47 protein-coding genes and 1 tRNA gene (1 of these 48 only partly in view) are annotated in these 57,671 nt (G+C 72.1%); 25 read left to right on the plus strand and 23 right to left on the minus strand.

The annotated features are described in order from the left end of the window. Positions 1–3: 3 nt before the first annotated feature. Positions 4–1,806: a glycosyltransferase gene (locus FS641_RS11050; protein ID WP_260855788.1), complete on the plus strand. Its 1,803-nt coding sequence runs from the start codon at positions 4–6 to the stop codon at positions 1,804–1,806. Here the strand turns inward: FS641_RS11050 and FS641_RS11055 are convergent. The 6 genes from FS641_RS11055 to FS641_RS11080 all read right to left on the minus strand — a co-directional run bounded on the left by FS641_RS11055 (position 1,803) and on the right by FS641_RS11080 (position 9,790). After that, positions 1,803–2,948: a glycosyltransferase family 2 protein gene (locus tag FS641_RS11055; RefSeq protein WP_144763664.1), complete on the minus strand. Its 1,146-nt coding sequence runs from the start codon at positions 2,946–2,948 to the stop codon at positions 1,803–1,805. The two genes, FS641_RS11050 and FS641_RS11055, sit on opposite strands and share 4 nt — an antisense overlap. A 62-nt stretch (positions 2,949–3,010) precedes the next feature. Further along, positions 3,011–3,880, minus strand: a complete 870-nt coding sequence (locus FS641_RS11060) for a glycosyltransferase family 2 protein (protein WP_144763666.1) — start codon at positions 3,878–3,880, stop codon at positions 3,011–3,013. Next, complete coding sequence (locus tag FS641_RS11065; RefSeq protein ID WP_222122083.1) at positions 3,877–5,007, minus strand: glycosyltransferase family 1 protein; 1,131 nt, start codon at positions 5,005–5,007, stop codon at positions 3,877–3,879. Before FS641_RS11065 ends, FS641_RS11060 begins: the two co-directional genes overlap by 4 nt. Position 5,008: 1 nt before the next feature. Continuing rightward, positions 5,009–6,253, minus strand: coding sequence for an ABC transporter ATP-binding protein (locus FS641_RS11070; protein WP_144763668.1), 1,245 nt, complete (start codon positions 6,251–6,253; stop codon positions 5,009–5,011). 3 nt (positions 6,254–6,256) lie between these two features. Continuing rightward, on the minus strand, positions 6,257–7,153 hold the full coding sequence (locus FS641_RS11075; protein ID WP_260855789.1) for an ABC transporter permease: 897 nt from the start codon (positions 7,151–7,153) through the stop codon (positions 6,257–6,259). Positions 7,154–7,222: 69 nt separating this feature from the next. After that, on the minus strand, positions 7,223–9,790 hold the full coding sequence (locus tag FS641_RS11080) for a glycosyltransferase (RefSeq protein WP_222122084.1): 2,568 nt from the start codon (positions 9,788–9,790) through the stop codon (positions 7,223–7,225). A 109-nt stretch (positions 9,791–9,899) separates the two neighbouring features. On the opposite strand from FS641_RS11080, the gene FS641_RS11085 reads away from it, so the two are divergent. The 3 genes from FS641_RS11085 to FS641_RS11095 all read left to right on the plus strand — a co-directional run bounded on the left by FS641_RS11085 (position 9,900) and on the right by FS641_RS11095 (position 15,448). Further along, positions 9,900–10,931 (plus strand): glycosyltransferase family 2 protein, encoded by a 1,032-nt coding sequence (locus FS641_RS11085; protein ID WP_186317705.1) that lies wholly within the window; start codon positions 9,900–9,902, stop codon positions 10,929–10,931. Between the two features lie 232 nt (positions 10,932–11,163). Continuing rightward, on the plus strand, positions 11,164–13,257 hold the full coding sequence (locus FS641_RS11090; RefSeq protein WP_144763674.1) for a hypothetical protein: 2,094 nt from the start codon (positions 11,164–11,166) through the stop codon (positions 13,255–13,257). Positions 13,258–13,309: 52 nt separating this feature from the next. Then, positions 13,310–15,448: a hypothetical protein gene (locus FS641_RS11095; protein ID WP_144763676.1), complete on the plus strand. Its 2,139-nt coding sequence runs from the start codon at positions 13,310–13,312 to the stop codon at positions 15,446–15,448. Between the two features lie 48 nt (positions 15,449–15,496). Here FS641_RS11095 and FS641_RS11100 read toward each other — a convergent pair whose 3' ends face one another. Next, entirely contained in the window at positions 15,497–15,973 is a 477-nt protein-coding gene (locus FS641_RS11100) for a GtrA family protein (RefSeq protein ID WP_260855790.1), read from the minus strand. Positions 15,974–16,100: 127 nt separating this feature from the next. On the opposite strand from FS641_RS11100, the gene FS641_RS11105 reads away from it, so the two are divergent. Together FS641_RS11105 and FS641_RS11110 are read left to right on the plus strand one after the other, a co-directional pair. Next, positions 16,101–17,138, plus strand: coding sequence for a glycosyltransferase (locus FS641_RS11105; protein WP_144763681.1), 1,038 nt, complete (start codon positions 16,101–16,103; stop codon positions 17,136–17,138). Continuing rightward, entirely contained in the window at positions 17,135–17,893 is a 759-nt protein-coding gene (locus FS641_RS11110) for a polyprenol monophosphomannose synthase (protein WP_222122085.1), read from the plus strand. Before FS641_RS11105 ends, FS641_RS11110 begins: the two co-directional genes overlap by 4 nt. Here FS641_RS11110 and FS641_RS18100 read toward each other — a convergent pair. Then, positions 17,829–19,142 carry a glycosyltransferase 87 family protein gene (locus FS641_RS18100; RefSeq protein ID WP_186317706.1) on the minus strand — a complete coding sequence of 438 codons (1,314 nt, stop codon included), beginning with the start codon at positions 19,140–19,142 and terminating at the stop codon, positions 17,829–17,831. The two genes, FS641_RS11110 and FS641_RS18100, sit on opposite strands and share 65 nt — an antisense overlap. Before the next feature lie 23 nt (positions 19,143–19,165). After that, positions 19,166–20,479 carry an exopolysaccharide production protein gene (locus FS641_RS18105; protein ID WP_186317707.1) on the minus strand — a complete coding sequence of 438 codons (1,314 nt, stop codon included), beginning with the start codon at positions 20,477–20,479 and terminating at the stop codon, positions 19,166–19,168. Positions 20,480–20,696: 217 nt separating this feature from the next. On the opposite strand from FS641_RS18105, the gene FS641_RS11120 reads away from it, so the two are divergent. Next, a complete protein-coding gene (locus FS641_RS11120; RefSeq protein WP_144763683.1) occupies positions 20,697–22,052 on the plus strand; it encodes a hypothetical protein in 1,356 nt (451 codons plus the stop codon). 3 nt (positions 22,053–22,055) lie between these two features. Here the strand turns inward: FS641_RS11120 and FS641_RS11125 are convergent, their stop codons facing one another. Continuing rightward, on the minus strand, positions 22,056–23,441 hold the full coding sequence (locus tag FS641_RS11125; RefSeq protein ID WP_144763685.1) for an O-antigen ligase: 1,386 nt from the start codon (positions 23,439–23,441) through the stop codon (positions 22,056–22,058). A 20-nt stretch (positions 23,442–23,461) separates the two neighbouring features. After that, the gene (locus tag FS641_RS11130) at positions 23,462–25,558 is read right to left on the minus strand and encodes an acyltransferase family protein (protein ID WP_186317708.1); all 2,097 of its coding nucleotides are present in this window, start codon (positions 25,556–25,558) and stop codon (positions 23,462–23,464) included. A 151-nt stretch (positions 25,559–25,709) separates the two neighbouring features. Between FS641_RS11130 and manA the strand changes: the two genes are divergently transcribed. The 5 genes from manA to FS641_RS11155 all read left to right on the plus strand — a co-directional run bounded on the left by manA (position 25,710) and on the right by FS641_RS11155 (position 32,972). Beyond that, on the plus strand, positions 25,710–26,960 hold the full coding sequence (gene manA, locus FS641_RS11135) for a mannose-6-phosphate isomerase, class I (protein WP_144763689.1): 1,251 nt from the start codon (positions 25,710–25,712) through the stop codon (positions 26,958–26,960). Between the two features lie 32 nt (positions 26,961–26,992). Then, on the plus strand, positions 26,993–27,955 hold the full coding sequence (gene galE / locus FS641_RS11140) for a UDP-glucose 4-epimerase GalE (protein ID WP_144763691.1): 963 nt from the start codon (positions 26,993–26,995) through the stop codon (positions 27,953–27,955). Between the two features lie 308 nt (positions 27,956–28,263). Then, the gene (locus FS641_RS11145; RefSeq protein WP_395879416.1) at positions 28,264–28,596 is read left to right on the plus strand and encodes a WhiB family transcriptional regulator; all 333 of its coding nucleotides are present in this window, start codon (positions 28,264–28,266) and stop codon (positions 28,594–28,596) included. A gap of 129 nt (positions 28,597–28,725) precedes the next feature. Next, complete coding sequence (locus FS641_RS11150; RefSeq protein WP_144763693.1) at positions 28,726–31,578, plus strand: glycosyltransferase family 2 protein; 2,853 nt, start codon at positions 28,726–28,728, stop codon at positions 31,576–31,578. After that, positions 31,575–32,972 carry a DUF5719 family protein gene (locus FS641_RS11155; RefSeq protein ID WP_144763695.1) on the plus strand — a complete coding sequence of 466 codons (1,398 nt, stop codon included), beginning with the start codon at positions 31,575–31,577 and terminating at the stop codon, positions 32,970–32,972. The genes FS641_RS11150 and FS641_RS11155 overlap by 4 nt, the downstream gene beginning before the upstream one ends. A gap of 46 nt (positions 32,973–33,018) precedes the next feature. On the opposite strand, the gene FS641_RS11160 is transcribed toward FS641_RS11155, so the two are convergent. Then, positions 33,019–33,459, minus strand: a complete 441-nt coding sequence (locus FS641_RS11160) for a metallopeptidase family protein (protein ID WP_144763697.1) — start codon at positions 33,457–33,459, stop codon at positions 33,019–33,021. A 57-nt stretch (positions 33,460–33,516) separates the two neighbouring features. Here FS641_RS11160 and FS641_RS11165 point away from each other — a divergent pair, with 57 nt between their 5' ends. After that, positions 33,517–33,738, plus strand: coding sequence for a DUF3499 family protein (locus tag FS641_RS11165; protein ID WP_144763699.1), 222 nt, complete (start codon positions 33,517–33,519; stop codon positions 33,736–33,738). Positions 33,739–33,854: 116 nt separating this feature from the next. Continuing rightward, positions 33,855–35,333 carry an adenosylhomocysteinase gene (ahcY, locus tag FS641_RS11170; protein WP_144763701.1) on the plus strand — a complete coding sequence of 493 codons (1,479 nt, stop codon included), beginning with the start codon at positions 33,855–33,857 and terminating at the stop codon, positions 35,331–35,333. Between the two features lie 101 nt (positions 35,334–35,434). Here the strand turns inward: ahcY and FS641_RS11175 are convergent, their stop codons facing one another. Further along, the gene (locus tag FS641_RS11175; RefSeq protein WP_144763703.1) at positions 35,435–36,304 is read right to left on the minus strand and encodes an RDD family protein; all 870 of its coding nucleotides are present in this window, start codon (positions 36,302–36,304) and stop codon (positions 35,435–35,437) included. 39 nt (positions 36,305–36,343) lie between these two features. On the opposite strand from FS641_RS11175, the gene FS641_RS11180 reads away from it, so the two are divergent. Continuing rightward, positions 36,344–37,339 carry a stage II sporulation protein M gene (locus FS641_RS11180; RefSeq protein WP_144763706.1) on the plus strand — a complete coding sequence of 332 codons (996 nt, stop codon included), beginning with the start codon at positions 36,344–36,346 and terminating at the stop codon, positions 37,337–37,339. Between the two features lie 222 nt (positions 37,340–37,561). Here the strand turns inward: FS641_RS11180 and FS641_RS11185 are convergent, their stop codons facing one another. From FS641_RS11185 to FS641_RS11205, 5 genes are read right to left on the minus strand one after another with little or no spacing between them, the layout of a single operon-like run. Next, positions 37,562–38,893 (minus strand): DUF58 domain-containing protein, encoded by a 1,332-nt coding sequence (locus FS641_RS11185; RefSeq protein WP_144763708.1) that lies wholly within the window; start codon positions 38,891–38,893, stop codon positions 37,562–37,564. Beyond that, complete coding sequence (locus tag FS641_RS11190; protein ID WP_144763710.1) at positions 38,893–39,888, minus strand: MoxR family ATPase; 996 nt, start codon at positions 39,886–39,888, stop codon at positions 38,893–38,895. Before FS641_RS11190 ends, FS641_RS11185 begins: the two co-directional genes overlap by 1 nt. After that, positions 39,885–41,168 (minus strand): DUF4350 domain-containing protein, encoded by a 1,284-nt coding sequence (locus tag FS641_RS11195; RefSeq protein ID WP_144763711.1) that lies wholly within the window; start codon positions 41,166–41,168, stop codon positions 39,885–39,887. Before FS641_RS11195 ends, FS641_RS11190 begins: the two co-directional genes overlap by 4 nt. Beyond that, positions 41,165–41,806, minus strand: a complete 642-nt coding sequence (locus FS641_RS11200) for a DUF4129 domain-containing protein (protein ID WP_144763713.1) — start codon at positions 41,804–41,806, stop codon at positions 41,165–41,167. The genes FS641_RS11195 and FS641_RS11200 overlap by 4 nt, the downstream gene beginning before the upstream one ends. Then, complete coding sequence (locus FS641_RS11205; RefSeq protein ID WP_144763715.1) at positions 41,806–43,179, minus strand: glycerophosphoryl diester phosphodiesterase membrane domain-containing protein; 1,374 nt, start codon at positions 43,177–43,179, stop codon at positions 41,806–41,808. Before FS641_RS11205 ends, FS641_RS11200 begins: the two co-directional genes overlap by 1 nt. Before the next feature lie 146 nt (positions 43,180–43,325). Between FS641_RS11205 and mtrA the strand changes: the two genes are divergently transcribed. The 6 genes from mtrA to secA all read left to right on the plus strand — a co-directional run bounded on the left by mtrA (position 43,326) and on the right by secA (position 51,960). After that, on the plus strand, positions 43,326–44,000 hold the full coding sequence (gene mtrA, locus FS641_RS11210) for an MtrAB system response regulator MtrA (RefSeq protein WP_144763717.1): 675 nt from the start codon (positions 43,326–43,328) through the stop codon (positions 43,998–44,000). Between the two features lie 5 nt (positions 44,001–44,005). Next, a complete protein-coding gene (mtrB, locus tag FS641_RS11215; protein ID WP_260855791.1) occupies positions 44,006–45,670 on the plus strand; it encodes an MtrAB system histidine kinase MtrB in 1,665 nt (554 codons plus the stop codon). Then, complete coding sequence (locus FS641_RS11220; RefSeq protein WP_144763719.1) at positions 45,667–47,343, plus strand: GerMN domain-containing protein; 1,677 nt, start codon at positions 45,667–45,669, stop codon at positions 47,341–47,343. Before mtrB ends, FS641_RS11220 begins: the two co-directional genes overlap by 4 nt. Before the next feature lie 165 nt (positions 47,344–47,508). Beyond that, positions 47,509–48,147: a phosphoribosyltransferase family protein gene (locus tag FS641_RS11225; protein WP_186317709.1), complete on the plus strand. Its 639-nt coding sequence runs from the start codon at positions 47,509–47,511 to the stop codon at positions 48,145–48,147. Positions 48,148–48,342: 195 nt separating this feature from the next. After that, complete coding sequence (gene hpf / locus FS641_RS11230; RefSeq protein WP_144763723.1) at positions 48,343–49,038, plus strand: ribosome hibernation-promoting factor, HPF/YfiA family; 696 nt, start codon at positions 48,343–48,345, stop codon at positions 49,036–49,038. Between the two features lie 144 nt (positions 49,039–49,182). Next, complete coding sequence (gene secA / locus FS641_RS11235; protein WP_144763725.1) at positions 49,183–51,960, plus strand: preprotein translocase subunit SecA; 2,778 nt, start codon at positions 49,183–49,185, stop codon at positions 51,958–51,960. 75 nt (positions 51,961–52,035) lie between these two features. Here the strand turns inward: secA and FS641_RS11240 are convergent, their stop codons facing one another. Beyond that, complete coding sequence (locus FS641_RS11240; protein ID WP_144763727.1) at positions 52,036–52,524, minus strand: Rv3235 family protein; 489 nt, start codon at positions 52,522–52,524, stop codon at positions 52,036–52,038. A gap of 118 nt (positions 52,525–52,642) precedes the next feature. Here FS641_RS11240 and FS641_RS11245 point away from each other — a divergent pair, with 118 nt between their 5' ends. Next, positions 52,643–54,142 carry a sensor histidine kinase gene (locus tag FS641_RS11245; RefSeq protein WP_144763729.1) on the plus strand — a complete coding sequence of 500 codons (1,500 nt, stop codon included), beginning with the start codon at positions 52,643–52,645 and terminating at the stop codon, positions 54,140–54,142. Between the two features lie 182 nt (positions 54,143–54,324). On the opposite strand, the gene FS641_RS11250 is transcribed toward FS641_RS11245, so the two are convergent. Further along, entirely contained in the window at positions 54,325–54,573 is a 249-nt protein-coding gene (locus FS641_RS11250) for a WhiB family transcriptional regulator (RefSeq protein WP_017888820.1), read from the minus strand. Positions 54,574–54,836: 263 nt separating this feature from the next. Between FS641_RS11250 and FS641_RS11255 the strand changes: the two genes are divergently transcribed. Further along, complete coding sequence (locus FS641_RS11255; protein WP_144763730.1) at positions 54,837–55,259, plus strand: hypothetical protein; 423 nt, start codon at positions 54,837–54,839, stop codon at positions 55,257–55,259. A gap of 68 nt (positions 55,260–55,327) precedes the next feature. Here the strand turns inward: FS641_RS11255 and bcp are convergent, their stop codons facing one another. Continuing rightward, on the minus strand, positions 55,328–55,798 hold the full coding sequence (gene bcp / locus FS641_RS11260) for a thioredoxin-dependent thiol peroxidase (protein WP_144763731.1): 471 nt from the start codon (positions 55,796–55,798) through the stop codon (positions 55,328–55,330). Positions 55,799–55,911: 113 nt separating this feature from the next. On the opposite strand from bcp, the gene FS641_RS11265 reads away from it, so the two are divergent. After that, positions 55,912–55,987, plus strand: a tRNA-Lys gene (locus FS641_RS11265). 90 nt (positions 55,988–56,077) lie between these two features. Here the strand turns inward: FS641_RS11265 and FS641_RS18110 are convergent. Together FS641_RS18110 and FS641_RS11275 are read right to left on the minus strand one after the other, a co-directional pair. Then, the gene (locus FS641_RS18110) at positions 56,078–56,527 is read right to left on the minus strand and encodes an antitoxin VbhA family protein (protein WP_186317710.1); all 450 of its coding nucleotides are present in this window, start codon (positions 56,525–56,527) and stop codon (positions 56,078–56,080) included. Continuing rightward, on the minus strand, positions 56,524–57,087 hold the full coding sequence (locus tag FS641_RS11275) for a hypothetical protein (protein ID WP_144763734.1): 564 nt from the start codon (positions 57,085–57,087) through the stop codon (positions 56,524–56,526). The genes FS641_RS18110 and FS641_RS11275 overlap by 4 nt, the downstream gene beginning before the upstream one ends. Positions 57,088–57,195: 108 nt before the next feature. On the opposite strand from FS641_RS11275, the gene FS641_RS11280 reads away from it, so the two are divergent. After that, positions 57,196–57,671, plus strand: the 5' portion of a protein-coding gene (locus FS641_RS11280) for a GNAT family N-acetyltransferase (protein ID WP_144763736.1). It continues 37 nt past the right edge of the window; the window shows 476 of its 513 coding nt (coding positions 1–476); the start codon lies at positions 57,196–57,198; the stop codon falls past the right edge of the window.

A 57,671-nucleotide genomic window follows, 5' to 3' on the forward strand; every position in this document is an offset into this window, starting at 1 on the left:
CTGGTGACGGACGAGCCGCGAGCGGGCGCCGACGGTTTCGACGTCGTCCTCACGGTGGCGGAGTCCGCGTACCGTGACGGCGCGCACCGGTCGGCGGTGGCCGCTGCCCGCGAGGCGGGCGCGACCGCGGTCCTGGTGAGCGTGTACGACGTCCACGCCGGCCCGACGAGTTCCTACCGCCCGGTCGAGGACGGCGACGACCACGTCGCTGCCCGACCGACGGTCGCGGCCACCTGGGGCGGTGCCGTCGCCGCCGCACGTCCGCTCCTGACGAGCGCGGCGGTCGTCGTGCAGGACGCGTCGATCGCGGTGCCGGTGGACGCGTACGCGCGGCTGCTCGCGGCGCTCGGACGGGAGGCACGGGTCGCCCTGGCCGTCGTCCGGACCGGTGACGACCTGGTCGCGAGCGCCGGCGCGGTGCTGCCGCGCGCGACGGCTCCCGTCGCGTCGCTCCTCCGCGGTCACCCTGCCGAGGACGCAGCGGCGCTCGCGGGTGTCGCGGTCTTCGCCGGCGACGAACCGTGCTTCGCGACCCGCACCGCGGACCTGGCGCTCCCGGTCCGGACCGTCGACACACGGACCGCGGTCGCCCGCCTCACCCGTGACACGGCCGACGCCGTGCGCGGGGACTGCGTCGTCGTCCCGCTCGGGCGCGTGTACCGGACCGCGGTCCTGCGGGAGCGGCGGTACGACACGGACGCCGCCGACGCTCTGACGACGTGGCGCGACCGGGTCGACGACTCTGCCGCGGTCGCGCTCGGCCGTCTCGGCTTCGCGGTGGGCGTGCCGGCCGCCGACCAGGTCGGGGCCCCCGTCGCACTCCGGGAACCGCTCGTGCGTGCCGAGCGCGGGCCCGAACGGCTGGCGCTCCGCGACCGCGGTGAACGACTCCGCTGGTCGATCCGGATCGCGGCGCACCCGGGCCCCCGCGGCGACGACTGGGGGGACACGTTCTTCGCCCGCGACCTCGCCGAGGCACTCCGGACCCTGGGGCAGGAGGTGGTCGTCGACCACCGGGAGTCCCACGTCCGCCCGTTCTCGGAGCACCTCGACGACGTGGCGCTGACGCTCCGTGGGCTCGACGACATCCCGGTGCACCCCGCGGCGACGAACGTGCTCTGGGTGATCTCGCACCCCGACCTCCTGACCCCGGCCGAGCTCGCCCGGTACGACATCCGGTTCGCCGCCGGCCCGGTGTGGGCCTCGCGGACGGCCGAGACGACGGGCCTGCCGATCGCACCGCTGCTGCAGGCGACCGACCCCGCGCGCTTCCACCCCGGCGATGCCGACCCGACCCCGACCGGACTCGACACCGTGTTCGTCGGGAAGACCCGCAACGTGTTCCGCCCGGTGGTCCGCGACGCCGTCGACGCCGGAGCCGACCTCGCCGTCTGGGGCGAGGGGTGGGAGGGGCTCCTGCCGGACGGGGTGCACCGCGGTGTCTTCGTGCCGAACCACGAACTGCCGGCGCTCTACCGGAGCGCCCGGGTCGTCCTCAACGACCACTGGGACGACATGGCGCGCGACGGCTTCCTGTCGAACCGGCTCTTCGACGCCGCCGCGTCCGGCGCACTGGTCGTGACCGACCCGGTCCCCGGCGTCGACGAGCTCTTCCACGGTGCGGTCCGGACGTACGACTCGGTGGCGACGCTCCGGGAGCTGATCCGGAGCGGCGAGTCGGCGACGGCGGCGGAGCGCGCGGCACGCGGAACCCGGATCGGTGCGGAGCACTCGTTCCGACGCCGGGCCGAGGTGCTCCTCGACGTCGTGCGCCGTCACCGCGGCGCGGTCGACGGACCCGGCTAGCGGCGGCGGACCCGCCGGACCACCTCGCCGGCGCGGTCGGCCAGGCGGACGACCCGTCGGGCGTGCATGCGCGCGAGCTCGGCGTCCCGGTCGGCGGTCTCGCGGATCGCCGCCTCGGCCCGGTCCCGCTCGAACTGCACGGTGGCGCGCAGCATGTCCGCCGTCGCAGCCGCCGCCCGGACCTCGTCCTCGAGTTCCTCGATGCGCTCGTCCCGCCTGATGACGGCCCGGCCGAGTGCCTGCATCCCCCGGAACGCATCCTCGGGGACGAGCGGGTCCGTCGGTCCGTCAACCGTCGGCGAGCCCGCGGCGCGGAGGACCTCGGCGATGCCGTCTTCCCGGATGAAGGGTCCGTCGGCGGCGTCCTCGTCGGTGACGAACCGCAGGGCGAAGGTGGCCTGCAGGACACCTTCCTGCAGACGGCGCCAGTCGCGCATGCCGTGGTGACGGGGGCTCGGCGTGAGGTCGGGGTTCGCCTCGTAGGCCCGCCCGCTCACGTCGACGCGGTGCTCGTACTGCTTCCAGGAGCGCCAGGGCAGGTGCAGGACCTCGAGGGCGAGCTCGTCGGGCACCGGGGCGCCGTTCGCGACGCTGACCTGGTGGTTGCCCTGCACGACCGTGACGTCCGGCGTGCCGACGTGGATCGCGTTCGACGTGGGTTGCCCGAGCAGGCCGATCTCGTGCAGCTGCTCGGGGGACCGTCCGTCGCGCCAGTGCAGGCGCTCCACACCGCTGCCCGACTCTGCGAGCCGACCGGTGAGGTTCACGACGGGCACCGTGAATGCGCCGATCACGGGGTCGAGCTGTTCGAAGACGTCCCGGACGCGGAGCGAGCGGTCGACGGGGATCAGGAACTCGTCGGCGTCGGCGTTCACGACCCAGTCGGCGTGGTGTCGGCTCGCGGCGTCCCGCGCCATCCCGGTGACGACGACCCCCTGCTGCTTCCGGTGCACCGGGTCGTGTCGGAGGTCGACGACGACGTCGTCGCGCTCGGCGAAGGCGGCGAGCAGCTCGGTCGTGCCGTCCACCGACCCGTTGTCGGTGATGACGAACACGTCGAACCCCTGCGCGACGTGGTGGTCGAGCCAGGCAGGGATGACGTCCGCTTCGTCGCGGACCATCAGCGTGACGGCGAGGATCATGGTTGCGTGCTCCGGTTCGGGAGAGGAGGAGTGGTGCTGCGGAGGCGGGTGACGATGTCGGGTCAGCCGGTGTGGGTCGCCCGGGCGCGGACCGCCAGAGCCGCGCGGAGCGCGACCCGCAGCGGCCAGAGCCACCAGGCGGAGTACTTCCCGGCCAGGAACCGGTAGGCGCTCTCGTGGTGGGCGCGGCGCATGCGCTCCGACGACGACTGCGTCGCGGTGCCGCCGATGTGCGTGGCCGTCGCGGTCGGGTCGAAGACGTTGCGGAGCCCGGCGCGACCGATGCGCCAGCCGAGGTCGACGTCCTCGAAGTACATGAAGTAGCCCTCGTCGAACCCGCCGAGTCGGTCGAAGACGTCGCGACGGACGAGGAAGCACGCCCCGGACAGCCATCCGGCGTCGCGGCGGACCGAGTGGTCGCCGTCCTGTCGGTACCGGCGCGTCCACGGGTTCCCCGGCCAGACGTTCGCGAACACCGCGTGGCCGAGGCCGGTCCGGAGCGAGGGGATCAGCCGCGCCGACGGGTACACCTCGCCGGTCGGTTCGAGCAGCCGCGGGCCGACGGCGCCGATCGAGCTGTCCGCCGCTGCGGTGGCGATCATCCGGTCGAGGGCGAGCGGTTCGAGCACGACGTCGGGGTTCGACACGAGCACCCAGCGGACGTCGGCGTCGAGGGTCGCCACGGCCCGGTTCGCAGCGGCCCCGTACCCGAGGTTCGCGCCGAGCTCGAGGAACCGCGCGCCCGCGTCCTCGGCGATGCGACGGAGCGCCTCGGCCTCGGCGGAGTCGTTGTCGGCCACGACCACGTCGACGGTGCTCGCGCTGGCGGCACGCGTCGAGGCGAGGAAGGGCGGGAGGACGTCGACGGAGTCGTACGACACCGTCACGATCGCCGCACGCTGCCCGGCGGCGGCAGCGGACCCGTCGCTCATGCGAAGACCCCGAGGTGCGCCTGGGCGCAGGCCGCCCAGGTGAAGCCGTCCGCGCGGGCACCGGCACGGGTGACCCGCTCGTCGCGCTCGGCCGCGGTGCTGTCCAGCAGCTGTCCGAGTGCGTGCGCGATGGGGCCCGCGTCCGGTTCGGTGTACGTCACGGTGTCGCCGCCGACCTCCGGGATCGCGAGGCGTTCGGTGGTGAGCACGTCGGCCCGGCACGCCATCGCCTCGAGCACGGGGAGCCCGAACCCCTCGGCGATGCTCGGGTACGCCACGACGCGGGACCCGCCGAGGAACGCCCGCAGCTCGTCGACGGGCAGGTACCCGAGGTAGCGCAGGGACGATCCCGGATGGTCGCCGGCGGCGTCGAGCGCCTGCTTCGCCGTCTCGTCCCAGCCGAGGCCGCCGGCGACGAGGAGGGTCGGTACGTCGCCGTCGGTCCGCTCGGCGAGTGTCCGGTGTGCCGCGATGAGCTCCGGGACGCGTTTGCGGGGCTCGACCGTCCCGAGGAAGGCGATCCAGTCCTCGTCCTCGGCGAGCCTGTGCGCCCGGCGGAACGCCGCGACCTCGTCGGCACCCGGTGCGTGGAAGACCGTGGCGTCGACGCCGAGGTGCGCGACCACGGTGGCGCGGCGCGCGCGCCCGGCGAGGCGGTCGAGTTCCCGGACCGTCGCCGCGCTCGGTGCGACCGTCGCGTGGGCGAGACGACGGGCGAGGCGTGTCCAGGTCCGGAAGAACAGGACCTTGAGGCGCGAGTGCGCCGCCGGGTCGCTGAAGAACGTCGCGTCGTGCAGGGTGACGACGGAACGGGAGGCCCGGGTCAGCGGGAACGTGTAGTGCGGGCTGTGCAGGACCCGCGCCCCGGCGCGGCGGACGGCGCGGGGGAGTCCCACCTGCTCCCACACGAACCGCAGGGGTCGTGACGCCGTCCACGCGGGTGCGGCGTGGTAGCGGTGCCCTGGTGCCAGGTCGCGGAGCCAGGCGAGGTCGCCCGGCTTCGTGACCACGTCGACGCGCACGTCGAGCTCCGCCAACCCGGTGAGGAGCCCGGAGATGTACCGAGCCACCCCGCCGCGGTTGGGCGGGACCGACGTGGCGTCGACCAGCACCGGGAGTTCCCGCACGTCAGCCCTTGACCTGGCGCTCGGTGGTCTTCGTCCAGGCGATGCCGGACTGCGTGTCCTCGTCGACGACGACGAAGCGGGCGGCCTCGCGCTCGATGACGATGTGTTCACCGTTCGGCTTCGCGAGGAACACGTGCACGAAGTACTGCCCGCCGCCCAGGCGGAGGTCGGTGAGCCGCCACTCGACGGTGGCCGTGCCGCGCAGGGGGTCGTGCCGCACCTGGGTCTGTCGGCTGTCGATGCCGAACGCCGGGTTGCCGAGGTGGTTCTCGATCTTGATGCCGGCGCGCCACTCGGGCAGGACGTCCTTGTGCGAGAACGTCGCCCGGATGACCAGGTCGTCGCCGTGCTCGTGCTCGGCACCGGGGGCCTTGCCGGGGATCTCGAGCTCGACGTGCTCGACCTTGCCCGGGTTGGCGTCCTCCTCCGGGTGGACCGCCTCGGCCTCGGCGATGCGCCGACCCTCGAGGATCTCGCGGAAGTTCTTCACCGCGAGACGGGCCGAGCCCTGGAACTTGACCTCGCCGTGGTGGAGGACGACCGCGGAGTCGCAGAGCTCCTGCACCTGGCCGAGGGAGTGCGACACGAGGATGATCGTGCGGCCCTGCTCCTGGAACTCGCGGATCTTGTCGAGGCACTTCTTCTGGAACTGCTCGTCACCGACGGCGAGGACCTCGTCGACGAGCAGGACGTCGGGGTCGGTGTTGATCGCGACCGCGAAGGCGAGGCGCACGTACATGCCGGATGAGTAGAACTTCACCTGGGTGTCGATGAAGTCGCCGATGCCGGAGAACTGCAGGATGTCCGCGAAGCGCTCCTCGGTCTCCTCCTGCGTCTGCCCGAGGATCGCGGCGTTGAGGTAGACGTTCTCGCGGCCGGTCAGGTCCGGGTGGAACCCGGCGCCGAGTTCGATGAGCGCGGCGAGACGCCCGCGACGTTCGACCGATCCGGTGGTCGGCTCGAGGATGCCGCCGATGGTCTTCAGCAGCGTGGACTTGCCGGAGCCGTTCGGGCCGAGCAGCCCGATCGTGGTGCCCGCGGGGATGTCGAGACTGATGTCCTTGAGTGCCCAGAAGTCCTCGCTGTGCCGACGACCGGCGCGACCGAGGGTGACGATGCGCTCCTTGAGGGAGTTGTCCTTGCGGATCGTGAAGCGCTTCGAGACGTTCTTCACCGTGACGACCGCGGGGGCGTCCGCGAACGGCGACACGGTCTCCTGCGCGGCGATGTCGTTGTCGATGCTCATCGATCAGATCTCCTGGGCGAAGTTGCCCTGCAGTTTGGCGAACACCCGCTGGCAGAGCACGAGTGCGACGAGGCCGACCAGGGCGGCGACGCCCAGGCGCAGCAGCAGGTGCGACGGGTACTCGGAGTCGGCGCCGGCGGTCCAGAAGGCGCGGTGGATGCCGAGGACCGCCAGGGTGATCGGGTTGGACGTGTAGATGTTCAGCAGCCACTCGGGCGCGCGGGTCGCGACCATCTGCCAGCTGTAGACGATGGGGGAGCCCCACATCAGCAGCAGCACGAGGACCTCGACGAGGTACTGCATGTCGCGCAGGTAGACGTTCGCGGCGGCGAGCAGCAGGGCGAACGCGGTGGCCCAGATCAGGATGACCAGGGTCGCGGGGAAGAAGTAGAGCAGGTCGAGCCGGACCCAGGCGAACCCGCTCTGCAGGATCGCGGCCGCGAGCAGGACGACGAGCTGGACGCCGAAGTTGAACAGCGCTGCCCCGACGCTGGCGAGCGGGTAGATCTCGCGCGGCAGGTAGATCTTCTTGATCAGTCCACCGTTGCCGACGATGGACGCGGTGCCCGCCGCGACGATCTCGCTGAAGAGGCCGTACAGCGTCAGGCCGGAGAACACGTAGATCGCGAACTCGGGGATGTTGCGCGACGCGCCGAGGATCTGCCCGAGGACGAAGTAGTAGATCGCCAGCTGCACGAGCGGGCGGATCAGCGTCCAGGCGAACCCGAGCGCGCTGTCCTTGTACCGGGACTTGAGGTCGCGGCGGATCAGCAGGTCGAGCAGCTGGCGGTGGGCGAAGATCTCGCGGATCGACCCGATGACGGCGGTGGCCGGGCGACCGGCGGGCACCATGTGTTCCTGCCGGAGGCGCTCGAACCGCTCGGTGACGATGTTGCTCAAAAGGGGGTCCTCACGTTCGATCGGGCGACGGACCACTGTACATCGGCGGCCGTGGGCGGCCGCCGACGCTCAGCGTCCGTTCTTGCTCTCCCGCATGATGCGCACTCGGTTCTGCACCTTGTCGCGGAGCCCGGTGACGCCGTTCTCCCGGAGGTACCAGGTGGCGAGTCGGACGTCGCGGGTGATGCCGTGCCGGCTGTTGGCGATCTGGTGGAACTGCAGCTCACGCGCACGGGCTGGGCTCAGGGCGACACGCGCCCGACCGCCGGCGGCGACGGACCCGGCCGGGACCGCTGCCTCGTGCGCCCGGTCGGCGGCCACGTGCGGGTCCTTGCAGAACGCCACGAGCGGCTCGAGCGCCCGCTCCCACGTGAAGTCCTCGCGGACGCGACTGACGGCGTCGCGGGCGGCCTGTGCGGCGTCCTGGTCGTAGAGCATCGACTCGAGTGCGGCGGCGAGGCCGTCGACGTCGCGCTCCTTGACCGCGACGCCCATGCCCTCGGCCGCGACGAGGTCACCGAAGCTGTCGCCGTCGGTGGTCACGATGGGCAGGTTCGCCCACATGTAGTCGAGGATCCTGGTGCGGAAGGAGAACGTCGTCTCGATGTGGGCGAAGTGCGTCGAGACGCCGGCATCGGCCTCGAGCAGGTAGTTCTGACGGTCGTCGAGAGCGACCCACTGCTCGTTGAAGAACACGTGCTTGTTCGTCAGGCCGAGCTGGTCGCTGATGCGGCGGGTCTCGGAGACGATCGCCATCTCCGGCACGTCGGGGTTCGGGTGCGCGACGCCGAGGAAGAACAGCCGGATGTCGTCGTGGGTCTCGGCGACCTTCGCCACCGCGCGGACGAGCGACGGGGTGTCGAACCAGTTGTAGATGCCGCCGCCCCAGATCACGACCTTGTCGTCCTCGCCGATCCCGGGCGTGACCCCACGGATGGCCTTCCGCTCGTGCTTCGGCGGGGTGGAGTCCATCCCGAACGGCGCGATGGCGATGAGCTTGCGGAGGTTGTCGTCCGCCAGGTAGTTGTCCGGGTTGACCCGACCGACGCCGGCGAGCTGCCCGAGCCAGAACAGGCGCTGGCGCTCCGAGGCGCAGAGGAAGAAGTCGCCGCGCTCGAGCTGGCGGTTGATGACGTCGGTGGTGCTGGTCACCTGGTTCCGCCACCCGACGTCGCCGTTGTCGCGGGCCTGCTCGAGCTGCTCGAGGTGCATCGGGTCGTACAGGTCGACGACCATGATCTTGTTCGAGTTCTGCAGGGTCTGGAAGTGGTGGAGCGCGTAGCCCTGGAAGAAGATGACGTCGGCCCACTCCTCGTGCTCCCGCATGGCGCGCTCGTGCTGCAGCGGCACGCGGGAGACCTCGAACGTGGAGGACTTGCGGTTGGCGACGTTCCAGGTGACCAGGCGGACGTCGTTGTGCTCGCTGAGCGCCTCCGCGATCTTCCACGCGCGCATCCCGGGGCCGGCCATCTTCTCGCCGAGGGCGTCGCCCGTGATGACGAGCACGCGGTTGCGGTGCATCGGCTGCTCGACGTCGAAGGCCTCGATGATGGCCTGGTAGCCCTCGAGGAAGTACCCGTCCTCGAACAGCGGCTTGAACGCGTCGCCGAAGAGGCGGAACACCTCCTTGTCGGTCTTGACGCGCTGGCCCTGGATCCGCCGGCGGTCCTCGGACAGGCGGGGGAGGTCGGCGACGAACTGGTCGAGCGCGTAGAGGCCGGCCACCGCCTCCTTCGACATCGGGGTCGTCGCGTCGAACTCGTCGGGCGCACCCGTGAAGCGGCGGATGTCGAACTCGCTCGAGTCGCGTCCGCTCTTCGCGACGGCGCGACGGGCCAGGAGTGCGAGCGCGGCCGGGAGGAAGGTGCCGAGGTTCTCGTCCGAGAGGTTCTTGTAGAGCAGGTGCAGGGCGTTCCGCTCGAGCAGGTACATCTCGCGGTGGTCGCCGAACGACTTCATCGAGCCGTGGTGCTTGTGGAAGACGACCGAGCGCGGGGCGAAGCGCACGCGGTAGCCGAGCAGGTTGAGGCGCCAGCCGAGGTCCACGTCGTCGTAGAACATGAACAGGCCCTCGTCGAAGCCGCCGACCTCGAGGAAGACGTCGCGGCGGACGAAGAGCGCCGAACCGGTGCCGAAGAGCAGGTCCTGCGGCTCGTCGAAGCGGCCGTCGTCGAGCTCGGCGATGTGGTTCTTGTAGCCCATGCCGAACCAGCTGAGACCGGACTCGACGAAGTCGATCGTCTTGCCCTCCCAGTCGAGGACCTTGCTCGCCACGGCGGCGACGCGCGGGCTGGGCGCGAAGCCGGCGACGCCCTCCTTGACCCAGTTCACGTCGGGCTTGGCGTCGTTGTTGAGGAACGCGACGACGTCGCCCGTCGCCTCGCGCGCACCGAGGTTGCTGCCGCCGGTGAAGCCGAGGTTCTCCGCCGAGACGATGATCCGCACGTTCTTCTGACCGCCGAGCGCCGCACGGAGCCGCGCCTCGCTGTCGTCGCCGGAGCCGTTCTCCACGACGACGATCTCGAGGCGGTCCGCCGGCCAGTCGACCTCGCTGAGCCGGGCGATGCACTCGAGCGTGTCGTCGGTCCCTCGGAAGTTGATGACGACGACGGACACGCGAGGCGCGAAAGTGGACACGGACGAACTCCATACGTCGGCTGGCGGTGGCGCCCCGGAAGGCGGCACCACTATACCGACGCCGTCTCCATGGCACGGCCCGACCCCGTCGGGCTGGGAGACTGGGCGTGTGGACGTCTCCGTGATCATCGTCGACTGGCACCAGCCGGACCTCACCCGCCGCGCGGTCGACTCGGTGCTGTCGCAGCGCGTCGACGCCGCGGTCGAGGTCGTCCTCGTCGTGAACGAGGCCGACGACGACACCGTCGCCGCCTACCGCCACGAGTACCCGCAGCTCGTCGTGGTCGCCGAGCCGACGAACGCCGGGTTCGCCGGAGGCGTCGTCCGCGGCATGCGCGCCGCGTCCGGTGACGTCGTGGTGCTGGTCAACAACGACGCCGTCGCGGACCACGCCTTCCTCGACCGGGGGCTCGCCGCCCTCGCGGCCGGCGGCCCCTCGGTGGCCGCCGTCGCGGGCACCGCGGTGCTCGAGGGGCGGTTCGTCCGCGTGGACGGAGGTGCGCCGACGTCGCCCGACGACCTGGTCGCGGCGGACGGACGGCGCTGGCGGCGGTCGGAGGTCGGCGAGTCGCTCGTGAACGGCACCGGCGTCGTGCTCGACCGCACGGGCAACGGGCGCGACCGCGACTGGCTCCGCCCCGTCGACGACGCCCCGGAGCACGCGCCCCTGTTCGGGTTCTCCGGTGGTGCCGCGTTCCTGCGTCGCGCCGCCGTCGACGAGGTCGGCGGCTTCGACGAGGACCTCTTCATGTACTACGAGGACGTCGACCTGTCGTGGCGACTGCGTCTCGCCGGGTACGGCATCCGGAACGCCCCGGACGCGGTCGTCGTGCACCGGCACGCGGCGAGCTCCGGCAGCGACTCACCCCTCGTGCGGTACCAGAGCATGCGGAACCGGTTCGCCGTCGCACTCCGCAACGGCAGCGGCGCGTTCGCACTCCGGGTCGCCGCCCGTACCGCCCTGCGCGCGGCGCTCGACCTGCTCCGGCCGGCGCGGGCGCAGCTCACCCCGCGGCAGTGGCGTCGGTTCGCCCTGGAGGCTCCTGCCGTGCTCCGACACGCCCGTCGCGCCCGCCGTCGCGACGGGTTCGACCGCGCAGCCCGTGCGGGCGTGGAGACGGCGATGACGGCCGGATCCTGAGCGCGGTCTCAGCCACGGGCGGTGGAGGGGACCGCCCGCCTGCGGTCCGCCGCCTGGCGGACCTGGACCGAGCCTCCCGTTCGGGGGGAGGACTGGGGGCTGTGTGATCGCTGTGACAGAGGTAACCTGACGTTACCCGTGTGTCCCGACCGCATTGCCAGGGGTCGGTCTGGGACGCAGCGCGATCCGCGTGTCCCGTGAACCCCGTCGCCGCGCAAGAGGAGCCACCGACGTGAAGAGACTGATCGCCGTCGCGGCCAGCGTGCTCGCAGTAGCGAGTGTGCTGGTCGGATTCCAGATCACCGGACCCGCCTCGTCGGGTGAGTCCGCCTCCGCGCTCAGCGGGTCGCAGTTCGACGCCGGCAACATCATCCCGGACTCCGAGTTCTACAACGGGACCGGCATGAACGAGTCCCAGATCCAGACGTTCCTCAACGCCCAGATCGGTACCTGCTCCTCGAGCTCCTGCCTCAACGTCGGCCGGTACTCCCTGAACAGCCACGGCGCCGACGCGATGTGCAGCGCGATCCCCGGCGGCGGCTCGATGTCGGCCGCGCAGATCATCGCGCAGGTCGGTGCCGCGTGCGGCATCAACCCGAAGGTCATCATCGTCACGCTCCAGAAGGAGCAGACCCTGATCAACGGCGGGATCGCGCGGAACCCCTCGGCCGCCGTCCTGCAGCGGGCCATGGGCTACGCCTGCCCGGACAGCGCGAACGGCGGCTGCGACCCGGCGTACGCCGGTGTGGGCAACCAGATCTACTGGGCCTCCTGGCAGTGGAAGCGCTACGGCAACCCCGCGGGGACGAGCAACTACTTCACCTGGTTCGCCCCCGGCGGCAACCGGAACGTGCAGTACAGCCCGAACGCGTCGTGCGGCACCAAGAGCGTCTACATCCAGAACAAGGCCACGGCGGCGCTGTACTACTACACGCCCTACACGCCGAACCAGGCGGCGCTGAACAACCTCTACGGCTCGGGTGACGGCTGCTCGGCGTACGGCAACCGGAACTTCTGGCGGCTCTACAACGACTGGTTCGGCGTCTCGACGGCCGACAACCCCTTCGGCGGCATCGACGCCAAGCAGTTCGGCCCTGGCTACGTGCAGGTCGGCGGATGGGCCATCGACCCCAACGCGAACACCCAGACCGTGCAGGTGCAGTGGTACTCGGACGGCAAGCTGCTCGGCACCCTGCCCGCCAACGCCTCGCGACCCGACGTCGGCCGTGCCTACCCGGGCGCCGGGGACAACCACGGCATCCTCAGCACCCTGACCGTCGGCGGCGGGACGCACACGATCTGCGCCATCGGCGTGAACATCGGGTCCGGCTCGAACGCCCAGATCGGGGCGTGCCAGACGGTGAACGTGCTGAGCGGCACGCCGTTCGGCGGGATGAACGCCCTGTCGAGCTCCGCCGGCAAGATCACCGTCAACGGCTGGACCATCGACCCGGACACGACGGCACCGGTGACGGTGGACGTCTACGTCGACGACGTGCTCGGGAGCCGTTCGGTCGCGAACGCGTCCCGTCCCGACGTCGGTCGCAGCTACCTCAACTACGGCGACGCCCACGGGATCGACACCACCTTCTCCGCGTCCGGAGGAACCCACCAGGTGTGTGCATGGGCGCTGAACGCCGTCGGAGCCGGCGGCAACCCGCTGCTCGGCTGCCAGACCGTCACCGTCGCCGCGACGTCGCCCTTCGGCGGATCGGACGTCACGGTGTCCGGTTCGACGGCGACGGTGAACGGCTGGACCATCGACCCCGACACGGCGAACGCCCTGCAGGTGAAGGTCGCCATCGACGGCGTCCAGGTCGGCACGACGACCGCGAACGCGTCGCGTCCGGACGTCGGTCGGGTCTACCCGTCGGCGGGACCGAACCACGGCATCAACGCGGTGTACGACCTCACCCCGGGGACGCACACGATCTGCACCACGGCCGTCAACGTCGGCGGCGGCTCGGACACCGCGCTCGGGTGCTCGACCGTCACGATCGGCGCGAGCTCGTCGCCCTTCGGCGGCATGGACGCAGCATCGCCGTCGGCGGGGCGCGTCCAGGTCAACGGCTGGACGATCGACCCGGACCAGCAGACGACCGCCCTCCGCGTCGACACGTACCTCGACGGCTCGGGGGTGGCCTCCGGTCCCGCGAACGCCACCCGAGCGGACGTCGCCCGCAGCTACCCGGCCGCCGGTGCAGCCCACGGCATCAACCAGTCGTTCGCCGCGCGAGCCGGTTCGCACACGGTCTGCTCGTATGCGATAAATGTCGGAGCCGGCAAGAACGTCCTGCTCGGCTGCCAGGTCGTCACCGTCGGGTGACGCCGGTCGGTCGGGTGACGACCACCGTTCCCCGAACCGAGAGACCAGCCGCGTGAGCAGTCCCACCGTCCACCGAACCCGATCCGACAACCCGGCGCTGGCCGCCTGGCTGCGCGCGGAGGCCGCCTGGCAGCGGGCGGTCGCGCCGCGGCCGTCGGGGTTGCCCAACCTCGTCGTGCTCGTCGGGTTCCCGGTCGTCGCCCTGCTCATCGTCGTGGTCCTGGTGGCGCTCGGCATCTCCGGCAACTCCAGCGGGGTGTACTGGCAGTCCTTCGGCAACGGCGGCGCCGACCCCGACCTGCTCGCAGGGCACCCGCAGGGCATCCGGAGCGACGAGTGGCTCGTGCAGTCGAGCTGGATCATCTCGCAGATCCGCGAGGGCTTCCCCGTGGTGAACCAGTCGTTCCCCGGTGGCATGGACGCGACGATCCAGAACGACCTGCCCACGTGGGACTGGTCGACCGTGTTCCGGCCGCACGTCGTGGGCTTCCTGTTCCTGCCGCTCGACCAGGGCATGGCGGTCCGCTGGTGGCTGCCGGTCCTGGCGGCGCTCGTCGCGGCCTACGTCTTCGCCGTCACCGTCATGCCGCGCCGGCCGGCCACCGCGGCCTTCCTCGCGATCGCGCTCTGCCTGTCGCCGATGATCCAGTGGTGGTTCCTGCCGACGACCATCTGGCCGGTCGCGTGGGCCTTCGCCGGGCTCACCGCGGTGCTCTGGGCGTTCCGCTCAACCCGACGCTGGCCCGCGGTCGTCGCGGCCGCCGTGACCGGCTACCTGACGGTCACGATGGTGATGAGCATCTACGTGCCCTACATGGTCCCGGCCGCGGTCGTCCTGGTCGCGCTCGCGGTCGGGTTCCTCGTCGAACGGCTCCGTACCCCGGGCACGACGTGGTGGCGCACGCTCCGCAGCCTCGTCCCCCTGGCTCTGGCCGCGGTCGGGGCGGTCGCCGTCATCGGCATCTGGGCCGTGACCCGGCTCGACACGATCAAGGCGGTCCTCGGGACGGTGTACCCGGGGCAGCGCCTCGAGCTGACGGGTGCGACGAGCGTCGACGCCCTCGGTGCGCTGTTCAGCGCGCCCTTCCAGCGGTCGCTGCAGTACGGCGCCGTCGGCGGGCTGTCGGTGAACCAGTCCGAGGCCGCCGCGCCGATCATGATCGTCGTGTTCCTCGTGCCGGCGCTGCTCTGGGTCCTGTGGGCCGGGCTGCGTCGTCGCCGTGCCGTCGACTGGCCGGTGCTCGCGACGGTCGTCGTGCTCGGCGTCCTCTTCGCGTTCCTGCTGGTGCCGCACTGGGACGCGCTCGCGCGGCTGCTGCTGCTCGACCGGAGCACGGACGCACGCCTGCGGCTCGCCTTCGACCTGCTCGGGGTGGTCGCGGTGACGCTCGTCGCCGCACGGCTCGACGCCGGTGTCGGTGCGCGGGCGACCGCTGCCGTGACGACGGACGCCGACGTCGACCCCGAGGTGGCCACGGGACGCACCGTGCTCCGGCCGGGCTCGCGTGTGCCGTGGGGGACCGCCGGGTACGGCCCGGTCCTGGTGCTCGTCACCGCCGGGTTCGTCTACATCGGCCTGCGCATCGGCGGCTCGAACGTGCTCGGCGCATCGCACGCCTGGCGGATCGTCGTGGTGCTCCTCGCCCTCGGCGTGCTGCTCGTCGCGCGCCGCTTCGTCGCACCGGGGGCGCTCCTGCTGCTGGTCGCCGCGGTCGTCGTCGGCGGCGGCGTGAACCCGCTGTACCGCGGCGTGTTCGACCTGTCGACACAGACGACCGCGGGCAAGGCGGTCAGCCGGATCGTCGACCGGCAGCCGGACGCCCGCTGGGTGGGCATCGGGGGCTACGTGCCGACGGCGATGCTCCTGGAGACCGGGGCGCACTCCTACAACGGCGTGCAGACCTACCCGCCGGAGGAGATGTGGCACGAGATCGACCCGAGCGGGAAGTCCGAGGAGATCTGGAACCGCCTGGCGAACGTCAACTGGGTCGACGGCGAGGGTGCGCCGGAGCTGTCGCTGCCCGTCCGTGACCAGATCCGGGTGTCGTTCGACGGGTGCAGCCGGTTCGCGCAGCAGAACGTGCAGTACGTGCTGTCCGACCAACCGGTGACCGACGACTGCGTGTCCGAGGTCCGCGAGGTGACCCAGGGCCAGGAGTCCCTCTGGATCTACCGGGTCGACAAGCGCTGAGCAGGTGCGGGCGCGCGGGAAACCCGCGCGCCCGACCCGGCGAGTCCGTCAGACGATCTCGGCGACCGCCTCGGCTGCGCCGTCCTTGGAGTCCTTGAAGACGAACTTGCCGTAGGCGAAGTAGCGGAAGACGGTCGCGACGCCCTGCCCGATGAGGGTCCCCGAGACGTTGTCGGCGAGCGGCGAGTCGAGGTGCAGCACGTAGCGGGAGAACCCGAGGCAGCCGAGCTGCAGCAGGATCGCGACGACGTTGAGCAGCGCGAAGACGGCGAAGCTCCGGAAGGTCTGCGCGTCGGCCCGGTCGCGGTAGGTCCACAGCCGGCTGCCGAAGTACGTCACGACGCTGGCGACCGCGATCGCGATGACCTTCCCGACGAGGGGGAGGGTGAACAGGGGGCCGTGGCCGCCCCAGAAGACCAGGGCGTTGTAGACCGCTGCGTCGACCACGAAGCCGATCCCACCCACGACGAGGAACGACCCCCCGCGACGCAGGTGTCCGAGGAACCAGTTGGATGCGTTCGACACGGTGTCCTTTCGTGATCCGGGAGCGGCGATCAGCCGTGTTCCCGTGAACCTGTTAGCCTCTCGCGGGGGTTGTCCGCCAAGCCCCGCTGAACTGCAGCCGGACCAGCAACACTGAAGGACCCTACCCGTGACTCTCGACGACCTTGTCATCGCGGCCATCGTGCCGTGCCACAACGAGGCCCCTGCCATCCACAAGGTCGTCACCGACCTGAAGACCGCGGTCCCCGGGATCCACGTGTACGTGTACGACAACAACAGCACCGACGGCACGGACGAGGAAGCCCGTCGCGCCGGTGCCGAGGTGCGGTACGAGCACACGAAGGGCAAGGGCAACGTCATCCGGCGTGCCTTCGGCGACATCGACGCCGACGTCTACCTGATGATCGACGGCGACGACACCTACGACACCGCGGCCGCACCCGAGATGATCAGGACGCTGCTCGAGGGTCCGTACGACCACGTCCTCGGTGTCCGGCAGGACGACCCGGACGCCACGGCGTACCGCCCGGGCCACGAGGCCGGCAACCGGATGTTCAACCGCGTCGTCGGTCGGCTGTTCGGCACCCCGGTGTCCGACATGCTGAGCGGCTACCGCGTGATGTCGCGGCGCTTCGTGAAGTCGTTCCCGGCGCTCTCGCGGGAGTTCGAGACCGAGACCGAGCTGACGGTGCACGTGATGAACCTCCGCGTGCCCCACACCGAGGTCCCCGTGGGCTTCAAGGACCGCGCCGAGGGCACCGAGTCCAAGCTCAACACCTACAGCGACGGCTTCAAGATCCTCTCGCTCATCGCCCACCTCATCCGGTTCGAGCGTCCCGTGCTCTTCCACGGCATCATCGGCGCGGTGTTCGCGATCGTCGGCATCGTGCTGTCCATCCCGCTCTTCGTCGAGTACAGCGAGACCGGCTTGGTCCCGCGCTTCCCGACCGCGTTCCTGGCCGCGTCGCTCATGGTGATCGCCTTCCTCACGTGGATCCTCGGGTTCGTGCTCGAGGGCGTGACGCGACTCCGCCGCGAGACCAGCCGGCTGAACTACCTCACCTACTCGGCCCCGGGGAGCCCACACCGCCGTCTGCTGGACGACCACTCCGCTCCCGACCAGGAGACGCCGGGCGCGATCGCCCGCAAGGCCGTCGGCGGCGAGACCGGCGGATCGCAGGCGTGAGCGGGTCCGCTCGCGCCCTGGTCGTCATCCCGACCTACAACGAAGCCGAGAACGTCGCCGACATCGTCGCGACGGTCTTCGCGAGCGTCCCGTCGGCGCACGTGCTCGTCGTCGACGACGGCAGCCCGGACGGCACCGGCGACATCGTCGAGGAACGCTCCCGCGAGGACGACCGTGTCCACCTCCTGCGACGCTCCGGCAAGCTCGGCCTCGGGACCGCCTACGTCGCCGGCTTCCGCTGGGGACTGGAACGGGGGTTCGACCTCCTCATCGAGATGGACGCGGACGGGTCACACCCCGCCGACCGTCTCCCCGCGATGATCGACGCGGTGGACGCCGACCCCGCGGTCCTGCTGGCGATCGGCTCCCGGTGGACAAGGGGCGGCTCCGTCGTCGACTGGCCCTGGTACCGGGAGTTCCTCAGCCGCGGCGGGAACGCCTACGCACGGCTCATGCTGGCCATCGACGTGCGCGACATCACGGCGGGCTTCCGCGTGTACCGCGCGGAGGCGATCGAGCGGATGGACCTCGGGTCGATCGACTCGAAGGGCTACTGCTTCCAGGTCGACATGACCATCCGCGTGCACGACCTCGGCGGTCGCATCGTCGAGGTGCCGATCCGGTTCCGGGACCGCATCCACGGTGTCTCGAAGATGAGCCAGGCCATCGTGCTCGAGGCGATGCTCCGGGTCACGCAGTGGGGACTGCAGCGGCGTCTCGGCTCGCGACGGACTCGGCAGACCGCGACCCGCTGACCCCGGCGACCTCGGCGCGCAGGAACACCGCGACCAGCGCGACGAGGAGCGCGGCGCGTCCCCAGATGCCGACAGCCAGGGCCTCGGTGGCCCACGTCGTGGCGGTGTTGCCGAGGGACCCGTAGTAGAGCCCGCGGTACCAGCCCACGAAGGCCGCCAGGTCGGCGAGCAGGTACGCCGTGATCCACCAGCCGCCCACGCGGAGCAGCACGAAGAACGGCATCAGCCAGAGCACGTACTGCAGCGAGTCCACCTTGTTGCACACGATGTACACGGCGAGCATCGCTGCCGCGCACTGCAGCCACGGCGTCGTACCGCGTCGGAGCGCGAGCACGACCGTGGTGGCGAGCACCGCGACGATGCCGATGGCCGTCGACGCCGTCGAGAGCTCGGTGAGGCGGTGCTGGACGCCGGGGTCGCTGGTCGCCGACCACGGTTGCAGTCCGTAGAACCAGACCGAGAGCGTGGAGGCGCCGGTGACCCGGTCGGTCTGGAAGCGGAAGGGGGCGAGCCAGCCCTGCAGGTCGACGAGGGCGAACGGCAGGTTCGCCGCCAGTGGGACGACGACGCCGCCGGCGACGGCCACGGCCGCGTGCCCGATCCTGGTCCGGAGCGCGCGGCCGTCCCCGCGGTCGAACAGCGCGGCGACGACGACCGCGGCGACGAACATGAGCGGGTAGAGCTTGAACGCCGCCCCCGTGCCGAAGGCCAGCCCGGCGAGGAGGTACCTGGTCGCCGGGGCATGCCGTGAGCGCATCGCGACGACGCCGAGCACGGTGCAGACGATCGGTAGCAGGTCCCAGTTGTAGAGCGCGTAGAGGGCCAGCGGTGTCGTCGCCGCGAAGATCCACGCCCGCCGCCCGGCGAGCCGTGCCAGCAGCAGCGTGACGACGACGGCGAGCACCGCGGCGACCACCGCGGTGACGACCAGGTACTGCACCGCCGAGTCCGCCGGCAGCGCGGTGAGCCAGATCCAGAGGCCGCCCAGCGTCGGGTACTCCACGGCCCCGCCGGTCAGGTTCGGCGGGTTGCTCGTGTACGTGCCGTTGACGTAGGGGAGCAGGTGCAGGCCGAGGTCGCGGGCGTTCCAGAGCGCGGTGACGTCGGACCAGCACCCGAGCCGTCCGATCCGCTCCGGGGTGACACCGGTGGGGGCCGCGCAGGGGAGCTTCGTCGCCAGGCTCAGCACGGTGAGCGCGACGGCGACCAGGCACATGACGATGCGTTCGAGTGGACGTGGGTGCTGCACCGTCACACCGTAGTGGCTGCGCGTCACGCCGGGTGCTCGGCGCGGGGGAGGTGGCGTCGCCACGACCGGCGGCGTGCGGCGACGACCAGCACGGTCGTGAACACCATCAGGCCCGCGCCGTGGAGCAGGTAGCTCTCCGCCGTGCTCGTGACGCCGAGCAGCACGAGCACCGCCGCCGGCCAGACGTAGGCGACACCGGGGAACGTCGTCGCGGTGACCCACGCCCGCCCGAACGCGAGGAGTGCCGTGACGAGGAGCAGCAGCGCCCCGGCGAGGCCGATCTGCAGCCAGGCGTCGAAGAACGCGTTGAGCCCGGACCCGTACCGCACCCCGGCGGGGTCGACCAGGGTGACGAACGGGACGACGGCTTCGTGCGGCCAGGCGCCCACCCATCCCCAGCCCTGGATCGGGTACTGCTGGGTCAGCACGCGGATCTGTGACCAGAGGTCGATCCGGGTGGCCGAACCCCCGGCAGCACCGATCTCGGCGAGGATCCGGTGCCGTGCCAGCACACCGACCACGAGGACCGCCACGACGAAGGCGCCGAGCACCGTGTTCACGACGGGGCGCGCCGTGGGCCTGGCGTGCCGGAGTGCCCAGAGCGCGAGCGCGGTGACGGCCAGCGCGATCATCGCGAGACCGGTGATGGGGGACTGCACGAGCATGAGCGCGACGACCGCGAGGGCGGTGGAGCCGACGGCGCGCCAGGTCGTCACCGAGCGGGTCAGGAACTCCACGACGAACGTCACGAGGGCGATCGCGGCGACGAACCCCATGAAGTTCCTGGTGCCGCCGGTGCCCTGGATCGGACCGCCGTACGCGATGTCCCCGTGGATGCCGAACGCGGGGAACGGCACGTCGAGCACCAGTCCGGAGAGCACCTCGAGCCCGAGGGCGACGACGAGGAGGATCCGGAACGCGTCCCCTGCGGCCCGGATCACCTGCACGAGGTCGCGGCCGAGCGCCAGGTACAGCCCGAGTCCGATGAAGCACACGGTCGCCACGAAGCCGCGCAGGGCCACCCACGAGTACTGGCTCCAGAGGACGCTGAGTGCGCAGTAGCCCACGAACGCCAGCAGCGACAGGGGCAGGACGCCGTGCCAGTCGATGCGGTAGCGCTGGCCGAGCAGGCTCAGGCCGGCGAGCACGACGAGGGAGACGAGGACGGCCCACGTACCGGCACCGCCGACGAGGGCACCCACGGTGGGCCGGCCGAACGCGAACAGGACGATGACCGTCGCGAGCGCCTGGCTGAAGCGTCCGCCCGCGGAGAACCCGATCCAGGCGGACAGGTAGCGGCGCCCGAGCACCCGTCGCGTCACCCGGCCGTCTGTCACATCCCCATCCTCGCGTACTCGCCGGGGCATCCGCCGGACATCGCGCGCGATCCGTCGGTGCCCGAGCGGTCCGCGCGCCGCCTGCGCGGTCCGCGGGCCTCCTGCGCGGTCTGCGGGCCGCCCGTGCGGTCTGCGGGTCGCCCGCGCGTCCCGCGGCGTCGGCCACCGCGCGATGTCGGATCGTCATATGCACGATCTCCGATAAAGTCGTCGCTCGATGAACGCCAGCAGGTCGATCCCGCGCCGGCTCGGCCTGGCCGTCGCCGCGCTCCTGGTCGGCCTCGCCGCCGCGGCCACCGCATGGGTGCGTCTCGGCGCCGACGCCCGGCAGACCGCGTGGGGCGAGGACGGCGGGTTCTTCCTGACCGAGCGGCTGCAGTACGGCGTCGACGGCACGCTGCTCCGGCCGTACGCCGGCTACCTGCACCTGCTGCCCCGGCTCGTGGTCGACCTCGGCGTCGCCCGCCCGATCGACCAGTACGCGCTCACCGTGTCGGCCGCGTGCTGTCTGATCGTGGGCGCCGCCTGCGCCGCGGTCTTCGTGCTCGCGCGCGAGGTGGTCCCTGCCTGGCCCCTGCGGCTGCTCCTCGCGGCGGTCCCGGTCGTCCTGCCGATCGCCCCGTGGGAGGTGCTCGGCAACGCCGCGAACCTGCACTGGACGATGCTCTTCCTCGCGCCGTGGCTGTTCGCGTTCCGACCGCGGTCGTGGTGGAGCGCCGTCCTGGTCGCGGTGGTCGCCGTCCCGGTGGTGCTCACCGAGCTGCAGACGGTGCTCTTCCTGCCGCTCCTGGTGCTCGCGTGGTGGCCCCGTGGCGACGAGCGCCGCCTCCTGGACCGCCTGCGGGCGCTGCCGCAGACCGTCGTGGTGCTCGCCTGCAGCACGGCACAGGCCGTCGCTGCGACGACGCCGCGCGACTCCGACCGCGGGCACCTGGTCGCCGCGGACGCGACCGCCGGGTACCTCCTCAAGGTGGTCGGTGGCGCGTGGACCGACGCGATCGGTGCGGTGGGACGCGTGGCCGGGTCCTCCGGGTGGGTGGTCCTCGCGGTGCCGCTGGCAGTCGCCGTCCTCGTCGTCGTCACCGGGATCGTGTGCGCGCCGACCTGGCGCGTCCGGGTGCTCCTCGCCGCGACGGCGCTCGCGTCACCGGTGGTCTGGTGCGCCGCACTCGTCGCGAACCGCTCGGCCGATGGTGTCTGGGCACACATGGACACCGCGGGGCTGGCCGCCGAGACCGCGTCGCGGTACGCGACGAGTGCCGCCGCGTTCCTGACCGCGGCACTCGTGGTCGCCGCGTCCGTCCTGGTCGGTGCGTCTCGGCCGGCACGCTCTGGAGGGACGGCTCGGCTGTTCCGCATCGGCTCCGGCTGGGTGGTGGTCGCGGTGGTCGTCGCGGCGGCCGTCGGCAGCTTCGCCGGCAGCCCGACGACGCGGGACGGGACACCGTCCTGGCAGGGCCAGGTGCTGGCGGCCCGGTCGACGTGCGAGGAGGACCCCGGTCGGACCGTCACGATCCGGTTCGCGCCGTGGGACCGGGAGCTGCCGTGCTCCCTCGTGCTGCGGGACCGGTGAGGCTCAGCGCGTGGAGTCCGCCGCCCAGCGGAACTCCCGGCGTGTGCGGGGCGTGCGGGGACCGTCGCCGATCGACGGCGGCTCGTCGCTGACCAGCACGTTCCGCGACTTGATCGCGAGGATCGCGAACAGCACCCAGTTGCCCTGGTAGAGCAGGCGGGACTCCGCGATCGACTGCACGAGCAGCGCGGTGACGACGAGCAGGGCGAACAGCGTCACCGGCTCGAACGCACGCGGTTCGAGGTCGGCGTCGTACCCGATGCGGGTGGCGCTCGCCCACGACCGGGACAGCGTGGTGAGGACGTAGACCAGGAACAGGGCCAGGCCGATGATGCCCGTCTGCATCCAGACGTCGAGGTAGGCGTCGTGGGCCTGCAGGTACGTCACGCCCTTGCGGTGGGCGATGTCCGAGAGCGTGTGCACGCTCGGCCACCAGTAGCCGATCCAGCCCCAGCCGAGGACCGGGTGCTGCTGGGCGAGCTCGACCACCCGCGCCCAGATCTCCCCGCGGCCGGTGGCGTCCGACCCCTTGCCGAGGAGCTCCGACAGCGGCGCGCGGAAGGCCACGCCGACGACGACGACCACGACACCGACGACCGCCATCGCGAGGTAGCGCGGGGTGCGGCGCTCGGTGGGCACCCGACGGACCAGGAGCGCGAGCACGAGGACGACGGCACACGCGGCGGCCGCCGCCACGACGGTGGAGGAGCGTGTGAGGACGAACACGGCCGCGGCGACGACGAGCCAGCCGATCGCGCGGTTCCGGCGCATCCGCCCCTCGGCGAGCTGCACCGCGACCGCGATCGCGGCGAGCAGGGCGACCATCGCCAGGAGGTTCGCGTTCCCGGGGAGCCCCTGGATGCGCCCACCGGTGAAGAGCACGGCGCGGGAGAAGTAGAACGCGTCGGGGACGTGCCGGTCGCCGTAGTGCGTCCAGATCGGCGCGATGGGGTGCCGGACGACGACGGCGACGACGGCCTCGAACAGCACGGAGCCGAGGAGCACCCAGCGGAGCGCCACGCTCACGGCGTCGAGGATGCGCCGCCAGGTCAACGTCGACGCGATCGCGAACGCGACGAGGACGCAGATGAGCTGCGCGGCGATGCTGGCGAGGGTCGCCGCACGCCAGTGCGACCACGCGGTCGAGACGAGGAACCAGGCCAGCAGCAGCCAGAGCGCCCTGGGCGTCCTGGCGATCGGCGGCCGCGCTCGGACGAGCACCGCGATGCCCCACGCCCCCGTCAGGGCCCAGACGGCGGCGGCGCCGTACCAGGTGAACATGTTCGGCACGGCGTCCCCGGCGAACAGCACGAAGAGCACCGTCGTGGCGAGGGCGAACGCCTCGCGCTCGGACACGGTCCCACGCGCGAGCGGCCAGGTGTTCGTCACGAGGAACAGGGTAGCGCCGGTCAGCGGCTGAGCGAGGCGAGTGCTCGCTCGAGGTCTGCGCCGAGGTACGGCGCGAGCGTGGTCGCGAACGTCGCGGTGAGGTGCGTCTCGTCGCGGTGCACCACGACGCCGCCGATCACCGCCGGGCAGGTCGTCGCGGTGCAGTACGAGTCGGTGAGGTCGATGTACCGGGCCCGGTCGCCGATCTGCGCGACCGCCTGCTCGGATCCGTCGAACGCCGCGAGCGCGTCGGAGCGGCCGGTGTCGCAGGCGTCGGTGGTCGGTCCGCGCATCCCGGCGAGGCAGGTGAGCACGTCCCCGCGGGCCACCGGGTTGTCGCGGATGGCGATCACGGGGACGCCGTTGTCCGTCGCGTTCCGCCAGGCCCCGACGAGACCGGACACCACGGTCTCCTCGTTCGTCGAGCCCGGCGGGACGATCACGGGGCTCTTCGTGTCGGCGTGTGTCACCACGAGCGCGTCGACGTCCGTGTGGGTGCGGAGCCAGGCCGTCGCCGAGCGCTTCCAGGTGTCGCACGCCGCGGTGTAGGCGTCCGACGGGGACCACTGCTCGGCCGTGGTCAGGTAGCACCCGACGTGGCCGGATAAATCGATGCGCCAGTGCCGCTCCTTCGCGATCGCCTCGTACGCGGTGATCAGGGCGTTGCTGTGCGAGTCGCCGAGGACGACGAGGTGCTTCGCGTACCCCTTCCGCGGCCCGATCGTGCACATGTTGAACGCCCCGGTCGTGTCCGACCAGCAGGCGTCCCGGTTCGCGTCGTCCTTCGCGGCCGCGGCGGGGGCCGGCACGCGGACGTCGGCGAGTCGGGGGTCGACGCAGGGGTCGGCGCTCCCGATCCGGGCGGCGGCTCCGAAGCAGGCGACGTCGCCGGTCTCGAGCGAGCGCTGGAACGCCGCGGCCTGCACCTGCTGGACCTGCAGGGCGCCGAGGGTCGACGCTCCGAGCGCCACGACGAGCACGGTGCTGAGGGCGCCGTACAGGGCGACGCGACGAGGGCGGAGGCCGCGCACCCACCGCGAGAACCGCAGCGGCTCCTCGACGAGCAGCGTCGTCGCGGCGGCGACCAGCAGGGACGCCACCAGGATGGCCGCCTTGTCCCGCGTGCCGAGCGGGTGCCCGGTGACGAGCGGCAGCAGCACGACCGCCGGCCAGTGCCACAGGTACACGGCGTAGGAGATGCGGCCGAGGAAGGCGACGGGGGTGACCCGTCCGATCGCCTGCAGGCCGCTCCGCGCGCCGAGGAGCACGACCAGCGTCGCCCCCGCGACCGGCAGGAGCGCCGCGATGCCGGGGAACGCCGTCGCCGGGGTGATGACGACGAGCGAGGTGAGGAGCAGGACGACGCCCAGCCACGCGCCTCCGACGCGGACCCACCGGGCCACGTCGGTGCCGGGAGCCGCCAGCGGCACCGTGGCGGCCAGCCCGCCGAGCGCGAACTCCCAGGCCCTCGTGGCGGTCGAGAAGTAGGCGATGCCCGGTGCGGTGCGGGTCTCGACGACGCACCACACGAGCGAGACCACCACGACCGCACCGAGCAGCACGCGCGCCGCGCGGGCGGGGGAGTGCCAGCGCGTCCTCCGGAGTGCGAGCGCGAGGAGCACCAGCAGGACCGGCAGGGCGATGTAGAACTGCTCCTCGACCGAGAGCGACCAGAAGTGCTGGAACGGCGACGGGCGGTTGTCCGACGCCAGGTAGTCCACCGAGTCCGAGGCGAGCTGCCAGTTCTGCGCGTACACGGTCGACGCGATGAGCTCCCGGCCGTACTGACCCCACAGCGTGCTCGGGACGAGCGCGAGCACCGCGGCGCCCGTGGCGAGCAGCGTCAGGAACGCCCCTGGGAGCAGCCGCTTCGCCCGCCGGGCCCAGAACTGCCCGAGCGCGATGCGACCCGTCGCGGTCTGCTCACGCAGCAGGTGGCCCGTGATGAGGAAGCCGGAGATCACGAAGAAGACGTCGACGCCGACGAAGCCGCCGGGGAGCCGGTTCGGCCACAGGTGGTAGAGCACGACCGCGAGGACGGCGAAGGCGCGGAGCCCCTGGATGTCCCACCGGGTGGCGTCGGGTCGGCGTCGGGTGGGCGCGGGCTGCTCGGACATCCCGGAAAGTCTATGTATCGCGGATCGTGCACGCCTCACTGTGACGCTGCCGCGGCGTGGCCGGCCCGCGGCAGCCCTGCCGCGGTGTGCGCCCCGCCACGGGTGGCCGCCCCGCGGCGGGCTGACGGCGGCGGCCGATACGCTTCGGGGCATGTTCCTCGGCATCACCAACACGGCGCGTGACTACGCGTGGGGGTCGGTCACCGCGATCCCCGAACTCCTCGGCCGGACCGTCACCGGTGCACCCCAGGCGGAGCTCTGGCTCGGCGCGCACCCCGGCAGCCCGAGCGTCGTCGTGAACCCGGCGATGGTCGGCGGCGCGGACACCGTCCTCGACTGGATCGCCGCAGAGCCCCAGACCGCCCTCGGCGAGGGGCGCACCGGCCTGCCCTTCCTGCTCAAGGTCCTCGCCGCGGCGGCGCCGCTCTCCCTGCAGGCACACCCCACCCCCGAGCAGGCCCGTGAGGGCTTCGCGCGTGAGGACGCCGCCGGGATCGCCATCGACGACCCGGCACGGAACTACAAGGACCCGTTCCCGAAGCCCGAGCTCGTCGTCGCGCTGAGCGACCGGTTCGAGGCGCTGAGCGGCTTCCGCCCGGTCGAGGCGACGCTCGCCGACGTCCGCACGCTCGACGCGGAGAGCGGGCGGCTCGGTCCCCTCGTCGCGCACCTGCAGCAGGGCCTCGAGGACACCGTCCGCTGGCTCGAGACCGCCGACCCGTCCGCGCTGGCGATCGTCGAAGCCGTGGGGCACCTCGCCGCCGCCGCGGTCGCCGACGGGACCGACGAGGTCTCGGCGAACGTCGTCACCGCGGCCGACCTCGCCGAGCGCTACCCGGGCGATCCCGGCGTGGTCGTCTCCCTGCTCATGCACCGCGTGACCCTGGAGCGCGGGGAGGCGATGTACCTGCCCGCCGGGAACATCCACGCCTACCTCGACGGCCTCGGCATCGAGCTGATGGCCCCGTCGGACAACGTGATGCGCGGTGGCCTGACGCCGAAGCACGTCGACGTCGCCGAGCTGCTGCGCGTGCTCGACTTCACGGCGTACCCGGCGCCGCTGCTCGCGCCGGAGGCACTCGCTCCCGGGGTGGACCGCTTCGCGCCGGACGGCGTCGGGTTCGCCCTGGTGCGGGTCACCGGCGACGGCCGACCCGTCGGCCTCGCGACCGGTGGTGTCGCGCCGCTCTCCGGCCCGTCGATCGCGATCTGCACCGAGGGTGTCGTCACGCTCGTCGGCGCACAGTCGGCGACCCTGCTCCGCCAGGGCGAGTCGTGCTTCATCACGCCGGACGAGGGCGACGTCACGGTCGAGGCCGACTCCACGACGGGCCTGACGTCCTCGGTGTTCATCGCCACCGGCACGGACGACGGGCGGGACGGCGCACCGGGAGAGCGGTAGTCCGCGCGACCGGGTCCGCTAGCGTGACCGGTATGAGTTGGCTGGTCACCGGCGGTGCCGGGTACATCGGATCCCACGTCGTCCGGGCACTGCGCCGGGACGGCATCGACACCGTCGCGTTCGACGACCTCTCGAGCGGCTTCCGCGCGTTCGTGCCGGACGACGTGCCCTTCGTCGAGGGGACGATCCTCGACGGCGACCTGCTGACGCGGACGATCCGCGACCACGGCGTCACCGGCGTCGTCCACGTCGCCGGCTTCAAGTACGCGGGCGTCTCGGTGGAGCGGCCGCTGCACACCTACGAGCAGAACGTCACCGGGATGGCGACGCTGCTCCGTTCGATGGCCGATGCCGACGTCGACAAGGTCGTGTTCTCCTCGAGCGCCGCGGTCTACGGCACGCCGGACGTCGAGACCGTCGTCGAGTCCACCGCGAAGAACCCCGAGTCCCCGTACGGCGAGTCGAAGCTCATCGGCGAATGGCTGCTCCGCGACATGGAGGTCGCACGCGGTTTCCGCACGACGTCACTGCGGTACTTCAACGTCGTCGGGTCGGGCGAGCCGGACCTCTACGACGCCAGCCCGCACAACCTCTTCCCGCTGGTCTTCGACGCGCTCCTGGCCGGGCGGACCCCGCGGATCAACGGCGACGACTACCCGACCCCGGACGGCACCTGCGTGCGCGACTACGTCCACGTCGCCGACCTGGCACGCTCCCACGCCGTGGCCGCCCGGAAGCTCGAGGCGGGCGAGTCCCTCGAGCGGGCGTACAACCTCGGCAGCGGGGACGGCGTCAGCGTGCGCCAGATCATGGACGCGATGGCGCGCGGGACCGGCATCGTGTTCCAGCCCGAGGTCGCCCCGCGCCGCCCGGGTGACCCGGCACGGATCGTCGCCACGGGCGAGGCGGCGTCCCGTGACCTCGAGTGGGCGATGCGGCACACGCTCGACGACATGGTGACGAGCGCGTGGGAGGCTCGGCGCCGCGTCGCGTAGGCGAAGCTCGCGCAGCACGGAACCACGAACCGGACACGGCACCGCGACGATCCGCGGTGCCGTGTCCGGTTCTCGGTTCGCGGTTCGCGGTTCTCGGTCCTCGATGAGGGTTCCGCCGCGCCGGGCCGGGACCCCGCTGTCCCCCGATGCACCGACAGAACCGACGCGACACGCCCGAATGGGGGACATGACACGCCGGAACGGTCAGAGCCTTCTATGATCCGCGACTTGACTCTGGCGAATGACACCGCTGTAATTACAGGCAGCGACATCGTCGTGAGGGTCCTGTAGTCGAGACGAACCAAGGGGTGACCAGGGTGAGCGGTTCCGACTTCCACGCCGGAGTTCCGGAAGACTGGCACGTCGACCCCGTGGCGCTCGGCGTCCCGGGTGTGCGCCGTGCCTCCGAGGACGACGAGGAGAACCCGCTCGCCTGGCAGGTGGACTCGCTCTGCGCGCAGACCGACCCGGAGGCGTTCTTCCCCGAGAAGGGCGGCTCGACGCGGGAGGCGAAGAAGATCTGCACCTCGTGCGAGGTCCGGGCGCAGTGCCTGGAGTACGCACTCGAGAACGACGAGCGCTTCGGCATCTGGGGTGGCCTGTCCGAGCGCGAACGGCGCAAGCTGCGGAAGCGCGCCTAGCCGCCACCACGGCCTGGAGGTCCTGCTCGCCTCCGCCACGCACCGTGCGCTGATCCACCCCACAGGTTCACGGCGCGCCGTCCCGTCGGTCGGTCGGGGGAGACGCCAGACCGTAGAGTGACGCCCGTCATGCAGCCCAGTTCCGCTCAGCCCCGCGTCACCGCCGTCCTGGTCGTCGCGAACGGCGCAGGCCACCTCGACCGGACGCTGGCCGCCCTCGCGAACCAGACCCGCCACCCCGAGAACCTCGTCGTGGTGGACGTCGGCTCGACCGACGGGTCGACCGCGGAGCTCGAGTTCGGCGGCTCCGCGCAGATCACCAGGATCCCCGCCGGGCGGTCCTTCGGCGACGCCGTCGCGGTCGGGGAGCGCGCAGCACCACACCCGGAGCCCGACGAGACGGTCGACGAGTGGCTGTGGCTGATCGGGCACGACAACGCCCCGGCCCCCACCGCGCTGGCCGAGATGCTCGCCGCGGTCGAGATCGCCCCGTCCGTGGCGGTCACCGGCCCGAAGCTCGTCGCCGACGACGACCCCTCCCTCATCCGCGCGTTCGGCGAGAGCATGACCCGCATGGGCCGCTCGCTCGTGCTCGTGCAGGACGAACTCGACCAGGGGCAGCACGACCGCGACACCGACGTCCTCGCGGTCGCCGCCGGCGGCATGCTCGTCCGCCGCTCCGTCTGGGTCGCCCTCGGCGGCTTCGACCCCGCCCTGCCCGACGTCGACGCCGCGCTGGACTTCTGCGTCCGCGTCCGACTCGCGGGGCACCGCGTGGCCGTCGTCCCCGACGCCCGGGCGACGACCGCCGGCCCGATCGAGGAGTTCGGTCGCAAGCGGGTCTCCGAGGGACGCCGCGTGCGGATGCACCGGCAGGCCCAGCTGCACCGCCGCATGACCTACGCGCCGGCGGGGGTGCTCTGGATCCACTGGCTGACCCTCGTGCCGTTCGCGATCGGCCGCGCGATCGGACACCTCGTCGCGAAGCACCCGGCGGCCGTCTCCGGTGAGCTGGCCGCGGCCTTCGCGGTCGCGTTCGGCGGCGGATTCAGCCGGTCGCGGAAGTCACTCGCGCGCTCGAAGCAGCTCGGGTGGGCCGCCGTCGAGCCGCTCCGGGTGAGCTGGCGGCACGTCCACGAACGGCGGACCACCTCCCGCGACGTCGAGCTCGCCCGAGTGGAGGACGCGCCCGTCGCCCGTGCCTCGTTCCTCGGGGACGGCGGCATCTGGGTCGTCCTGGCCGCCGCGGTGCTCAGCGTCGTCTCGCTCTTCCCGCTCCTCGGCTCCCCGGCGCTCACGGGCGGCGGGCTCCTGCCGCTCTCGACGACCGTCGGGCAGCTCTGGCAGAACGTCGGCTACGGCTGGCACACCCTCGGGACCGGCTTCACCGGGCCGAGCGACCCGTTCGCCGCGGTCGTGGCGGTGCTCGGCTCGATCGTGTTCTGGTCGCCGTCGACCGCGGTCGTGCTCGTGGTGCTCCTGGCCTTCCCGGTGTCCGCGCTCGGCGCGTGGTTCGTCGTGCGCAAGGTCACGACGCGCACCTGGGTGCCCGTCATCGGCGCCGCGCTGTACACGATCGCACCGTCGCTCGTCGGCGCGGTCACCACCGGACACCTCGGCGCCGTGATCGCCCACGTGCTCCTGCCCTGGCTCTTCCTCACCGTGCTCGAGGCCCACCGCTCGTGGGCCTCCGCCTCCGGAGCGGCCCTCCTGTTCGCCGGGGTCGCCGCCTCGGCACCCTCGCTGCTGCCGGTGCTGCTCGTCGGCTGGCTGGTGTCGCTCGCGATCGGGTGGCGGCACGCCCACCGCCGGGTGTTCATCCCGGTCCCGGCCGCCGTGCTCTTCCTGCCGCTCGTGCTCACCCAGATCGGCCGTGGCAACCTGCTCGGCGTCGTCGCGGACCCCGGCGTCCCGTCGGCGACCCGCGCACCGTCGGCGCTGCAGCTCGCGATCGGCGCCCCCCTGCCGGACTGGAACGGCTGGCTGCCGGTCTCCTCACCGCTCGACCTGGTGGTCACCGCCCTCCCGATCGCGCTGGCGGTGCTCGCACTGCCGATCGCCGTGACGGCCTTCGGCGCGATGCTCGGGCACCGCTGGTCGGTCGCCGGTTCCGCACTCATCGCCGCGTTCCTCGGCTTCGCCACCGCGTTCGCGGCGACGCACGTGGCCGTGACCGGCGTGGGCGCCACCACCACGATCGTCTGGCCCGGGAGCGGCCTCAGCGTGTACTGGCTGGCGATCGTCGTCGCCGCGTGCATCGGGATCGACACGGTCCCGCGGCAGGCCCCGGTCGTGGGCGTCGTCGCGACGGTGTTCGCCGGCGTCGCGGTGGCCCCGGCGTTCGCCGCGTTCTACCTCGGCACGGCCGTGATCCAGCCCACCACCGGCCGGGTGCTGAGCGCCTACGTCAACGCCGAGGCGCAGGCGAACCCGGACGTCGGGACGCTCGTCGTCGACCCCCAGACGGACGGCTCCCTCGCGGTGTCGCTCGAACGCGGACAGGGCTCGACACTCGACGACCAGTCCACCCTCGACGCGACCGCGCTGTCGCTGTCCCGGCAGGGCTCCCGCCTCGCGACGCTCGCCGGCAACCTCGCGAGCCGGAGCGGCTACGACCCGCGCCCGGCGCTCCGCGAGCTCGGCGTGAGCTTCGTGCTCCTCGACGACGCCCCGGACGACGCCGACGCCCAGGCCGTGCACGACCGTGCCGCGGGGGCCATCGGGCAGGACGCACGCTTCACGAGCATCGGCGAGACCACCACCGGTCAGCTCTTCCACTACGAGGGCGAGGTCGACCGGCCGAGCACGGGCACCGCCGCGGCGAAGGCGACGCACGTCCTGTACCTCGTGGTCCTCGCCGTGGTGTTCGGCGCGGCGGCGCTCCTCGCGGTCCCGACCGCCCCCCGCCGGCGTCGTGCGACCTCGAACGTCATCGAGGCCGAGGAACCCGCCACCACCTTCGACGAGGAGCGCGACGAATGAGCACGAGCACCGCCCGCCGCTGGGTCGTGCGCGGGACCGCGACCGCGATCGCCCTCGTGGTCGCCGCCGGCACGATCGGCGCCGCGCACGCATTCGGGACCGCCGAGACGCCGGGGAGCCCGGCGGGACGCACCGTGACGCCGGTCCCGGCGGACGCCGAGCGCGTGTGCGCCGGGAACGCCCTGCGGCTCTCCGACGACGCCGGCAACGACGCGACCGTCGCGAGCACCGTCGGACGGGCCACCGTGGCGACGGCGACCACGGGCCGCTCGGTCGAGCGCTCCGTCCTCGACGCCGGATCCGGCGGCGGCAGCGACCCGACCCTGCTCACCGCGCCCGCCGGGTCCCGCACCCCGCAGGTCGCGGGCTCGAGCTACCAGAGCGTGTCCGACGGTGACCTCGTCGGCGTCGCTGCCGCCTCGTGCGATGACCCCTCGCAGTCGACGTGGCTCGTCGGCGGCTCGACCGAGACCGGCCGGACCAGCCTCATCACGCTGTCGAACCCGACCGACGTGAACGCCACCGTCGACCTGGCGATCTACGACGCCTCCGGCACGGTGAGCGCTCCCGGTACGACGGGCATCGTCGTGGCGCCGAACTCGCAGAAGGTCGTCCCGCTGTCCGGCTTCGTGTCCGACCAGGGCTCGACCGTCGTGCACGTCACCTCGTCCGGTGGCCAGATCGTCGCGCACATGCAGGAGACCGTCGTCCGCACGCTGACCCCCGGCGGCTTCGACATCGTCTCGGGCGGCGCGGCGCCCTCGCGGAACCAGGTCATCCCGGCAGTGGTGCTCCGCGGTGCGCAGGACGCGCAGCGAGGCGACGACAGCGCCGACGCGGCCCCCATCGTGCGCCTGTTCGTCCCCGGCGACCAGACCGCCCGGGTCACGCTCGGGATCACCACCGCGGACGGTGGCGGCACCACGGTGAACACCACCGCGGAACCCGGCGTGGTGACCGACGTGGCGCTCGACGACTTCCCGGACGGCCGGTACTCGTTCTCGGTGAGCTCGACCCAGCCGGTCGTCGCCGGCGCCAGGACCACGACGCCCACCGACGGCGACGAGACCGACCTCGGGTGGTTCGCCTCGGCGGAGCCGCTCGGTGCCACGACCATCACGGCGGTGGCCCCCGGTGACGGCGCTGCGCTGACCCTCGTGAACCCGACCACGGACGACGCCACGGTCGTGATCCGCTCCGGCGACGCCCGCAAGTCCGTGCAGGTCGCCTCCGGAGCGACGGCCACGGTGTCGGTCGACACCGCGAAGCAGCTGACGATCACCGGCGCGTCCGGCCTGGTCGCCGGTGTCAGCTACCAGGGCGACAGCGGCGTGGCCGGGTTCCCGGTCCGGCCGGCGACCGAGGTCTCCACGCCGGTCCGCGTCTACCCCTGAGTCGGCTGCCCGTGGGGGCACGTCCGGCGCCGCACCGCCGCAGTCGTCACCAGTGGCGGTAGCGGTCGGGCGCCAGGTCCCACGGGTCCTTGTCGATGAGTTCGCCGACCGCCCGGAACACCGCCGTCTCGACGACGATGCGGCGGTCGACGTCGTCCTTCTCCGGGGAGCGGGTGACGCGCTCGACGGGGATCCGGAAGACCGTGACGCGACGGGCGTCGCGGTCGACCCGCCACCGCGGGAGGCTGTCCGGCAGCGCGGTGTCGGTCGGCATGTCGGCGACCTGGAAGACGACGCCCTGCAGCTCCTCGGGCCAGAGGCCGAGCAGGTAGTGCGCGGTGTCGCCGACGATGCGGTCGAACGCCTCGGCCCGGGTGATCACCGGCGCGAGGTCCGGCCCGGTCACGCTGGAGCGGTACCCGCGGCCGTGCCGGGACCGTCCTCGACCGCGGTCGACCGGGGTGACGAGACGGGGCTTGCGGCGCATCCCCACATCGTACGCGGCGGGGCACGTCCTGCCGGGTTCGGTAGGGTCGTCCCCGGTATGGACGTACGGATCTGCAGCAAGGTCGCCTGTGGCGCGAGCGCATCGGCGACCCTGACGTACGACTACGGCGACTCGATGGTCGTCGTCGGACCGCTCTCCACCCGCGTCGAACCCCACGGGTACGACCTCTGCGCGCGGCACGCCGCGCGGCTCCGGGTCCCGCAGGGCTGGCACGTCATCCGCCGCGAGCCGCTCCGCGAGGACCGCACCGCGGACTGACCGGACCAGCCGCGTCCCGGTGCGGCCCACCGGGGTCGACCCGGGCCTCCCGGCCGGACAGGAGGCACGGTGCGCGTCCCTGAGTCGACGCGCGGAGCACATGGGAGACTGGGCCCATGCCCACTGAAACCCAGGCCGCAGCACCGTTCCGCGTGGCCGACCTCGGCCTCGCCGAGGCCGGTCGTCACCAGATCCGCCTCGCCGAGAACGAGATGCCGGGGCTCATGGCGCTCCGTGCGGAGTTCGCCGCCTCGCAGCCGCTCGCCGGCGCTCGCATCGCCGGGTCGCTCCACATGACCGTGCAGACGGCGGTGCTCATCGAGACGCTGACCGCCCTCGGTGCGCAGGTGCGCTGGGCGAGCTGCAACATCTTCTCCACCCAGGACGAGGCCGCCGCGGCGGTCGCGGTCGGCCCGACCGGCACGCCGGACGCCCCCGCCGGCGTCCCCGTCTTCGCGTGGAAGGGCGAGACGCTCGAGGAGTACTGGTGGTGCACGAACCGGATCTTCGACTGGAGTGCCGAGGCCTCCGCAGCCGGTGCGGCCTGGATCGGCCCGAACCTGATCCTCGACGACGGCGGTGACGCGACCATGCTCGTGCACACCGGTGCCGACGCCGAAGCGGCCGGACGGGCACCGGAGGCCGGCCCCGACGCCAGCGCCGAGTACCGGATCGTCCTCGACACGGTGGCGGCCTCGCTCGCGGAGTCGTCGGACCGCTTCACCCGGATCGCCGCGGAAGTGATGGGCGTGACGGAGGAGACGACCACGGGAGTCCACCGCCTGTACGAGCTCGCCCGCACCGGTGAGCTGAAGTTCCCGGCGATCAACGTCAACGACTCCGTCACCAAGTCGAAGTTCGACAACAAGTACGGCATCCGGCACTCGCTGCCCGACGGCCTGAACCGCGCGACCGACGTGCTCATCGGCGGCAAGGTCGTGTTCGTCGTCGGGTACGGCGACGTCGGCAAGGGGGCGGCGGAGGCGCTCCGTGGGCAGGGTGCACGGGTCGTCGTCAGCGAGGTCGACCCGATCTGCGCGCTGCAGGCGGCGATGGACGGCTACCAGGTGGCGCGGCTGGCGGACGTGGCCGACCAGGTCGACATCGTCGTCACCTGCACCGGCAACCTCGGCGTGGTCGGTGTGGACGACATGCTCGCGCTCAAGCACCTGGCGATCGTGGCGAACGTCGGTCACTTCGACAACGAGATCGACATGGCCGGCCTCGAGGCGCTCCCCGGAGCCGAGAAGATCGAGATCAAGCCGCAGGTGCACGAGTGGCGGCTGCCGACCGGACGCTCGATCCTCGTGCTCAGCGAGGGACGCCTGATGAACCTCGGCAACGCGACCGGGCACCCGTCGTTCGTGATGAGCAACTCGTTCACGAACCAGGTCCTCGCCCAGATCGAGCTGTACACCCGGCGCGACGCCTACCCGACGGGCGTCTACGTCCTGCCGAAGCACCTCGACGAGAAGGTCGCGCGGCTGCACCTCGAGGCGCTCGGCGTGCAGCTGACGACCCTGCGCCCGGAGCAGGCGGCCTACATCGGCGTGCCGGTCGAGGGTCCGTTCAAGCCGGACCACTACCGGTACTGAGGTCGCGCCCGGCGCAGCACCGCTCAACGGACACAGCACCGCGGATCACCGCGGTGCTGTGTCCGTTCCGCGGTTCCCGGTGACGTGGGCTCGCCGCGGGCTCAGCGCGGGAAGCCCGGCGGCCGCGCGCCGGCGACGGCCGTGGCACCGGCGATCGTCGCTGCGCGGGACGCGAAGGCCTGCCGATCGCGCGCGCGACGGAGCGCGACGACGCCGGCGAGGAAGTCCTCCGCCGGCACGGGCGGAACGGGGTGCGCGTACTGCGCGACCTCGGCGGCGAGGGCCGTCGCGGTCGCCGCGCGGAGCGAGGACTGCACGGTCGCCGCGTTCCGGAAGAAGGCTCCGAGCCGGTTCTCCAGACGCTGGGGGAGCGCCCCGACGTCCGCGACCCGTGCCCATCCGTGCAGGGTCGGCGGCAGGAGCACGACCGGGTCCGTCGACCGGGCGAGGCGCTCGTGCTGCACGACGGTGCCGGCGAGCAGGTCCCCGAGCCGCCGCGGCCGCGAGCCGAACAGCGCCACGAGCAGCGCGAGCGAACCGAAGGTCGACCAGAGCTCGAGGACACCGACGAGCGCTCGGGCGAACGCGTGCCGGAACGACACCGCTCCTCCGTCCAGGCGGACCACCCGCGTGCCGAGGGCGAACCGGCCGACGCTCTTGCCGCGGGTGACGGTCTCCACCGCGGCGGGGACGAGCACCAGCACGACGACGATGACGGCGATCTGCGCAGCGGCCAGCCACGCCGGGTCGACCCCGGACGGCCAGACCCGGGCGAGGCCGACGAGGAGCATCACGAACAGCACGACCAGGCACACCCCGTCGAGCAGGGCTGCGGCGAGCCGCGAGACGATCCCGGCCGGGACGACGTCGAGCGCGACGGCCTCCCCGACGACGAGCTCGTCGGCGGTGTCGTCGAGCGCCCGCACGAGGCGGCGGTCGGCGAGGTCCCTCGGCGTGGCTCGCTTCGACATGGGATCATTCTGTCGGAAACGGGCACGAGGGGGAGAGCGATGGACCTGGATGCGTACGCCGACGTCCACCGGCAGCAGTGGCAGGACCTCGAGCGCCTGGCGAAGCGCCGACCGGCCACCGGGGACGAGGTCGACCGGCTCGTGACCGGGTACCAGTCCGCGGCGACGGACCTCGCGCGGATCCGCGGCCGCTCCGCGCGGTCCACGACCGGCGACCGGCTCTCGCTGACGCTCTTCCGGGCGCGGCTGCGCTTCACCGGCACACCGACCGACCCGCTGACCATGCTCACCGCGTTCTTCGTCCTGCAGCTCCCGGCGGCGCTGCACCGGATCCGGTGGGTCACGATCTGGGTCGCGGTCGCCACGGCCCTCATCGCGCTGGTGTCCGGCGTCTGGATCGCGACGACCCCCGGCGCCGTCGCGACCTTCGGCACCGAGGCCTCGCTCCGGCGGTACGCCACCCAGGACTTCGTCGACTACTACTCCGACCACGGTCTCGGTGCCTTCACCGCGCAGGTGTGGACGAACAACGCCTACATCGCCGCGAGCATGGTGGCGTTCGGGATCACCGGGCTCTTCGTGCCGTACTCGATCGGGCAGAACGCGCTGAACCTCGGCGTCTCGGCCGCGATCATGCACTCCCAGGGGCGCCTCGGCGACTTCTTCCTCTACATCGCACCGCACGGGCAGCTCGAGCTGTACTCGATCTTCCTCGCGGGCGGTGCGGGGCTGATGATCTTCTGGTCGTGGGTGGCGCCGGGGCAGCGGACCCGGGCACAGGCACTGGCCGAGGACGGTCGCGCACTCATCGCGGTCGCGATCGGGCTCGCGCTCACCCTGCTGCTCTCCGGCATCGTCGAGGGGACCGTGACCCGCCAGGACTGGCCGTGGCCGGTGAAGATCGGCATCGGCACGCTCGCCCTGGCGCTGGTCCTGTACTACCAGTGGGTCGTCGGTCGCCGCGCCGTCGCCGCCGGTGAGCGGGGCGACCTCGAGGAGTTCGACCGCGGCGCGTCGACCATCGTCGCCGGCTGACCGCCCCGCGCCACTTCGCCGTCACCGTCACGTCGAACGGTCACGACACACCGCGCGCTCCTGCCCACCGGTCACAGATCGTCGGGTCACGCCGTCGCGGACGACGGGTCGTGACCGCTCGGCGACCGCGCGCGGTGGGTCGTGACCGCTCGGCGACCGCCGTCGTCGCCGGTTCGTGCCAGCTGGCCCGGTGGCGGGCCGGCGGCCGACCCGCTGACGCGGTCAGAGCCTCCCGGCGGCCTTGGCGCGCAGGTAGGCGTCTGCGACGAGCGGCGGCACCTGCTCCGGTGCGCCGCGCACCACCTCGGCGCCCGCGCGCCGCGCGACGTCGGCCACCCCGTCGGCGTCGAGCAGTGACCGCTCGGCCGCAGCCCGTCGGTACACGTCCCGACCACCGCCCAGGAGGCGCGACCCACCCCCGATGCGTCCGTCGCCGTCCTCGCCACGGGCCATCGCGGTCACCGCCGGGTCGGTCACGGCCGTCACCACGACGGCGTGTCGGCGCGTCAGTGCCGGCAGCACCGCGAGCAGGTCGCCCGACGCGCCGACGGAGTCGAGGCTCGTCGCGAGCACGACGAGCGACCGCTGTGTCGTCACCGAGTCGACCAGCGCCGGGACGGCCGCCCAGTCGGTCGCCGCGAGCCCCGGTTCCGCGAACGCGAGTGCGGATCCGAACGACCGGACGACGTCGGCACGTGTGGCTCCGTGCACGCGACCGCGGACGTCGTCGTCGACGACCGCGAGGTCGACCCGGTCCCCGGCCGCGGCGGCGAGCGCCCCGACGAGGAGTGCCGTCTCGATGAACGTGTCGAGCCGCGGTTCGTCGCCGACCCGGCCGGCCCCGGCGCGTCCGGCGTCGACGACGACGATCACACGACGGTCCCGCTCCGGGCGCCAGGTCCGCACGACGAGGTCCTGCCGGCGGGCGGTCGCGCGCCAGTCGATCGACCGGACGTCGTCGCCACGCACGTAGTCCCGCAGCGAGTCGAACTCGGTGCCGTGCCCGCGGAGCTGCAGCGTCGTCTCGCCGTCGAGCTCGCGGAGCCGGGCGAGCCGCGACGGCAGGTGCCGGCGGGACCGGAACGGCGGCGTGACGACGAGCTCCGCCGGGGCCGTCAGGACCCGCTGGCGCGCCGCGAGCCCGAGCGGACCGAACGCGCGGACCGCGACGCCGGCGCTCCGACGCCGACCGCGTCGGAACGGCGTGAAGCGCATCCGCGCGGTCCGACGTTCCCCGGCGGGCACCGACACCGGGATGCGTCCTGGGACCTGCCCCGCCGACGGCTCCCACATGTCGCGGACGACCGCGCGCAGCGGCCGCGTACCGTCGTTCGCGACGACGAGGGTGCCGTCCGCGGTCGTGTCGCGCCGCGCCAGTCGCGGCATCCGCCGGTCCACCCGGACGCGCCGGAGATCGGCGGCGAGCAGGACGTCGAGCGCGGCGGCGAGGACCACGACGCCGATCCACGCCGCACCGCCCCACCCGCTGCCGAGCAGCACGGTGGGGACGATCGCGACGGCGAGGAGTGCGACGAACCGCCCGGAGACCGCCACTAGATCGGCACCCGCACCTGCTCGAGCACCTGCTGGAGCACCCCGTCGGCGCCGACGCCCTCGAGCTCGGCGTCCGAGGCGACCCGGAGGCGGTGCCGCCACACCGGCAGGAGCATCGCCTGCACGTGGTCGGGCGTGATCGCGTCGTACCCGGTGATCCACGCCCAGGCCTTCGCCGCGGCGAGCAGGGCGGTCGCGCCGCGCGGGCTGACCCCGACGCGGACCGACGGTGCCTGCCGGGTGGCTCGGGCGAGGTCGACGACGTAGGCGAGGACGTCGTCACGGGCGCCGACGGCGCGGACGGCGCGCTGCGCGGCGGTGACCTCGGCGATCCCGACCACGGGTTCGATCCCGGCGGAGCGGACGTCGCGCGCGACGAAGCCGTCGGCGTGTCGGCGGAGCACCTGCCACTCGACGTCGCGGGGCGGCACGTCGAGCGTGAGCTTCATGAGGAAGCGGTCCAGCTGCGCCTCGGGCAGCGTGTAGGTGCCCTCGAACTCGATCGGGTTCATCGTCGCGGCCACGAAGAACGGGTCCGGCAGCGGCATCGCCCGGCCGTCGACACTGACCTGGCGTTCCTCCATCGCCTCGAGGAGCGCGGACTGCGTCTTCGGGGGTGTGCGGTTCACCTCGTCGGCGAGGAGCACGTTGGTGAACACCGGTCCCTCGCGGAAGGGGAACGTGCCCGTCGAGGCGTCGTACACGAGCGAGCCGGTGACGTCGCCGGGCATCAGGTCGGGGGTGAACTGGATCCGCTTGGTGTCGAGCGACATCGCGGCGGCGAGGCTGCGGACCAGCAGGGTCTTCGCGACCCCGGGGACGCCCTCGAGCAGCACGTGGCCCTGCGCGAGCAGTCCGACGATCAGCCCGGAGACGGCGCCCTCCTGCCCGACGACGGCCTTGCCGACCTCGGCACGGACCCGGCCGAAGGCGTCGCGGAGCGGGTCCGCGCTCGCGGTGGTGGCACTGGTCGCGGTGGTGGGGTGGTCGGTCACGGTCGTCCTCCTGGTCGGGGGTCATCGGTGGGTGCTGGTGCGCGGTCGGCCCGCGTCGGTCCGGCGGGCGGGGCCTCCGGCCTGGAGGCCCGTGGTGCGGCCCCGGAGACGGCGCTCGTCACGGCGCGCTCGAGGTCGTCGACCGCCGCGGCTCCGTCGACCAGCGCGCGGTGGTCGGTGGTCGGCCCGCCGACGAGCACGGCTCCGACGTGCGTCGCCGGTCGCCCGGTGACGGCCGCGGCGCGGCGCACCACCTCGTCGACGTGCGCGGACCGGGGGAGTCCGAGCGCCCTGCCGATCCGGCGGATCGCGGCCAGGCGGAGCGTGTCGAGCGTGTGGGTGCGGTCGCGGGTCCTGGCGTAGAGGCGGGCCCGGCCCTCGGTGGTCTCGGATGCGCGGACCACGACGGGGAGCTGTTCGACGACGAGCGGCCCGAGCCGACGACCGCGCCAGACCCCGGCGGCCACCGCGACGAGTGCCAGGAGCCCGATCGCACCGGGGACCCACGGCGGCGCGAGGCTGCCGAGGGTCGGGGCCGCATCTGCGGTGCCGGCGGTCGGCACGTACCAGGTGAGGTGGTCGGTCCCGCCGAGGAGCCCGAGCGCCAGCGCCGCGTTCCCCGCGGTCGTGATCGTGTCGTTCCGGAACGCCGCCGTGGTGCCGACGAGCGTGACGGTGCCCGCGTCCGTCGCGGTCGCGACGAGGCCCCAGGTGCGGTCGGCACCGGTGCCGACCGGTGCGCAGCGGGACCCGGCCGACGCCGGGGCCGTGTAGCCCGTCCCGGCTGCCGACACCCGGCCCGCTGCCCGCGCCGCCGGGACGGCGCACGACGCCGTGGACACGGTCGCGGTCGACTCGATCGCCGCCGCGGGTTGCACGTCGAGCCCGAAGGCCTCGAGCACGGCCGGGTCCTGCGTCACCAGGACCGCGTCCGGCACGGTGCGGGCGATCCGGCGCGCGGCGGAGGGTGCCAGCACCCCGGCGGAGTCGTCCACGAAGACCGTGCCGGTGCCGATCCGGTGGACGTCGTGCACGACGTCGACGTCGGTGCCCTGCTGTTCGAGTACGCGGACGAGTGCCTTCGACCCGCTCGCGGTCGGGGAGGTGGGGTCGAGCGGGTCGTTCGTCGGACCGCTGCGGCTGCCGATCGCGGCGGTGAGCACGGCGAGGAGCACCCCGACCGCGACGACGGCGACCCAGAACACGATCCGGGCACCCCGGCCGTCACGGTCCGGCGCCGCCGTCTCCCGGACACCGGGCCCGACCGTCGTGGCGCTCACGCGGGCACCGCCGGCGTGGTCGTCCGCGCGGGTCGGGCGGCGCGGACGGTCTGCTCGGTCTCGACGACCTGCCGGGCGGCGTGCTCGTCGGGCTCGTCGCCGAGGTACCTGGTGCCGTCGAAGGTCGCCGCCGCGGCGTGCAAGGCGTGCAGGGCGTCCGGGAACACCACGGCCGCACGGCCCGCGATGGCCTGCGCCGTCGCTCCGGGGACGTCGGGTACGAGGTCGCGTTCGCCGAGGCCCCGTGCCAGCGCGCGGTAGCCCTCGAGCACCGCGGCCGACCAGTCACCGGCGCCGAGCGCCGTACGTGCTGCCGCCGCGATCTCGGCCGCGGAGCGCAGGTCGTCGTCGTCGAGCACGCCGCCGACCCGGTCCGCGCGGAGCCGGGCGCGCCGCCGGGGGAGTCCGCGAGCCACGACCACGATGACGACCACCGCGACGAGGACCACGACCGCGACGACGAGGAGCGTCCGCCCGAACGCCGGCGAGCCCAAGCCGTCCGGGCGCAGCGAACCGAGCCAGTCGAAGAATCCCCGTGACAGGCGGTCCCACCAGGTGACGTGTGCGCCGTCGTACTCGGAGCGCTGGAGTTCACGCTCGAGGAGCCGGCGGGCCTCGTCCGGGTCGACCGTCGCCATCAGTGTCCGCCCGGCCGTGGTGGGCCCCACTGCTGCTGCGGCGGCTGCGGCTGTGGCTGCCAGCCGGGTTGCTGCGGCCAGCCGGCCTGCTGGGGCCAGCCTGGCTGCATCGGAGGCTGCTGGGGCCAGCCTGGCTGCATCGGGGGCTGCTGCTGCCACCCCTGGCCGCCGAGGGGCCACGAGGGGCGGACCACCTGCGGCGCCGGGGCGAACGGGTCGCTCGGCTGTCCGGTCTCCAGGTGGGACGCGATGCGCTGGTCGAGGGCCTCGGTCCGGATGCGGCGGTCGATCGCCAGGAACGTGGTGATCGAGGCGCTGAGGACGTCCGTCACGCACTGCACCGCGATCACGAGGAGGCTGCCGAGCACGAGCGTGACGACCGCACCCACCGAGACGCCGGAGCCGGACCCGGTCTGCCCCAGCGGGTCGAACACGCCGGAGAACAGGCTCGCACCGACCGTCAGCGGCGTGCTCGCGATCCCGGCAGCGAACCCGAACATGACCTGCACGAGCAGCAGGATGCCGAACGTGCGCCAGAACGCGCCGCGGGTGAGCCGCCAGGACTGGGCCGCTGCCGCGAAGACGCCGCGGCCCTCGAGCGCGATCGTCGGGACGGTGAAGGCGAAGCGCGTGGCGAAGAAGGCCAGTGCGACGCCGAACCCGAGCACCATCCCGATGATGCCGAGCACGAACCCGCCGACACCGCTGTTGCTCGCCGCCAGGGCACCGACGAAGCCCGCCACGACGAGGGCGAAGGCCCCACCGACGACGAGCCCGCCGGCGATCTGCAGCAGCATCCACCAGAGCACGGTCAGCCGCCGACCGGCCAGCAGGGTCCAGAGCCCGCGGAAGGTGCCGCGGCGTCCGAGCATGCGCTGCCCGGAGTCGACCGCGACCGGCGCGACGAGGAACCCGCGGGCGATCCACGCCAGGAACGGCACCGCGACCGAGATCACGAGGAACAGCAGCACGGACCCGGCGAGGATCGTGTCGGAGTCCCCGGAGCCGGATCCGTCCACGGCGGCGAACATCCGGGACTGCAGGGACTCGCGTCCGAGCGCGGACGCCAGGGTGGAGACGAGTCCGAGCACGCCGGAGAGCAGCAGGCTCCAGAGCAGCAGCACGCGGGGGTTCCGACCGAACACGGCGAACGCGCCGGCCAGCACGTCGCCCAGGCCGAGCGGCCGCAGCGGGACGACCGGGCGCGAGCGCGGCAGGGGCGCGCCGGGGAACGGCGGCGGGGGCGTGGACCCGCCGGGGAACGGCGGGGGCAGTGGAGCCGACCCACCCGGGAAGGGCGGCGGCGTCGGGGCACGGTCCGGGCCTCCAGGCCGTGTGCTCGCGCCGGGTGTCTGCCAGTCGTCGCCAGCCATGGAACCGCCCCCTCACCTCGGTCGCATGCGGCAACACGCGAACGCTCCCATCCTGGCGGAAAAGCCGATGCGATGGGGCCTCGGCTATCGTGAACGGGAAGTGCCGGCCCGGGCACCCCCGTACGCCACCGAAGAGTCCTCATCACATGACACCGCGCATCCTCGTCGTCGACGACGACCAGGCCCTCGCCGAGATGATCGGCATCGTCCTCCGCTCCGAGGGCTACGAACCCGAGTTCAGCGGCGACGGCAACGACGCCGTCGACGCCTTCCACGCCACGAAGCCGGACCTCGTCCTGCTCGACGTCATGCTCCCCGGCATCGACGGCATCGAGGTCTGCCGCCGGATCCGGGCCGAGAGCGGGACGCCCATCATCATGCTCACGGCTCGCGGCGACACCGCCGACGTCGTCACGGGGCTCGAGAACGGCGCGGACGACTACGTCGTCAAGCCCTTCAACCCGAAGGAGCTCGTCGCGCGCATCCGGACCCGGCTCCGTCCGACCGCCGCGGACGCCACCGTGCTGCACGTCGGTGACCTGACCGTCGACGTCCCCGGGCACGAGGTCCGCCGCGGGGACGCCGTCATCGCGCTCACCCCGCTCGAGTTCGACCTGCTCCGTGCCCTCGCCGAGAAGCCGAACCAGGTCTTCACCCGCGAGATGCTGCTCGAACAGGTGTGGGGCTACCACTACAAGGCGGACACCCGGCTGGTGAACGTGCACGTCCAGCGCCTCCGCGCGAAGATCGAGCACGACCCGGACAACCCGCGCATCGTGTCCACCGTCCGTGGTGTCGGGTACCGCGCCGGCGGAGCCTGACGACCGTGCCACCGTCCACCGCCCGGTCGACGTCCATCGGGCGCGTCCGCCGACGGCTGCGGAGGTGGGCCAGGCGGTTCTGGCGCGGCATCGCCTTCCTGTGGCGCCGCTCGCTCATGTTCCGGAGCGTCGCCATCACGGTGACGACCACCGGCCTCGCGGTCGTGATCATCGGCACCGCGGTCATGCTGAGCATCTCGACGAACGTGTACTCGCAGCGCCGCGACCAGATCGAGGCGGAGTCCACCAGGGCCACGAACGTCGCCCAGGGCATCTTCGACGCGGCCACCGCGGCCGAGGACAACAACCAGTCCGAACTCGAGACCCTGCAGAACGAAGCGCAGCAGGCGATCCTGTCGAACACCACGAGCCCGGGTGGCACCAGGATCGCGATCGAGCGCTCGCCGGACCAGTCGACGCCGCAGACCCTGCAGAACGTCGCGAGCTCGGACTTCCCCGACGCGGTGATCACCGACGCGCTGCGCAAGGAGGTCGGGAAGAACACCGGCAACCTGAGCCTGCAGCCCGTCCGCCTCGACGACGCCGGACGGACCGAACCCGGGCTGGCGGTCGGCTCGACCCTGCAGATCCCGAGTGCCGGACAGTACGAGCTCTACATCGTCTACGACCTCTCCGACGCGCAGCAGACCCTCGACTTCGTCTCGCAGACGCTGTCCATCGGCGGCGTGGCGCTCATCGTCCTGATCGCCGTGGTGACCTCGCTCGTGGTGCGCCTGGTCGTCGTGCCGATCCGCGGAGCGGCCGAGACGAGCCGGAAGATCGCCGCCGGTCGCCTCGACGAGCGGATCCCGGTGAAGGGCCAGGACGACGTCGCGACGCTGGCCAGGAGCTTCAACGGCATGGCCGACGCCGTCAGCCGCCAGATCACCCAGCTCGCCGAGCTGTCCCGCGTGCAGCAGCGCTTCGTCTCGGACGTCTCGCACGAACTCCGCACCCCGCTCACCACGATCCGCCTCGCCGGCGACGTGCTCTACGACGCCCGGCACGCCTTCGAGCCCGCCGTCGCCCGCTCGGCCGAGCTCCTGCACGACCAGATCGAGCGGTTCGAACTGCTCCTCGCGGACCTGCTCGAGATCTCCCGCTACGACGCGCAGGCCGTCGAGCTGGAGACCGAACCCGTCGTGCCGGCGTCGCTGACCACCGACATCGTCGACGAGTTCCGCCCCCTCGCCGAACGGCTCGGCGTGGAGCTCCGCCTGGCGACGCCCGGCGGCCACACGACGATGCAGCTCGACGCCAGGCGCATCCGGCGCATCCTCCGCAACCTCGTCGGCAACGCGATCGAACACGGCGACGGCAAGCCCGTGCACGTCGTCGTGGACAGCGACGCCAGGACGGTCGCGATCGCGGTGCGCGACCACGGTGTGGGCATGCCGCCGGAGGACACCGCGCGCGTCTTCGACCGGTTCTGGCGCGCCGACCCGAGCCGCAAGCGCACCATCGGCGGCACCGGCCTCGGGCTCGCCATCAGCCTCGGCGACGCGAACCTGCACGGCGGTCGGATCGACGTGTGGTCCCGCCCCGGCGAGGGCTCGGCGTTCGTGCTCACGGTCCCGCGTGCCGGGCACGAGGTCACGACGACCTCGGCGATCCCGCTCCCCGAACTCGACGAGTCCTACGACGGCCCCCGCGAAGGAGACACCCCATGACCCTCCGACGTGCTGTCGCCGCGGCTCTCGCCGCGGTCGCCCTGGTCGCCCTCACCGCGTGCGCGGCGATCCCGACGGGCGGCCCGGTCCGGAGCGGGCAGAGCCTCAAGGGCGACTCCCTCTCCGGGGTGGACTTCCGCCCGAGCGGACCGCAGGACGGGCAGGACCAGGCGACCGTCCTCGAGAAGTTCATCGACGCCGCGACCGGCGCCCAGGACAACTACGCCATCGCCCGGGAGTTCCTCAGCGACTCCTTCTCGCAGAAGTGGAACCCCCGCCAGGGCGTCACCATCCGCCAGGGCGACGGCGACGTCGAGCGCGTCGGAGCCCGCGAACTGACCTACACACTGACCTCCACCGCGACGGTCGACAGCGACGGCGAGTACACCGCTGCGGTCCGGCCGACCTCGTCGACCCTCACCTTCCAGTTCACGAAGGAGGGCGGTCAGTGGCGCATCAAGTACGCCCCCGACGGCATCATCCTGTCGCCGGTGAGCTTCGAGCAGGTGTTCCAGGCGCACGCCCTCTACTTCTACGACCCCACCTACCGGTACCTCGTGCCCGACGAGCGCTGGTTCCTGGCCCGCTCGTCGACGAGCACCCGGATCGCGAGCGCCCTGCTCGCCGGACCGGCCGGGTGGATGAAGGGCGCCGTCCTCTCGTCGTTCCCGGAGGGCACCCAGCTCTCGCTCAACGCCGTGACCGTCGACAACGGGACCGCCCAGGTCGACCTCTCCAGCGATGCACTGGGGTCGAGCACCGTCGACAAGGTCCGCATGCGCGAGCAGCTGACCCGGTCGCTGGCATCCGTCGCGACGATCTCGTCGGTCGACCTGACCATCGAGGGTGCGACCGTCTCCGTCCCCGACTCCGGCGGGACCGCGGCGATCGTGGCCCCCGACGTCGACCCGCGGCCGCTCGTCGTCGCCGGTGACGCCGCCGGGTACGCGACGGGGACGGGTGACGTCACCGCCCTCGGCGACGGCATGGGAGCGGCCATCGCCGGACTCCACCCCTCGTCGCTCTCGCTCAGCGCCGCCGGGACCGAGGCAGCCGTCGGCGCCCCGAACGGCGTCTCCGTCGTCCGGAGCGGCAAGAAGACGGCCCTCCTCGACACCCGCAGCCCCGACGTGTCCCCGTCCATCGACGACGCCGGGTTCGTCTGGGTCGGCCAGTCCTCCGACCCCCGGGACGTCATCGCCTACGGCCTCCTCGGGGACCCGCACACGATCACGACGACGCTGCCGAGCGGCCGACTCGTCTCGTTCGAGGTCTCGCGGGACTCGACACGCGCGCTCGCGCTCATCGACACCGCCGACGGACCGGGGCTCTACGTGATGGCGATCATCCGCGGCTCCGACCGGACCCCGACCGCGCTGGGGACGCCGGTCCGACTGCAGGCCGCGTCCGGCAAGGCCGTCGGCGCCACCTGGGTCACCGACCTCGACGTCGCGTCCGTCGGCCGTGACGCCGACGGCTCGAACGTCGTCCGCGCGACGATCGGCGGCCAGTCGACGGTCCTGCAGCGGCCGGACGGCACCGCCATGCAGATCGCCGGCGGCAGCGGGGGAGCGCTCCTGCTCCGCACGAGCGACGGGCAGGTGCTGCAGTCGACCGGCGGCGGGTGGGACCGGACCGGGGTGACGGCCGAGGTGCTGGGCACGCAGCGGTAGAGCGCGGTTCCTCCACAGGCCACCCGGACTGGAGGCTCGTCCACCGCCCGGCAGACCCGCCGCCGGTCCGGCCCGTGGCCGGTCGAGGATCGTGGCATGTCCGCTGCTGACCACCCACCGTCGCCCTCCCCGTCTGCTGTGTCCTCTCCGCCTGTGTCGTCGGCGATGCGGCGATCCGCCTGGTCGGCGGCACTCGTCGCCGTCCTGGCGCTGTTCCTCCCCGTGACGTGCCTGGGGTGCGGCTCGCCCGACCGCGCCGTGTGCCCGGACTGCCGCGCCGCACTCGCCGCTTCGCCCCGACGGGTCCGACTCGTCGCGGGGGTGCGACTCGACGCGGCGTTCGAGTACGAGGGCCTCGTCCGCACGCTGCTGCTCGAGCTGAAGCTGCGTGGACGGACGGACGTCGCAGCCCTGCTCGGTCGTCGCACCGCAGCCCTCGTGCGGCAGGCGCTCGCCGCGTCGCCGCCCGGCACCGTCGTCGCGCGGATCCCACCCTCCCCGCGCGGTCGGCGCCGACGGGGGTTCGACACCGTGGTGCTCCTCCTCGCCACGGGCGGGGTCCGCGGCACCAGGCCGCTCCGGCGTCGACGCGGTGCAACGGCCGGGCAGAAGGAGCGTTCGGCACTGGAGCGGGTGGACGCCACGGTCGAATCCCTGCGGGCGGAGCGGTTCCGCGGCCGCGACGTCGTGGTCGTCGACGACGTCGTGACCACCGGCGTGACGATGGCCGAGGCGGTCCGGGCAGTCCGAGCCGCCGGCGGTCGGGTCACACGGTGCGTCGCGACGGCGAGCGTGGAGTCGTGATGCGTCCGTGTCGGGGGGCGGACGCGGTGGCGACCGGCTGGTGAACGCCCGGTGTCCACTGTGCATCCGGTGGGTGTCCGGGTGGAACCCGCGGCGTCGGGTGACGCGGAGGTGCCGACGGGGATAGCCTCCCGGACAAGGCGTTCAGGATCGCCGGATGGAGGCGACGCGCCGAAGTACGGATGGGAGCCGCGCATGGACGTGACGATCACGGGCCGGAACGTCGGGATCACCGATCGATTCCGCACCTACGTCGAACAGAAGTCCGAGAAGATCGACGTGCTCGCCGACCGCGCCCTCGCCTTCGAGGTGCGCATCAGCCGCCACCACGAGAAGAGCGGCAGCAACCAGGGCGAGGACCGCGTCGAGTTGACGCTCGTCGGGCCCGGGCCGCTGGTGCGGGCGGAGTCGGCGGCGTCGGACAAGTACGCGGCGTTCGACCTCGCGTTCGCGAGGATCACCGAACGGCTGCGGCGAGCGCGCGACCGCAAGAAGGTGCACCGGGGACGGCACCGCCCGACCTCCGTCGCCGAGGCGGCGGGCTCGGCGTTCGACGGCATGGGCGTCACTCCGGCTGACGGCAAGCTCATCGACGAGGTCGCGACCGGCGCGATCGCGGTGGTCGAGGACGACCACCACGAGGAAGAGGACGACGTCTACTGCCCCGTGGTCATCCGCGAGAAGGTGTTCCAGGCGGCACCGATGACCGTGGACGACGCGCTCTACAACATGGAGCTCGTCGGGCACGACTTCTACCTGTTCGTGGACGCCGAGAGCGGCCGCCCGAGCGTGGTCTACCGGCGCAAGGGATGGGACTACGGCGTCATCGGCATCGACGGCACCGCTGCCGACGACGCGACGGCGCGGGTCCCCGCCGAAGCGCTCGCCTGAGCGCCGACCCCCGCAGGCGTGTGCGTGGCCCGTTCGCGGGTCGCGCACACGCGCGCCGCTCCCAGCAGAGGGATCGGCCGGGTTGCTAGCATGACTGGCTGATCGGGCGCGCCGACCGCGTGCGCCCACTCGTAAGGAGTTCACGTGGCAAACGTGCTGGAGAAGGTCCTCCGCGTCGGTGAAGGGCGCACCCTCCGCCGACTGAAGGCGTACGCCTCGGCCATCAACGACCTCGAGGACGACTTCGCGAGCCTGACCGACGACGAGCTCCAGGACGAGACGAAGGAGCTCCGCGAGCGGTACGCCAACGGGGAGACCCTCGACGACCTGCTGCCGGAGGCGTTCGCCGCCGTGCGCGAGGCCTCGAAGCGGACCCTCGGCATGCGGCACTTCGACGTGCAGCTCATGGGTGGCGCCGCACTCCACCTCGGCAACATCGCCGAGATGAAGACCGGTGAGGGCAAGACCCTCGTGGCGACGACCGCCGCCTACCTCAACGCGATCCCGTCGCGCGGCGTGCACGTCATCACGGTCAACGACTTCCTGGCGTCCTACCAGTCCGAGCTCATGGGCCGCGTCTTCCGCGCCCTCGGCATGACCACGGGCTGCATCATCGCGAACCAGTCCCCGGCCGAGCGCCGCGAGCAGTACGCCGCCGACATCACCTACGGCACGAACAACGAGTTCGGCTTCGACTACCTGCGCGACAACATGGCGTGGCAGGCGTCGGACATGGTCCAGCGCGGGCACTTCTTCGCGATCGTGGACGAGGTCGACTCGATCCTCATCGACGAGGCCCGCACGCCGCTCATCATCTCCGGACCGTCCTCCGGCGAGGCGAACCGGTGGTTCACCGAGTTCGCGTCCATCGCCACCCGCCTCGTCGCGGGTGAGGACTACGAGGTCGACGAGAAGAAGCGCACCGTCGGCGTGCTCGAGCCCGGCATCGAGAAGGTCGAGGACTACCTCGGCATCGACAACCTGTACGAGTCGGCGAACACCCCGCTCATCTCGTTCCTCAACAACGCGATCAAGGCCGACGCGCTGTTCAAGCGCGACAAGGACTACGTCGTGATGAACGGCGAGGTGCTGATCGTCGACGAGCACACCGGCCGCATCCTGATGGGCCGTCGGTACAACGAGGGCATCCACCAGGCCATCGAGGCCAAGGAGGGCGTCGAGGTCAAGGCGGAGAACCAGACGCTCGCGACCGTCACGCTGCAGAACTACTTCCGCCTGTACCAGAAGCTCTCGGGCATGACGGGCACCGCGGAGACCGAAGCGGCCGAGTTCATGTCGACGTACAAGCTCGGCGTGGTCGCGATCCCGACGAACCGCCCGATGCAGCGCATCGACCAGACCGACCTCGTCTACAAGAACGAGAAGGCGAAGTTCGAGCAGGTCGCGAACGACATCGAGGAGCGCCACGAGAAGGGCCAGCCCGTCCTCGTCGGCACCACGAGCGTCGAGAAGTCCGAGTACCTCTCCAAGCTGCTCGCCAAGAAGGGCGTCAAGCACGAGGTCCTCAACGCGAAGAACCACGCCCGTGAAGCCGCGATCGTGGCCCAGGCAGGTCGACTCGGCGCGGTGACGGTCGCGACGAACATGGCCGGCCGCGGTACCGACATCATGCTCGGCGGCAACGCGGAGTTCCTCGCCGTGCAGGAGATGCACGCCAAGGGCCTGTCGCCGACCGAGACGCCCGACGAGTACGAGGCCGCGTGGGACGAGGTCTTCGCCGCACAGAAGGCCATGGTCGAGGAAGAGGGCGACAAGGTCCGCGACGCCGGCGGCCTCTACGTCCTCGGCACGGAGCGGCACGAGTCGCGGCGCATCGACAACCAGCTGCGTGGTCGTTCCGGCCGCCAGGGCGACCCGGGCGAGAGCCGGTTCTACCTGTCGCTGACCGACGACCTGATGCGCCTGTTCAACTCCGGTGCCGCCGAGAGCCTGATGGGCCGCTCGAACGTCCCCGACGACCTGGCGATCGAGAACAAGCTCGTCGGCCGTGCGATCCGTTCGGCGCAGTCGCAGGTCGAGGGCCGCAACGCCGAGATCCGCAAGAACGTCCTGAAGTACGACGACGTCCTGAACCGCCAGCGTGAGGCGATCTACAGCGACCGTCGCCGCATCCTCGAGGGCGACGACCTCCACGAGCGCACGCAGACGTTCCTCAAGAACGTCATCGACGACGTGATCGACGCCCACACCGGCGAGGGCAGCCCGGACGACTGGGACCTCGACGCCATGTGGACCGAACTCGGGACGCTGTACCCGATCTCGATCACCATCGACGAGGTCATCACCGAGGCCGGGTCGAAGGGCAAGGCGACGCGGGAGTTCCTCGGCCGCGAGATCCTGTCCGACGCCAAGCTCGCCTACGCCAAGCGTGAGGAGATGCTCGGTGACGAGGCGATGCGCGAGCTCGAGCGTCGCGTGGTGCTCTCCGTCGTGGACCGCCGCTGGCGTGACCACCTCTACGAGATGGACTACCTCAAGGACGGCATCGGCCTCCGTGCGATGGCACAGCGCGACCCGCTCGTCGAGTACCAGCGCGAGGGCTACGCCCTGTTCCAGAGCATGATGGGGCAGATCCGCGAAGAGTCGGTCGGCTTCCTGTTCAACCTCGAGGTGCAGGTCCAGTCCGACGGCGAGAACGCCGTCATCGAGGCGAAGGGCCTCAGCGAGGACGAGGTCGCCGGTCTCGAGTACTCCGCACCGTCGATCGACGGCGAGGTCGAGGTCCGCGACGAGCGCGGTCGCCTCGAGCAGGCCGCGACCGCCCTCGCGCAGCGTGCGCAGGCCGAGGAAGAGGCCGCCGTCGTCCCCGAGAAGGGGTCCGCGTTCGGCTCCGCCGCGACGGCGACCGGTCAGGCGTCGACGAACCGCGCCGAGCGTCGGCAGGCGGCCAAGAAGGGCTGACCCGCTCCGCCCGTGACGGGAGGCTCGGTGCTGGCTGGCACCGGGCCTCCCGTTCGTTCGTGCTGCTCCGGTGCGTCAGAGCATCCCGATGGCGGTGGCCCGCCACCGGCCGGACCGCATCTCCAACCGGATCGCCACGGCGCGGGCGTGACTGCGGGTGTGGACGACGACGCTGGCGTCGGCGACGCCCTCGCGGGGCGCGCTCACCACGGCGGTCCCCACCCGGATCGTCGGACGGACGGCGCTCCGCCCGGTCGCCGACCGTGCCCGCGCCGCGGTCGCCGCGCGCTGCTGCAGATGGCGCTGCACGTCGTCGGTGACCCACCTGGTGATGCTGTCCACCTCACGTGCTCCGGACAGGATCTCCGCGACGCAGAGCGCGAGCGCCCGTGCGGTCTCCTCCGCGTCGGTTCCCGTCGTCGCCGCTTCCGGCAGGTGGGGACCCGTCGCCGGTTCGAGCGCCCGCTGCTCGAACGTCTCCCGCTCGGACGTCTCCCGGTCGACCGTCCGCTGCTCGACCGCCCGCGCGGCATCGTCCTCGATGCGCTGTGCTTCCCTCGCCACCCCGGCCCCTTTCGTTGGTGGGAGGAGCGTATGAGGAATACGAAATGGGAAATGGATCCGCCTCTGGCCTGTGGATGGTGGCGATCTCTCCACAGTGCGTCCCACCTAGACTGGGCCGGTGTCGACCCTCAGTGATCTCGTCCTCGCACAAGGCCGATCCTCCGAAGCGGACGTGGAGTGGCTCCACCTGCTCGTCGGGGACTGGCAGCTCCTGGCGGACCTCTCGTTCGCGGACATGGTGCTGTGGGTCCCGACCGCCGAGGACGGCTCGTTCGTCGCCGTCGCGCACGCCCGGCCCTCGTCCGCGGCCACCCTGTTCTACCGGGACATCGTCGGCCAGGAGATCCGCGAGGAGTGGCGCGAGCAGATCACCGAGAGCTTCGCCGGGTCCCGCGTCGTGGACTCCGCAGAGCCGGACTGGTACGAGGACACCCCCACCCGCGTCCGTGCCATCCCGGTGCTCCGGCGCCTCAGCCCGAAGAGCAAGGAGACCACCGACCGACCGATCGCGGTCGTCACGCGGCACTCCAACCAGGACGAGATGCGGACGCCGAGCCGGCAGGAGCTCAACTTCACGGCGAGCGCGAACGACCTGTTCGGCATGATCGCGACCGGTGACTTCCCGGACCTCGGCGCCCCGGCCGGGCCCCGGCGTGGGGCGCCCCGGGCGAGCGACGGTCTGCTGCGGCTCGACACGAACGGCATCGTCACGTTCGCGAGCCCGAACGGCCTCAGCGCGTTCAACCGGATGGGCTTCGAGGGGGAACTCGAGCGCAAGTCCCTGGCCGAGGTCACGACCGAGCTCCTCGGCCAGCAGCTCGACGTCGACGAGTCCCTGCCGCTGGTGGTGACCGGACGTGCCCCGTGGCGGGCCGACATCGAGTCGAAGGGCGTCACGGTGTCGCTCCGGTCGATCCCGCTCCGCGACCACGGCGAGCGGATCGGCGCCGTTGTCCTCTGCCGCGACGTCACCGAGATGCGGCACCAGGAGCGTGAGCTCATCACCAAGGACGCGACGATCCGCGAGATCCACCACCGCGTGAAGAACAACCTGCAGACGGTGGCGTCACTGCTGCGCATCCAGGCGCGGCGGACGCACTCGGACGAGGCCAGAACGTCCCTGCAGAACGCCATGCGGCGCGTGGCGGCGATCGCCGTCGTGCACGACACGCTGTCGACCGGCCTCAGCCAGAACGTCGACTTCGACGAGGTCTTCGACTCCGTGCTCAAACTCGTCACCGAGGTCGCTGCGTCCCACAACACCACCGTGCACCCGAAGAAGACGGGGGAGTTCGGTGTGCTCCCGTCCGAGGCGGCGACGCCCCTCGCCCTCGGGCTCACGGAACTCGTCACGAACGCGGTCGAACACGGCCTGGACGGGCGCGACGGCGAGGTCGAGATCGTCGCGAACCGATCGGACGACCACCTGTCGATCCAGGTCCGCGACAACGGGGTCGGGCTGCCGGAGGGCAAGGTCGGCTCTGGTCTCGGGACGCAGATCGTCCGGACGCTCATCCAGGGCGAGCTCGGTGGCACGATCGACTGGCACACGATGACCGGCAGCGGCACCGAGGTCACGATCTCGATCCCGTTCCGCTGGGAGACCGCGGCCGCGTAGGCGACGCGCACTGCCGCGCCTCGCACCCTCCTGCGAACATCGCACCCTGCTGCGCCGGGGTGCGGTGTCCGCAGGAGGGTGCGACGACCGCGCGAGAGCGTCGCCGGCTCGGCCATCGGGAACGACGACGCCCGCCGTGCCCCGGAGGGCACGACGGGCGTCGCGTCAGTGGTGCAGCTGCGTCAGGAGGCGCGGCGGGCGCGGGCAGCGCGGCGCTTGAGCGCGCGGCGCTCGTCCTCGCTGAGGCCGCCCCAGACGCCGGAGTCCTGGTTGTTCTCCAGTGCGTACTGCAGGCACATCTCGGTCACGGTGCAGCGTGCGCACACCGACTTCGCCTTCTCGATCTGGTCGACGGCAGGCCCGGTGTTCCCGACGGGGAAGAAGAGCTCGGGGTCAGCAGTGAGGCAGGCAGCCTTGTCACGCCAGTCCATGTGGTGGTGCTCCTTGATGTCGATGCTCGAACGGCAGGCCGGGGCCGTGGTTCGGGGCTGAGAGCTCTGCACATGGTCATGTGACGCGCGGCGAGCACCTGTGGGGAGGTGATCCGCTCGAGGAGAGTCTGACGCCCGCTGAACACTCGGAGGCGAGCGTCGAACCACGGGAGACGCACACCACATCGTGCCGTCCAAACGACCTCGAACATCGTTCCATACTGGTATGGCCAAATCAAGGGTTGCAATGCTGGAGGAACGCTGTGTCTGACACCACCCCGAACGTGCCCGACGTCCCCGAGCCGCGGTCCCGGGCGATGATCGGGCTGCTCGCCGTGGTCGCGCTCGAGTTCCTCGCCCTCGTCGTCGTCACCGTCGTGCTCCTGATCGAGGTGCTCGTCTCGCCCGCGACGAGCCTGGCCTCGGGCATCGCGCTGGTCGTGCTCGCCGCGATCGCCGCGCTGTGGCTCGGCTCGATGCTCGTCGGGCTCTTCCGCCGCCGGCCGTGGGTCCGGAGCGGGATCATCGTCTGGCAGGTCATGCAGGGTGCGCTCGCGATCGGCGCGTTCCAGGGCGTGTTCCGCGTCCCCGCGGTGGGCTGGGCGCTGCTGCTGCCGGCGTTGATCGCGATCACACTGGTGCTGTCACGGTCCGTGACCACCGCCCTGGCGCGCCGCGCGGACTGAGACCGGAGACGGGAGGCCCGGTGCCGGTCCACGGAACCGGCACCGGGCCTCCAGAGCGTCGGGCGAGCTCAGACCAGGCCGAGCTTCTTCCGGAGGCTGGCCACGTGACCCGTCGCCTTGACGTTGTAGAGCGGGAGTTCGACGGTGCCGTCCTTGTCGACGACGATCGTCGAACGGATCGTCCCGGTGACGATCTTGCCGTAGTTGTTCTTCTCGCCCCAGGCGCCGTACGCCTTGTGCACCGCGAGGTCGGGGTCGCTCAGCAGCGGGAAGGTCAGGGCCTGCTCGTGCCGGAACCGCTGGAGTGCGGGGAGCTCGTCCTTCGACACGCCGAGGACCTCGTACCCGGCGGCCTGGAGCGAGGACATGTTGTCGCGGAAGTCGCAGGCCTCGGTGGTGCAGCCCGGTGTCGAGGCTGCGGGGTAGAAGTACACGATGACCTTGCGCCCGCGCAGGGATCCGAGGCTGTGCTCGGTGCCGTCCTGGTCCGGCAGGGTGAAGTCGGGGGCGGTGTCGCCGGCGGCGAGACGGTCGGTCATGGTGCTCCTGTTCGGTCGTCGCCCGCTGGTGGTCACGGGCACGCGAAACCCATGCTATTGTTGATTCCCGTTGCGGCACACACGCCGGAACAGCACTGACACCAGCAGTGCATGCACCTCTAGCTCAATTGGCAGAGCAACTGACTCTTAATCAGTGGGTTCTCGGTTCAAGTCCGAGGGGGTGCACCACCGGTCCCCGTGCTTCTCCGGAAGCACGGGGACCTTCTGCGTTCCGGCCGTCCGACGGCACGGACACGCCGGGTCCGCGATCGCGAACGGTCAGTGTCCTCCTGCGTCCCGCTCGTCCGCGGTCGACGGATGCAGACGTCGCACCGCTGCGTGCATCTGCTCGAGGGTGACGTCGCCGGCCACCCACGCGTCCTGGAGCTCGTGCACCTCGTCGGAGGCCCGGCCGCCCTCGAGCGCCGTCGAGGTGCGCGCCTCGTCGACGATCTGCTGCCGCCGTGCATGCTCCGCCTCGTCGAGCCGGGTCGGTCGGGGGCGTCGCAGGATCGGGAAGCCGTACTTCTCCTCGAGTTCGGCGGCGGCTTCGTCGTAGGTCGTCGTCCCCTCGAGGATGCGTCGCGCCCGCCCCAGGGCCTCGGCGTCCGGGAAGTGCCCCTCGAGCTGCTGGCTCTTCTCGATCATCGCCATGGCCTGCTCGAGCTCGACCCCGCGCAGGACCCGCCGTTCCTCCGGCATCCCGCCCTGTTCCGATCCGGTCGTCACGCGCCGCGTCCGCCGGAGAGTGCGTACAACATGCGCCACCCCACCGGTTCGAGTCGGAGCGGTCCGTCCGTCCGGAGCGCCACGCCGTGGACGACGGGATTGGTGCCCATCTGCGACATCAGGTCCCCGAAACGCGGTGTCCGTTCGTGGTCCAGGAGCCACACGTGTTCGCCGGCGCGCTCGACCCAGGCTCGGTTGGTCAACGACCCGAACCGCAGGGCCACGATGCGCTCGAGCGGAACCGGGATCTCGATGGTGTGCGACGTCCCCGGCAGGACGTTCTTCACGGGCGGCACGACGAGTGGGGCGATGACCTCGATCTCGTCGCCGTCCTCGAGCGACCCGGGGTAGGCGTCCACCGCATGCCAGCGGTCCGGCAGGGTCCCGCTGAACGGTTCGTCGAGGACGAACCCGGCGAGGTGCACGTGCGGCGCCCGTTCGATCTGCTCCCGCACACTGAGCGTGATCGTCGCGGGTCCGTCGCCGTCTGCGTCGCGCACCGTCCACGTGAGCGCGTCGCCCACGGCGATGCTCGATCCGTTCCGGATGTGTTCGTCCATGTGGTCCCCTCGTCCGTGCGTCACGGTACACGCGCCCGCGCAGGCGACGACGGGCTGCCGTCGCGTTCCGTGGAGGCGCCGATCCGAGCCCGGTGCGATGATCGGCGGATGGTCCTCCGCAGCGCCCGTGTCTCGCTCGAACCGATCTCGCCGGATCTCGCCCGGCGGATCATCGCACGCGACGAACAACCGGGCGACGACTGGCACCGTGAGTACCCCCTGCGCGACGAGCTGGATCCGCTGCGGTCCCTCGTGACTGCTGGTCCCTCGGAGACCCCCTTCACGATGTACCTGGTGCGGCGGACCGATGACGGGAACGCGGTCGGGGGCTTCGGCTTCTTCGGCCCGCCGGACGCGACCGGCCGGGTGGAGTTCGGCTACGGGCTCGTCCCGTCGGCGCGAGGGGCCGGCCTCGCGACGGAGGCTGTTCGACTGGCACTCGGGCACGCGTCCTCGTGGGGCGCTCGCGTCGCGGTCGCCGACACCGCTCCGGAGAACGTCGCGTCGCAGCGGGTGCTGATGAAGAGCGGTCTCGTCGAGGTGCGACGTGACGAGGCTCTGGTCGTCTTCCGACGCGTCCTCGT

It is taken from the genome of Curtobacterium sp. 9128, from assembly GCF_007673775.1.
Taxonomy (GTDB): domain Bacteria; phylum Actinomycetota; class Actinomycetes; order Actinomycetales; family Microbacteriaceae; genus Curtobacterium.

What these genes read in the sequence shown, in the direction of transcription:
- FS641_RS11130 (WP_186317708.1), bottom strand. Translation starts at nt 25,558, where the DNA reads ATGTCCGAGCAGCCCGCGCCCACCCGACGCCGACCCGACGCCACCCGG.
- bcp (WP_144763731.1), bottom strand. Translation starts at nt 55,798, where the DNA reads ATGACCGACCGTCTCGCCGCCGGCGACACCGCCCCCGACTTCACCCTG.
- FS641_RS11150 (WP_144763693.1), top strand. Translation starts at nt 28,726, where the DNA reads ATGCAGCCCAGTTCCGCTCAGCCCCGCGTCACCGCCGTCCTGGTCGTC.
- FS641_RS11165 (WP_144763699.1), top strand. Translation starts at nt 33,517, where the DNA reads ATGGACGTACGGATCTGCAGCAAGGTCGCCTGTGGCGCGAGCGCATCG.
- FS641_RS11275 (WP_144763734.1), bottom strand. Translation starts at nt 57,087, where the DNA reads ATGGACGAACACATCCGGAACGGATCGAGCATCGCCGTGGGCGACGCG.
- FS641_RS11200 (WP_144763713.1), bottom strand. Translation starts at nt 41,806, where the DNA reads ATGGCGACGGTCGACCCGGACGAGGCCCGCCGGCTCCTCGAGCGTGAA.
- FS641_RS11055 (WP_144763664.1), bottom strand. Translation starts at nt 2,948, where the DNA reads ATGATCCTCGCCGTCACGCTGATGGTCCGCGACGAAGCGGACGTCATC.
- ahcY (WP_144763701.1), top strand. Translation starts at nt 33,855, where the DNA reads ATGCCCACTGAAACCCAGGCCGCAGCACCGTTCCGCGTGGCCGACCTC.
- manA (WP_144763689.1), top strand. Translation starts at nt 25,710, where the DNA reads ATGTTCCTCGGCATCACCAACACGGCGCGTGACTACGCGTGGGGGTCG.
- galE (WP_144763691.1), top strand. Translation starts at nt 26,993, where the DNA reads ATGAGTTGGCTGGTCACCGGCGGTGCCGGGTACATCGGATCCCACGTC.
- FS641_RS11225 (WP_186317709.1), top strand. Translation starts at nt 47,509, where the DNA reads ATGCGGCGATCCGCCTGGTCGGCGGCACTCGTCGCCGTCCTGGCGCTG.
- FS641_RS11155 (WP_144763695.1), top strand. Translation starts at nt 31,575, where the DNA reads ATGAGCACGAGCACCGCCCGCCGCTGGGTCGTGCGCGGGACCGCGACC.
- FS641_RS11120 (WP_144763683.1), top strand. Translation starts at nt 20,697, where the DNA reads ATGAACGCCAGCAGGTCGATCCCGCGCCGGCTCGGCCTGGCCGTCGCC.
- FS641_RS11070 (WP_144763668.1), bottom strand. Translation starts at nt 6,253, where the DNA reads ATGAGCATCGACAACGACATCGCCGCGCAGGAGACCGTGTCGCCGTTC.
- FS641_RS11220 (WP_144763719.1), top strand. Translation starts at nt 45,667, where the DNA reads ATGACCCTCCGACGTGCTGTCGCCGCGGCTCTCGCCGCGGTCGCCCTG.
- FS641_RS11060 (WP_144763666.1), bottom strand. Translation starts at nt 3,880, where the DNA reads ATGAGCGACGGGTCCGCTGCCGCCGCCGGGCAGCGTGCGGCGATCGTG.
- hpf (WP_144763723.1), top strand. Translation starts at nt 48,343, where the DNA reads ATGGACGTGACGATCACGGGCCGGAACGTCGGGATCACCGATCGATTC.
- mtrA (WP_144763717.1), top strand. Translation starts at nt 43,326, where the DNA reads ATGACACCGCGCATCCTCGTCGTCGACGACGACCAGGCCCTCGCCGAG.
- FS641_RS11250 (WP_017888820.1), bottom strand. Translation starts at nt 54,573, where the DNA reads ATGGACTGGCGTGACAAGGCTGCCTGCCTCACTGCTGACCCCGAGCTC.
- FS641_RS11175 (WP_144763703.1), bottom strand. Translation starts at nt 36,304, where the DNA reads ATGTCGAAGCGAGCCACGCCGAGGGACCTCGCCGACCGCCGCCTCGTG.
- FS641_RS11205 (WP_144763715.1), bottom strand. Translation starts at nt 43,179, where the DNA reads ATGGCTGGCGACGACTGGCAGACACCCGGCGCGAGCACACGGCCTGGA.
- FS641_RS11160 (WP_144763697.1), bottom strand. Translation starts at nt 33,459, where the DNA reads ATGCGCCGCAAGCCCCGTCTCGTCACCCCGGTCGACCGCGGTCGAGGA.
- FS641_RS11180 (WP_144763706.1), top strand. Translation starts at nt 36,344, where the DNA reads ATGGACCTGGATGCGTACGCCGACGTCCACCGGCAGCAGTGGCAGGAC.